Consider the following 57,671-nt stretch of genomic DNA (forward strand, 5'->3'; position numbering starts at 1 on the left):
ATGGGTTTGTGAGTTGCAGTCGGGGCAGTAGTAATGATTTTACTTCCTTTAGCAATCAATGCGTCCGAGCGATAAACCAGCCCGGCATCAACATTGCCCGTTTCCACATAATTTAATACTTGGCGGACATCCTTGGCCAAAACCAGTTTAGGTTCAAGTTTATCCCATAAATCAAGGGAGATTAAGGTTTCCTGCGCATATTTTCCCGCTGGCACAGACTCAGGAGTACCAATACTGACCTTACCAACCTTCGGCCCGGTCAGGTCTGTAAAACTATTGATTGAACTGTCTTTGCCAGCAATTAGTACCAATTCATTTTCCAAGAGATTTAGCCTTGAATTTTCAATGATTAGACCTTTCTCAGACAGGATATCCATTTGCTTTTCACCTGCGGATAAAAAAAGGTCAACTGGAGCACCTTCTTCAATTTGCTTTTGCAAAGTACCGGATGCCCCATAGTTATAAGTAATCTTTACTTCAGGATGCTGTTTACTGTATAACATTTTTAATTCTTCAGATGCATCTCTTAAACTGGTCGCTGCCGAAACAATTAGCTTAATCTGCTCTCCCCTAGCTTGGCTTCTTTCTTTAGTTGGCTCCTTGCCACAGCCTGTTAGACTCCCAACTGTAACCAATAGGATACTAAATAAAATTAACATTTTCTTCATTTATTTTCCCCCTACAATGTAGAACCATTACTTGGGGCAAAAGCATCGCTTGCAAAGTTATTTATAGGTATTATATTTGTCCTATTTGAATTTAATTACAATTAGCGGCTAATGTAACATACCTAATTAATTCCTGTAATTTTTTTTTATTAGCATTTATTTTAAAGCCCTTAGCTTTCTGCAATACCTTTAATATTTCTTCATAAGATGTATTGCCAGCCCTCTCTCCCAACCCCAAAATTGTAGTGCTTAGGTATTTGGCTCCGGCTAATTGGGCCGCGAGAGCATTGGCTGTGGCCATGCCAAAATCGTTATGGGCATGCATTTCTACCTCTATTCCTGTTTCCCGAATAATCCGGGCAACTTTTTCCCTGGTGGTGAAGGGATCCAGTACGCCTAGGGTATCGGCAAAACGTAGGCGAATGGCTCCTTCTTTCCTGGCCACTCTAGCAAAGGAAAGAAGAAAATCCATATCTGCCCTGGAAGCATCCTCCGCACCAACGGATATGGTGCAGCCGGATGCTCTGGCAAAATAAACAACCCTTATTAAATTATCTAGTACCCAATCCCGGTCCCTGTTAAACTTATATTTGATCTGAATATCCGAAACTGGGGTAGAAATATGCAGGTTTTGTGCTCCACATTCCAGTGATGCCTTAACATCTTTTAGAGTAGCCCGGTTCCAGGTAGTCACTCTGGCCCTTAAGTTTTTTGATAAAATCTGATAAATAGCATCCTTTTCCAACTTGCCCATAATCGGAATTCCCGCCTCAATCTCATAAACTCCTACCCGATCCAGTAAATAGGCGATGTGGACCTTTTCTTCTACAGTGAAGGCTATTCCAGGTGACTGTTCTCCGTCTCTCAAGGTCGTATCTACAAAGCATACCTGTTCCATCCAAGCCACTCCCCTTGGCAAGAGTTTACAACGTACAACTCTTTTTCATAATTGCTATCTTTACCTCGTTTTGACCAATTACCTCCGTCCTTCTTTCCAACTGGTTCAGCAAAATCTCATTTTCCAACCAGGGAGGAACATGGTTACATATGATTTCCAGGGAGTAGTACTTCCCCTGACGCATAAAAGGCAATAATACCTGTTTTGAAGTAACACCCAAGTTATTTTCTTGAATTTCTTTGATGGAAATACGGTAGCAGCCACTGAAAAACTCTACCGGAGTAGGTAAGCTAATGCTATTCTGTACGCTGGGTTTTCTTTGCTCTTCTTCCTCTTTGTCCAGTATATAATCTAGAAAGTCCAAAGGATTACCCTCAAACTCCCAGATGCTGCAGCCATATTTTTCTAAGGTAAAGTAGGGAATACCCGTTACCTTACGTCCCACGAATGTTTTACAAGTACCAAGAAAATCAATCAGTTCAGCCATCATTTCACGTAAAGCTTTGATGTCAAAGTTATCTCCCATAGAAAAAGTTTTTTCCCTGACTTTCTGCCAGAGGTTCTGATTTCTTTGATAGACAATAACTTTACTATTTTGATAAAGATCCGTGATCTGTCCGTTATAACCTATACATACCGCTATTTGCTTAGCCATGGGAATTCCCCCCTTTATTCAGGAGCTAGTTAATGTTTATAATGCCAAACGTTTTATTACATTTCCCCCTTCAATGTGTCCATCCATTATCTCTTCCACATCATCCGGGCTAACACCGCCATACCAAACATTGTCTGGATAGACCACTACGATGGGCCCCTTTTCACACAAGCTGAAACAGCCTGTATTCGATACAAATACTTCTGAACCTAAATCCCTCTCTCTGATTTCTTCCATAAAATTCTCTACAATTTCCACAGCAGCCTTGCTATTGCAAAATCCCTTAGGCTGACCGTTCACCCGGGAGCTAGTACAGACAAAAATATGATATTTGGGTTTAAGCATTAGATCCATCCCTTCTTTTAATATTATCTTTAACTAGTCAAAACTGTAGGGCATAAAATTCTTGGGATCGATCCTCGTTCAACATGCCAATGGCATCAGCCCTGCACTGCTTGCAGTGGCGCATTTGCTTCAGGTCAATTTGACAGATGTCTCTCATTTGATTCAGCTCTTTGATATCTGTAGCAGGAAGATTTGCAAAGGCACTGCCCGCTGTAGGGATCAGAGGCATAATGTTAGTCATAAATGCCCCCAGTTGTTTTACTCTCTTTACCACATCCGGAATCTCCTGATCATTGATGCCTTTGATCATTACCGTATTCACTTTTACTAAAACTCCTTGCCCAGCTAGATATTGGATACCTGTTTGCTGATTTTCCTTTAATATGCTTGCTCCCTCTATGCCTGTATATTTTTTCCCTTGGTAATAGACGTGGCTATATATTTTAGCTCCAGTGGCCGGAGTAAGGGTATTCATGGTGACGGTTACATGTTTGATTCCCAACTCAACAATTTCCGGGCCATAATGAGGCAGCATCAAACCATTGGTAGACAAACAAAAGATCATCTCAGGGTTGGCTTGCTTAATTCTTTCAATAGCCTCCCGAGTCTTATCCCAGTTGGCTAGGGCATCCCCCGGGCCTGCTATACCCACTACACTGAGGTTGGGTATTTTTTCTTTGACAATGATAAATTTTTGTTCTGCGGATGTCGGTGTTAATATCTGGCTAGTTACACCCGGTCGGCTTTCATTTACACAATCATACTTACGGTTGCAATAGTTGCAGCCTATGTTGCACTGGGGTGCCACAGGCAGGTGCATCCGAGCATACTTATGATGAGCTTCCACAGAATAACAGGGATGCCTATGGGTTTGTTCCATAAGATTGGTTGGTTGATCACTATTTAATTTCTGATTGCCTGAACATAACATGCTGCTCACCACAACTTTCTCTTAAATTTCCTGACTTTCTTACTCCTCTTTATAGAACATTTGAACCATCGTTTTCCGGTAATGTTTATGTTTGTATTCCAGCAGAGTATTGGTAATCCGATCTAGGAATTGGGTGGTCCCTGCGTAGCCCACTGAGAGCAGTCGCTGCCCACCGGTCCGATCGTGAATGGGGAAACCATACCGAACCAAAGGAATGCCCTCCCTTTCAGTCAGAAACCGTCCATCTGAGGAACCAATGGCAATATTCGCCTTGCCCCTGCTTTTCTCACGAATGGTTGTAAAATCCGTTTCCGCTAGCACCGTACACCGTATCGGGGAATTGGCCAGCAACTTCTCTAATAACTGTATCAATTTAGGGTTCTTGCTTCCGGTGGCCACTACTACCGGGTAAATGCCATTTTCCAGGCAGATTTTGACAACTCCGTAGATATTTTCTGGTTCACCGAAGATAACACTGCGCCCAAGGGCATTATATTTGTGAGAATCAATCATACAATCCAGCAGTCTTCCCCTTTCTTGTTCCAAAGAAGTAGGCAGAGCAGTATCTGATAACTTTTGCAAAACATCCATAAATAAATCAGTATTTTCAACGCCCATAGGCAGGGGTAAGTTATAAAGGGCTACACCAAATTCCGTTTCTAAATACTTACCTGGAGACATACCCTCCTCTACAGTAAATCCCAATTGAATGGTGGCTAAGGCCCCGCCCATAGACTCAATAGCACTTAACCTAGTACCTCCTTCAGCCATTTTGCTGTAAGGCCTCTGATATGGTCGATCCATGATATCAGAGAAGTCTGGCAACAGAGTGTAGTCCATCTGAAACAAATTAAGAATACGCTTGATCTCCCGGATATCCGCCGGACTAATATTGGGTACGATAACATTGACTTTGCTATGTTTTTCGGTTTTACGGGCTAGTTGAGACACAATTCTTTTTAGAGTAAACCAGTAGCCCTCCGCGTGAGTGCCACCGTACCCTGGACTATTAACCGTTACTATGGGTAAATCACGATATCCCTTTTCTTTTAGATACTCCTGGCTGATCCTATCGATATCTTCGCCAATGGTTTCAGCTAGGCAGGTGGTTAGGATACCAATCAGCCCCGGCTGATAGGCTTTGATAATATTGTCTAGGCCCTGTTTTAAATTCTTTTCCCCTCCGTAAATAGTGCCTTTCTCATTTAAGGAGGAAGAGGCCACATCAACAGGTTCATTAAAGTGCTCGGCCATATGCCTTCTCATGTAAGTGGCACAACCTTGGGAGCCATGGATAATTACCATACTCTCCTCCAAACCTTTAAAAGCTAGGATACCTCCCATGGGCATACACATGTTACATGGGTTTTCATTGACATCGCGGTAGTTTGTTAAATTTTTAGCTCTTTGCACAGACCTCTTCCCTCCTTAAACATATTGCCAAACTGGGGAGCAAAGTGTAGTATAAACCTCTTTAGCCAGGTTTACCGCTCCAACAAACCCACTCAAGGGGTGCTTACGGTCATGATTATGGTCGATAAAGGCAACACCCAATTTGTAAGCCAATGGTCTTTCCTTAACACCACCCACCAGCAAGTGTGCTCCCTTCTTCACCATAAACTTTTCTAACTCTGAAGGGTTCGCATCGTCCAAAATTACTGTTCCATCATCCACCAAATCATTGATGGTATCGTATTCTTCCTTTCGACCGGTTTGAGTTCCAATCATTACTACATCAATGCCAATCTCTCGAAATTGTTTTATCAAGGAGATTGCCTTAAACCCTCCCCCTACGTAAATAGCTGCTTTTTTTCCCTGCAGCCTTTGACGATACCACTCCAGTTCCGGCTCCACACGGACCCTTTCCCGCTGCACCAATTCTTCTACCTTGGTCATCATCTCTGGATTAGCAAAGTGACTAGCTACTTTACGCAAGGATTCAGCCGTATCTTCTAAACCCAAAAACGAAATGTTCTGGTAGGGTATTTTATACAAGTCCTTCATACGTTCCGCCAGATAGATCATCGAACCTGCACACTGAATAATATTGAGTGACGCGTTTGGGGCATTTTTTAGTGCCTGATAATTTGAGTCACCGGTAAAAGCCACATTAACCGTAACCCCGATTTGCTTGAGATAGTCTTTAATAATCCAAAGCTCACCGGCTAAATTGAAATCACCCAGGTAGTTCAACGTGTTCCTTTGAGGAACCACTGTGGATTTATCTCTCTGAATTAACCGAAGCAGTGCGTCGCAGGCGGCTCGATAGCCAGCAGATTTATTGCCGGCAAAACCACTGGATTGTACGGGAATAACCTCAATTTGATGTCTTTCCGCTGCAGCCTTACAAGCGGCTTCTAAATCATCTCCAATTACCCCAACAATACAGGTGGCATAAACAAAGACTACTTTGGAAGGGTATTTGGCAACTAACTCATCAATGGCCTGGGCCAATTTCTTTTCCCCACCAAAAATAACATCCTGTTCCTTTAAATCGGTGGAGAAACTGTTGCGGTACAACTCTGAGCCACTGCTGAGGCTACCCCGAATATCCCAGGTATAACTGGCACAACCGATTGGGCCATGTACCAGATGAATGGCATCCGTCACCGGGTTTAAGACAACCCTGGCCCCGCAGTAGACACAGGCCCTCTGGCTGACACAACCCGCTACACTGTCTGTGTCACACTTTAGCTGCTTTTTTTGCTTCCCTTTAATAATGATGGAATCTTCCCGTTCTTGATAAACCGAGTCCTGTAATACTGCTTTCGGCACATCCGTCACTCCTTTCAATGCATATATTGGGTCAGAACAGGAGGCCAGCCTAAGGCCTCCTGGTTCAGTTACATAACCAATTCAAAATCCTGATCCTTGGCATTACGGTCAGCTCTATCCAGCAGGGCGTTACTAATCATTTCCAGCAACCTCATAGCCCCTTTATAACCCACCACTGGCAGGTAGGAATGAACACTCCGGTCAAGAATCGGGAAGCCCAAGCGAACGAAAGGAACATCCTCAGCTCTGGCTATATATTTACCGTAGGTATTGCCGATGAGCAGATCAACTGGTTCATTCTTGATCCACTGGTGTAGTTCAAAGAGGTCACCAGCAGCCTTAACTTTTCCCTCTATCCCTGCCTCACCTAGCATGGTCTTAATTTCTTCTTCAAAGTTTCCAAGCATTGTACCAATGGCACCCCCGGTGGCGGGAGTTCCGGTCAAGACATGGATTGGCTTCATGCCCAGACTTAATACAAACTCTGTCATGGCAATAACGATGTCTGGGTCACCAAAGATAGCCACTTTTTTACCATGGAAGTGGAAATGGGTATCGGTCATAATATCTACTAACTGTCCCCTTTCCTCTTCCAACTCATAGGGAATATCCACGGTAAACTTGTTCATTAAGGCCATCAAAAATTCGTCCGTAGCCTTAATACCAATGGGTGTTTTAATGATAACCGGTGGCACTTGGCACTTTCTTTCCAGTTGATTAGCAGCATCCCCTGAGGCATAACCGCCTAAGGCTATGGTTACCTTGGAGTTCCCTGTATCAATCAGCTCAGATACAGTGGTTCCACCTTTAGGGAACATTTCGTATTTTCCTGTCATAGGGGTATCCACAACTCCCGAGGTATCAGGGAACATAATGGACTCAATATCCATGGCCTTGACCATTCTTTTTATTTCTCTCATGTCCCCAGGGTTAACAAATCCGGGAATGATATTAGCCTGTTCCTTCTTGGTTTCTAAGGTTGCCTTAGAAAGATAGTTAACCATCCCCTTCGTCATATTGGAAAAGCCCGTTATATGGGAACCCTGGTAACTGGGGGTATTAGCATGAATAACCACCTTTCCATCGGGTACTTCAGAAGTTTTAATAAAGGTTGGCAGGTCATCACCAATCGTTTCAGACAAGCAAGTGGTATGCACAGCCATTACGTCAGGGTTATAAATAGAAAACACGTTTTTAATTGCTGCTTTTAAGTTGGCACCACCACCAAAAACTGAGGCACCTTCAGTAAAGGAACTTGTAGAAGCCATAATCGGATCACGAAAATGTCTAGACAGGTGCATCCGGTGATAAGAGCAACATCCCTGGGAACCGTGACTGTGGGGTAGGCACTTGTGGATGCCCAGGGCAGCATACATGGCCCCAATTGGTTGGCAGGTCTTGGCGGGATTTATCACCCCACCGGTACGATTTTTAATTTCCTTAGGCGTACAATCTAACATGTCGAGCATCCTCCTTCCTCAATTACTCCTTCAAGGAACGGCTTATTTTTCCAGGGAGGGGTGATAAAATTCCAGGTTGGTGTAATAAAACCCATTGTTACATCTTCTGCAAATTTTACTGCACCCTTAAAGCCTGCATAGGGACCGCTGTAGTCATAGGAGTGCAGCTGTTTGGCTGGAATGCCCATCTTTTGCACAACATACTTATCTTTGATACCCGAAGCAAAGATATCAGGCTTTAGCAGTTTGATAAATTCTTCAGTTTCATAGTGGTTCAAGTCATCTACGATGAGATGGCCTTCCTTCATTTCCACATTCATACCTTTGTAATAACTAAGGGGAATCTCATTTTTTAATTTTTCCATGCGTTCCGAAGAAACCTTAAGTTTAAATCTCCTTTGGTCTGGCTCTACGTGTAGGTCCGGGATATTCTTAGTATCAGCATCTAACTTGATATCTGGGATTACCTCTCTGCCTTCATAGTCATCCCTATGGGCAAACTCATAACCGGCCAGAACAGTTTCAATACCTAGTTCTCCAAATAACCCCTGATAGTGGTGACCTCTCGAACCACCCACAAAGCAAAAGGCTGTTTTTCCCTGGCAAATCCTTTTGTATTGCTCCATAACCGGCTCAACCTCAGCCAGTTCTTTAGCGATAATCTCTTCGGTTTTTTGTATTAATACCGGATCTCCAAAATAGATAGCCATATTTCTCAGAGAATCAATAGTTGCCTGAATACCGATAAAATTAACCTTTAGCCAGGGTGTACCATATTTAGTTTCTAACATCTCTGCAATATAGTTAATTGAACGGTGACATTGCACCAAATTCAATTCAGCCACGTGGGCATTCTTTAATTCCTCATAGGAACCATCCCCGGTCATTACGGAGATTACTGTATAGCCGATTTCTTTAAGTACTCTTTCAATCTCCCAGCTATCACCGCCGATATTGTATTCCCCCAGCATATTGATTGGATACTTACCAGGGGCTTCTTCCCATTCTCCTTTGCCGATGACTCTATCCATTAAAATATTATTGGCAATATGGTGCCCGGCTGACTGGCTGACACCCTTGTAACCTTCACAGTTAAAGGACATCACCTCAATTCCGTGTTTTTCTTGAGCTGCCTTGGCCACCGCCCCCAAGTCATCCCCGATCAGACCCACTGGACAGGTGGCTGAAATGGTGATGGCATTGGGTTTGAAGATTTCCATTACTTCATCAATCATTCTAGTCAGCTTTTTTTCCCCACCAAAGACAATGTCGCTTTCTTGCATATCGGTGGAAAAACAATATTGTAAGAAGTTTTTTTCTGGATCACTAGACTCTGCTTTGTTGCGTCTGGTTAACCAGGAATAGTAGCCACAACCAATGGGTCCGTGGGTTATGTGTACAATGTCTTTGAGTGGGCCCAGTACAACACCTTTACATCCGGCATAGGCACAGCCGCGGTTGGTAATAATACCGGGAACTGTTCTTGTGTTGGCTTCAATCTCTTGACGGGCCTGCTCCTGATCCTTAATGATAATATGTTTTTTACGGTTTCTCTTTACTTTAGCCGGGTATTGACTTAAAATCTCCTCCAGCATTTTTTCATTAATTGCCACTTGCTGCACCTCCTCTAATCTGCTTATTTAAATGGCCGCATTTCCTCGTTCTCCGGTTCTCACCCGAACAGCATCCAATATGGGTCCGACAAATATTTTGCCATCTCCCTTGTGCCCCTCTTTATTTACTTCAATAATGGCATCTACGACCTTTGGCACTTCATCATCATGAACCAAGATTGTTAGTAGGCGTTTAGGAATTAGTCTTGCTCCCTCTGCCAAACCGTCGGCCAAAATGCCACCGATTTCTTCCGTAGTTCCCAATTCATTGAGAATGGAAAAGTCTACTTTCATTTTGCCCCGTCCCATTACCTTCATGGCATGCAGACCACAGACACCGATATCGGCTAGTGCTTTTTTGGTGGCATTGACCTTATTCATACGAATAATAGCTATGATTTCTTTCATCAAATCATCCCCCTACAGGCCCTTAGTGCCGCTGCTGATGGTATAGGCTTCCTCCACAGGAGTGACGAAAATTTTACCGTCACCAAAGGCTCCTTTTTCACCGGTTTTAGCGTATTTAGAAACGATACTGATTACGTCATCCTTATCTTTTTCTTCCTGAACCACCAGCATTAACATTTCCTTGGGGATTTCGTCGTAAACAACTTCTCCCACCTTAACCCCTCTCTGCTTGCCACGACCAACTACGTCCATTTTTGTTACAGCAGGAAAACCAGCACTGTTTAATTCGGCTAAGATTAGATTAGTTTTTTCTGGTCTGACAATGGCTCTGATCATTAACATAAATTTCACTCCTCTATTAAGTTTCTACTTTGATTAATCCAGAATGCCGTGAGCCATTAATAATTCTTCCAGACGATCCTGGGTCATTGGCTTGGGAATAACAAACATGTCATTCCCGTCAATGTTCTTGGCCAGGGTTCTATACTCATCAGCCTGGGGTTGGGTTGGGTCAAAGTCGATTACTGTCTTTTTGTTGATTTCTGCCCTTTGCACCATGTTATCCCTGGGAACAAAGTGAATTAATTGGGACCCTAACTCTTTGGCAAAGGCGGTCAGCAGTTCAAGTTCATTATCAACTTTCCGGCTGTTGCAGATGATACCCCCCAGCCTTACACCACCGGTGTTGGCAAACTTTTGAACACCCTTAGAAATGTTGTTGGCCGCATACAGTGCCATCATTTCACCAGAAGCTACAATATAAATCTCCTGGGCTTTACCTTCCCGGATAGGCATTGCAAATCCACCACACACAACGTCACCTAATACATCATAAAAGACATAATCCAGGTCGGGAGTATAAGCTCCTAAGGACTCCAATAAATTAATGGAGGTAATAATTCCTCGACCAGCACAACCTACGCCTGGCTCAGGTCCACCGGATTCAACACACTTGGTATTACCGTAGCCTGGAAGCAGTACATCTCCTAAATCAATGTCCTCTCCTTCATCCCTGAGTGTATCCAAAACTGTTTTCTGGTTTAGACCGTGGAGTAGTAGTCGAGTTGAATCAGCCTTGGGATCACAACCTACTACCATTATTTTTTTGCCAGCTTCCGCCAGCGCAGCCACTGTGTTCTGAGTAGTTGTTGACTTACCAATACCACCCTTACCATAAATCGCGATTTGTCTCATCATGCTTCCTCCTCTTCTTTTTCAGTGTTTAAAGAAAAGAGGCTGCCAGAAACCAAATACGGTTTCGACAGCCTCAATGCCACGATTACATCGATGTAATATATAGGGAGGGTTTACTAAAAAATTAAGGCACCGGTTGTTTAACCGGCGCCTTCGCCCTCATGTCTTGATACGTCTGTGTATCTTTTGAATTGAGCTGATTATAGCATCTAAAAAAAGTAAATACAACAGGTTATGGTCATGAATACAGTACACTAACAATTTTCGAAACTTTCAGTATTAATACTTCAGCCATAACCTGCCCACATCATCATAGTTCCTTATTTTCAATGTCCTTCTAAAATCGAAGCCGCCTAATATTTTATGGATAATGGTATGCTAAGGTCTTCTTAGTTGACCGCGTATTTCCCCACCGGGAAAGTTTTGGGTGTGTACATTGACGTAAAATTCTTCCGGGTTGTTAATGATATCATTGACTAATTCTTGGCTGGCTAAATTACACCCACTCGAAGTCCACGTGGTCTCATTTGGTTCAAACGAAAGAGGAACTACAATTGGGCCATTTAGTCCAACCGGAGCTCTATGAATATGCGCCCCAGTTGGGTTTGAAGAAAGATTAAAGACGGATAGCTCCCAACAAACCTCACCTTGGGCTTCATTCAGGGTAATTATCGCAAAACCTGTGGCATTCGTTGCAACTGGTGGTACTTCCTCTACACCGGTTAACGTAGCGATTCGCAACTCTGGCATAGTCAGTAATGCTGAAACCTCTGATTTGATTTCCATTAAACCAAAGGTATCACTAAATACAGCCGATTCAATAGAGCTGATCTCTGATTTGATTTCTGGTAAACCAAAGGTTGGACTAAAGATGCCACTTTCAATAAGACTTACCTCAAGCTTAATCTCCTTTAGTCCTTTGACTAGGAATCTGAGAATATGTTCGCAATCACTAAGCTGCTCCTTTAAGCCACAAAGGCATTCATTAATATTGTTTATTAAATTCGGATCAAAACAACATTCAAATTTATCCTCGCAATCTCCATGTCCACAATGCTTATCACAATGATTACCCCAAGGATCACAACCATGTCTTTGTTCTTGGTCTTTATTTTTCTCTTTGTCATTATCATTTTTCATAGTATATACCCCCTTTATTTGCCATAATATGACAATGCGTAGGCAAATGTTATAACTTTAGGGGGATAAATAAATTAATATAATGGTCGTCTCTATAGAATAATACTTACAGAGGCTTAGTTCCCATATGCATAGCTGCCACACCACCATCATAGGCTTTTACTTTTATATCTACCAGACCTGCCTGGCGGAACATTTCTGCTAATTTCTCCCGACCAGGAAAATCCTTTGCTGATTCCTGTAACCAGGAATAATGCCCGTACTTCTTTGCCAATAGTTTACCTAACATCGGCATGATATAACTAAAATAAGCATAATATATTTGTCGAAAACCTGGGATTGTCGGTTGAGATGTTTCCAAGCAGACCACCTTACCACCGGGTTTAACAACTCTGCCCATTTCATTCAATACCTGCATGTAATCGGGAACATTACGCAAACCAAACCCTATGGTTACAAAATCAAAGCTATTATCGGCAAAGGGCAGTTCCATGGCATTGCCCTGAATTAACGAGACATTACTTAACCCTTTGGCTTTTACTTTTTCTTGTCCAACTTTAAGCATGTTTTCACTGAAATCCAATCCATGTACTTTACCTGTAGGACCAACTTTTTCAGCAAGTAATATGGACCAATCAGCAGTACCACAGCAGACATCCAAAGCTTGCTGACCCCTTTGTACATTCATGCGCCGCATGGTATCCTTGCGCCAAGCTTTATGTCGCTTAAAACTAATTACAGAATTCATCACATCATATTTACCCGCAATATCTTGAAAGACCCTGTGTACCCGCTCTTCTTTCGATTGCTTGATCATAATCTACCTCTCTTATGCATGTTTTCTTAATTATAATTATAACATTTTTATCCCACACAGAATCATATCCCTACTTCTCCAGCGGGGCTTTGTTACGAATAATAAATGTAATCTCACCATTTTTCATAACTTATTTTGATATAGAATTTTTTATCTCTATTATTTAAATTACAAATATTTCTAATACCTCCAAGAGATTAGTCTAGAAATTAGATGAATTATTTGCTAAAATACTCTATTGTAACCTTGAAATTATTACTAAGGATATCCATAACCCATTACTGAAGAACAGAAGTAACATCTGGAAGGTGTTTTGCAAATATATTATAGAAGGGGATTGGGAGAATGAATCGTTCTGACGCAATGCGTGATCAAGAAATCGGTAGTCTCTTATTAAAATTTTCTTTGCCTGCCATTGTAGGGATGTTGGTTAACTCGCTATACAATATCGTAGATAGGATCTTTGTTGGTCGTGGGGTAGGATCTTTGGCAATTGCAGCAACCACAGTTGCTTTTCCTATTATGATAATTCTCATGGCTGTTTCTATGCTAATAGGGGTTGGTGCAACTGCCCTAATATCAATTCGTTTAGGAGAGCAGAAAAAGGAAGAGGCAGAAAAGGTTGCAGGTAATGCAATGACTATGCTGATACTGCTGCCGGCAATCTTTGCAATCTTATTTTTGCTTTTTACAGAGCCTATTTTAGTGGCATTTGGTGCCAGTGAAAATGTACTTCCCTATGCCCGGGACTTTGTCTACATTATTATGTTTGGCTCAATTTTTGGTTCCATCAGCATGGGTATGAATAACTTTATCCGGGCAGAAGGTAACCCCAAAATGGCCATGAATACACAAATACTTGGGGCTTTAATTAATATAGTTCTAAACTATTTCTTTATTTTTAGACTTGGCCTAGGTCTTAAAGGTTCTGCTTTGGCCACTGTAATATCCCAATTTATCTCCTCAGTCTGGGTATTGAGTTATTTCTTTACAGGTAAGAGTCTGGTTAAGATTAAAACAAAGAATCTTATGCCACAATGGCCAATTTTATTAAGCATCATGGCCATTGGTTTTTCACCATTCGCTATGCAAATTGCTAATAGCATCCAACAACTAATCTTAAACAAAACACTGATGAACTATGGTGGAGATATGGCACTTTCGGCAGTTGGTATCATGATGAGCCTATCAACCCTATTATTTATGCCTATCCTAGGAATTAGCCAAGGAGCTCAACCAATTATTGGTTATAATTACGGTGCAAGGCAGTATCAGCGTGTCAAAGAAACTTTAAAAATCGCCATTATTGCCAGTACGGCTATCGCCCTCGCTGGATATCTTGTCTTAATAATTTGGCCCACTGAGATTGTCGGGTTATTCAGCACCGATAAGCAACTTATAGCATTAACAGTCCATGCCATGATGATTTTCTTTACTATGCTACCTGTACTAGGGTTTCAAATAATTAGTTCTACCTATTTCCAAGCTGTAGGCAAAGCCAAGGAATCAGCAATACTCAGTTTATCCAGACAAGTATTACTGTTTATCCCTCTACTCTTGATTCTTCCTCATTTCTGGGGTATAGATGGTGTTTGGCGGACTGCGCCGATTGCAGATTTTCTAGCCGTAATTCTTACAGCCACAGTTATTTATCTTGAAATGAGAAAATTAGGTAAAGTAACAGTAATTGCACAGTCCGAAGAAGTAGCATGTCATTAGGAAATAACCCCCAACTGTTATCAAAACAGTTGGGGGGTTTTTTTATCTTGTAAACAAGATTATTCTTAAATACTTAGCCCGATATTTACTCTGTGGGAGAAGAAAATGTCTTGTGAAGATTAGGGGATTTTTTTTGTTTTACAAAGGGACCCAGTGTTAAAGAACTATATTTTAACCAGTCAATAGTGGTACCGTAAATAAGCTTTTTAATTATAGCATTCTCCTCATAAGACACTATAGAATCAAAGGTTTTATCGTCGATGTTGTCATAGAGGTTTCTTACCTTGCTCATAACGCTTATAATTTTTTTATGCTCTTGTACCAATTCATCATAACTTGTATTTTCTATAATGGCTCTGGCTGCCATAACACCTGAGACGATAGCAGTTGCAGCACCCAACCCTAGGAATGGGTCTAAAAAGCACCCTTGGTCACCAATAAATAAACAGTTTTTCCAGGTTACGCTGTTGGAATAAGCACTAACATGTGTCCTTTCAAATGTTCCCAGCAGGGTTGCTTTTTCCAATATACCTTCTTGTTTAAAAAATGCCTTCCAGCATTGATCTAATTCACCCCAACCGTCTACATGGGGGACAGTTACGTACAATGATGCTATGTTACGGCTAAAAGGAGCTAAAAAGGCATAACCATCCTTAAGGATTTCCTTATTACCCCATACAATGGCCGTATTAGGTTCAAAAGTTCCGTATATTTTTGCCACCCTACTATAAGCAACCAGATATTGTTTCCAATCCTTTAAATATTTATCGGCAATATAATCTTCGCTTCTGCTACCAGTGGCAACTATAACATAATCATACTTTTGCCTTAGGTTTTCTAAGGATTCCCGCTGTTCATAGAGAATCTTAGAATTCTTAATATATCCTAAGATTTGTCTCTGTAGAGAATTTGTTTCTGGTCCAACAATAAAACTATAACCAATGGTCTCCCCTTTTACATTTGCCGTAGAACTTTTACTGTGAATAATTAAATTATTGATAGTCTCCAATGGCGATAGCTTTATTGTAAGCATTTTATTCAGGTATTTTAGCGGTTCTGTTGAAATACGACGGTAGGCCATATTTAATATAACACCAACATGGGAATAATGGTCTGCCACAAGGGCATTTTGCTCGAAAATATCAGGTTGAAAACCATTTCTTTCTAATGTTAGCGCTGCAGATAATCCTGCTATCCCAGCACCAATAATAGCTACCTTCAAAGGATAACCCCCGTTGGAAAACTTTTTCCTATCTTTTGCAGATTATCATAATTTATCCCTTTACTAACATATTAAGTGATTCCCAGTCTCACAAAGCATATCCCCGAAAGTGTATTGGTAAATGGATTACCTTTATCCATTAGTTCATTGCCTCTTTTTTTCTGCCTTGGGGCGTCTCATTAATTAAACTTCCCATCCGATGCTTAAAATTAGTTACTGTTTGTGATTCGCTACCGTATTTTTTAGTAAGGTCAATTAACCTCATTCTAGCAATTTCTTGTCTTAAATTGATTATGTTTTTCATTATATGAACCTCCGGTTTAGTTTGTAATAAAATAAAGATAGGTTGATAAAACCTAAAAGTCACTAAATAACTTAATACAATTTTACCTTTTCTCTTGTAATTATTTTAACAAACCTCTTGAAAAAATATTGTAGTATATACTACAACCATTTCTCTTTCATACACTCATCCTGAGCAACAAAATGCAAACCACCCCTCAGCCGTAGATCGACAAGGGGTGGTTAGATTACTAAAGTAGGTTTTAAACCTGGGATAGGGCCTTGAAAAATTGATATACCTAACTATTACCCTAATACTGCCTTCTTAAATTCTTCCAGGCCGATTCTTTGAATAAATCTTGCTGTCCTTTCTAGATTTTTGGCGTTTTCTTTATAATAATTAAGGCATTTCTGGGCCAATTCAACAACCTGGTCATCGCTCAAACCCTCTGCCAAGATATCCCCAATACGAGGTCTACCTCCTGAATTACCACCAAATATGAAGGTCCAACCGCTTCTCTTGCCAAAGACACCTATATCTCTAACAAAACCTTCACCACAGTTAAAGGGACAACCTGAAACGCCAATTTTTGTTTTAGCCGGCAACTCAAAACCTACAAGTAATTTTTCTAATCGAAGTCCTAGATTTAGTGAATCAAGAACACCAAATTTACACACAGTGGTTCCTGGGCATGCTTGTACATAATGTACACACTTTTCCACCGCAGGACCAATGCCAGTCCCTAAGTCCTCCCACACGTTATCAACTACCTCAGGTTTCATACCCACCAAAGCCATTCTTTGGGCAGAAGTAATCTTAATAATCGGAATATCATATTTCCGGGCTACACCTGCAATTTTTTCTAAAAGTTCTGGTGTGACTAGACCCACAGGGGTACGTGGTACTATAGCATAGGTTTCTTTGTCTCTTTGAATAAAGGCACCTTTTGGTGAATTCTGTTCTGGCATCTATGAAAAACCTCCTAACAATTGTTATAAAAATAATTCGTGCCAAATAATAGTAATCCTTTCGTCGTTTCGGCATATTTTAAAATCTTTCTCCGAAAGCTCTATAATTCTGGTACTATTAAAGAAAGATACATATACAGGAGCGATCATTTATGGAGAATCACACTGGACTAAAAAGCACCATCGGCCTACCACAGGCCATAGCCTTATATATCGGAGCGGTACTTGGCTCTGGTATATTAATTGTGCCTGGACTGGCTGCAGAGATTGCAGGCCCCGCCTCTTTGTTAGCCTGGGGGCTTATGAGTTTACTAATATTACCACTGGCACTGACCATGGGCTTGCTATCGGCTAAGTTTCCAAGTGCTGGGGGAGTTTCTCATTTTGTTACTCTGGCTTTTGGAGCCAGGGCAGGAACCCTTGTGGGCTGGTTCTTTCTTATGTCCGTACTAATTGGTGCCCCGGTGGCTGCCCTAACAGGTGCTGGCTACATGACAACTGCCATGGGTTGGGGTGAAGGTACCAGAGTAGCACTGGCCGCAGGAATGCTTGCAGTGGGTCTATTAACAAACCTTATGGGTATGAAATTAGCTGGTCAAGTACAAATTTGCGTTGTATTTTCTATTGTTGCCGTATTAGTATTGGCAATCGTCGGGGCTGTTCCAAATATTGAGTCAGTGAATTTCATCCCTTTTATGCCGTATGGTTGGGTAAGTGTAGGGCAAGCAGCTGCAATGCTATTCTGGTGTTTTGTTGGTTGGGAGGCGGTTTCCCACTTGTCTGAAGAATTTATCGACCCCCAAAGGGCAGCAATACAAGGTGTAACTGTTGCCGCTATTATTGTAGGAGTGCTTTATTTTCTCACCGCCTTAGCTACGGTGGGGACACAAAGCTACCACGCAGCCGGATCCGATGCTTCCCTTGTATTAGTCATCAAAAAAATACTTGGACCCCGGGGTGCTTTGGTGGCGGGACTAACAGGTGTATTCATCTGTACTGCTACAATTATTGCTTACACCGGAGCAACTTCCCGTCTTGCTTACGCCCTGGCACGGCAGGGGGAGGCTCCCCGTTGGCTAGGTACTATATCTAAACAATATGGCACACCAATTGGTGGAATAGGGTTTCTTGCCCTCTGCTTTTTGGCCGTACTTTCCTTATACGGCAGTGGGGCGATTTCCCTCAAAACCCTGATTCAATTCCCTAATGCGACTTTTATTCTAACATATCTAGGCGGCTGTGTAGCAGGAATTAGACTGCTAAAGGGAAGTTTCTGGGGAGTGAGTATTAGCTGGACATCCTTTCTCTTAACAGCGATTATTTTTCCATTTGTCGGTTGGGCAATCTTATATCCAATGTTTATTATGGCTGTTTTCTGGATAACAAGATTTGTAAGGGATAAGAATCCCCTATTACCTAAAAGAAAAACCTCCCTGCATTAGTGACGGGAGCCAAACCATACTAAACCAGTTGTGTGGGGCTAAAGTGAAATATTAACAGTGTTATGTTATAATGACAAATGATTTATCTTGTAAGTTTATGCAACTATAATTTAAGAAGGGAAAGATCCATTTTGCAGGCAAGAGAGTTTTGGGACATTATCAATAGGGATGATAAACCCTTTGTAGCCTTTACTAAGAAGCAACCGACCCTAACCTTTACACAAGACATAAGGGAATACTCAACAGGACTTGAAACTGGTATGATGGCAAGCCTAACCCATGTGGCAGAAAAGCAAGATATGATACATATTGTTTGTGATTTAACTAATTTTGAAGCCCATAATAAAACATTTGAACAACCAGTGTATGAAGGGGAAAATGGTAAATTCGTAAGATGGAGTGAATCATTTTTCTACCCTGAGAACAAAATTGTGGAGTTTTTTGTAGAAGCTAACAATGAACTCCCCTTTGAAGTTGGGCAAGGTAATGAGTTATATAAAGAATACATAGATAGTAAATCTGACCTAAATTATGTGAAGTGGCTTGAATCAGAGGTCCTAAAACTAAGAGAATCCACTTCACATAAAAACGGCTAAGTGCCGCTGGGTGTATTTAACCAAAAATGATTCAGTGACTCAGTGATAAGTAGGAAACTCACTGGCGGATAATAAAAAGGGTCGCTAGCTATAAAGCTAGCGACCCTTTTTATTATCCGCCTAATGGCGATCTGTATTATCTATATTTATATTTACATCCATCCAACCTATATGTCTCCTTAGAATAATTCTCCGTAACACCTTGACAGCTATATCGAGTTAGTGTACTATTTTACTATAACACCAGTACATTGATACAGTCTAAGGAGGAAAATAAATGAGCAGTTGGTTAAATCTACTCAAAAAAGAATACCGCATGGTCAGAACATCTACCTCTGTCCTGTTAGGTATGCTTATCATCGCAGGGTTGTGGGGGGTCTATTCAAATCGTGAACACTGGGGAATTATTTTAGCACCGGCATCATTATTGCTAATTTTTGCTATGTTTTATCCAGCATTCCATATGCTAACAAGTGTTCACAGTGAGTTAAAGCATACGCCTCACCTTTGGCTCCATAATCCCCAACCCGCCTGGAAACTGTTATCAGCCAAATTGACAACTGCAGTAGGTGTCATGCTGGCTATCCTAGCAGTGGGTGCTACCTTTGTTTATATTACAATATTTAGTACCTATGAACGGCTAGATATACCCGCAGGAGATTTAGCAATTTTTGCAACTGAAGTTGGTGCTTATCTAACCATTGCTATTATTGGAGTTAGTATCAATATGGCAGCCTGGGGTTCCCTAATGGCTATAGCAACTGCCAGTACCCGCAATATACTTGGCCGTTTTAACTGGCTAGCAGGACTTGGCACCTTCCTTGTGGCTACCTGGGGGATGGGTGAACTACATGAGTCCTGGGTCTATGAAACACTGACTCACTGGGGCAGCTTTAAGATTAAATTACTTTCGCTAAATAAGGTATTACCAAGTTCAGTAAATATTGAAGATATAAATACATTTGAAGGTTTTAATATTTACGCAGGTGAGGTCTTGGCAATCATTATTGTAACTATTATTGTATTTGCCCTAGCATCCTGGCTGATTGACAACAAAGTTGAGGTGTAACCTATGGGTCAAGATTTTAATACAAACCAACCTATTTACCTACAGATAGTTCAACGACTTTGTCGCCAGATTATTCGCGGGGAGCTTGGGGCAGGTGATAAGCTACCGTCGGTGCGAGAGCTAGCCGTACAAATGGGGGTAAACCCTAACACAGTACAACGAGTATATAGTGAATTGGAAAAGCTTGAAGTTGCTGAAACTAGACGTGGACTGGGAACCTTTATTACAGAAAAGGAAAGTAGGTTACAGCAGCTACGAGATGAATTGATGACAGAGCAAATTAATAGCTTTGTCACGGACATGAAAGAGATGGGCTTCACAGCCTCTGAGATAGTAGAAGGTGTGAGAAAAGCCCTGGAAAATGCATAAGAGAGGTGCCGTTATGCCTGAATATATTGTGGAATTTAATAGTGTTACAAAAAAATATGTAAGACAAGTAGCTTTAAATAATGTCAGCCTTAATCTCCCCCAAGGCAAGATCATCGGCCTAGTTGGACCTAACGGTAGCGGCAAATCTACCATCTTAAAATTAACCGCTGGGCTAGTCCACCCCACCAGTGGTACGGTGAGAGTAAATGGACAGCTAGCTAATCGTATGCTTGCATCCGAAATATCCTATCTTTCTGAATTAGATACCCTTTACCCCTTTTATACCACTTCGGAAACTATTAACTTTAATGCTAGACTATTTGAAGATTTTGATATATTAAAGGCTCAGGAGCTTCTTACCTTTATGAAACTGGACCCTACTAAAAAAGTAAAAGATCTATCTAAGGGCAATCGAGGAAGACTAAAAATCATATTATCCCTAGCCAGAAGAGTTCCTCTGCTTTTATTGGATGAGCCCCTTTCAGGTTTGGACCCCATGGTGCGAGATTCCATTATTCAATCCTTGATATCCTATCTAGATTTGGAGCAGCAAACTGTGATTCTGACCACCCATGAAGTTACCGAGATCGAACCCATCCTAGACACTGTAGTGGCGGTCCAAAACGGCCAGATACAAGGCATTGCCGATGTTGATGATATTCGAATTACGCACGGACAAAGCCTGGTAGAATGGATGAAAAAAATATATTAATTAGACGGGGTAGTACCAGCTAACAGTGCTGGAAACTACCCCGTTTTTATGATTATTAGCATTCTTCCAATAGTTTTTTCGCTTCTACATAATCTGCTATACCTTTAGCTACCAATTTGGCTTCTTTCATTGCCAATACCACTGTAGCTGGCTGATGAACAACATCCCCTCCGGAAAAAACACCTTTCCGGGTAGTCATACCATAGGGACGTTCCTTGGTTATTACATAGCCAGAAGAGTTTACTTCAATACCCTTGGTAGTCGAAATAATGCGAGCGGCTGGACGGGATCCAATAGCCAGTAAAACTTTGCGGGTGCTCAGGATGGTTTTTCCCATTGGTGTTTCAACCTCTAAACCGCTAAGCCTGCCATTTTGCCCCACAAAGGACAGAGGTGAAGACTGCCAGCAAAACTCAACTCCCTCAGCAACTGCATCTTCGTACTCCGAGCGTAATGCCGGAAGTTCCTTTTCTGTTTTACGGTACACAACCCTGACTTTTCCGGCACCGATACGTAGCGCGGTGCGAGCTGCATCCATGGCTACATTACCGCCACCAATAACTAATACATCATCTCCAGCATTAATAGGGACTTCTTTCTGATCAACTTTCCCTTCATTATATAGGGTAATAATACGCAGGAAGTAAATTGCCTGGATAATACCAAAAAGATCATTACCAGGAATGTTTAAGTCCTTTGCTAGGGCAGTCCCGGTACCGATAAATATGGCATCAAATCCTCGCTCAAACAATTGATCAATAGTAATATTAACACCCACTAGGGTATTAGTAATAAAGGTTACCCCTAAGCTGGCAATGCGATTTGTTTCTTGACGAACCACATCCTTGGGCAATCTAAATTCAGGAATACCGTAAAGCAAAACGCCACCAGGTTCATTTTCTGCTTCATAAACTACAACATTAAAGCCCATCTTTGCCAAGTCTCCTGCTACAGTCAGACCTGCGGGACCTGATCCAATCACCGCAACCTTACCCTTGGTCTTGGCAGGCATTTTATCTTTGGTAAGGTTCATTTCAGCATCAAAGTCGGCAATAAAACGTTCCAGTTTTCCAATATTAATACCCTTTTGCTTTTTAGTCAAAATACAGTGGCCCTCACACTGCTTTTCATGGGGGCAAACCCTGCCACATACTGCAGGTAGGTTACTTCTCTCGGCTATAATCTCCCTGGCCTCTCCAATATTACCCTTAGACAAAGCGTGGATAAAAGCAGGAATATTATTTTCAATGGGGCAACCGGTACGACAGAGAGGTTTGGCACAGTTTAGACAACGACTAGCCTCTGCAATAGCTTCCTTAGTTGTAAAGCCCTGATCTATTTCATCAAAGTTAAGATCTTTCTCATTAAAATTACTATTTTTGTCAATAATCATAATCAGTCTCTCCAATTCCATAAATTAAGTCATACCTATGTTCCCTTAACCTTTAATGTAAAAATACAATCCAAGATACATTATAATAGACTATTTATAGACTATTTTAGAACCTGTTTCAATCCACGCACCTGCATGGGGTGCGACCTATGCATTTAATATTTTACACTTCTAATTATACAGTTTCAATCCACTGACCCTTAAGAAATATGGTGAGTTTAGGGGCTTTGCTTTATAAACAACCCTTAATAGGCTGATAGATGAATATGGTTTTATTTTAATATGGAACCCTGTTTTTTACACCGTTTAAGTAACCAACATTAAGTTTAACAGCAGAATAATTAGAAAAGTCCCCAGTTCCAATTATATTAAATTTCTGTATACCCTGTGGTATATCACCGCTTATTACTACAGACCCCATTTTTTCACCTTTGTCGTTATAAAATGATAAGTTTGCCCCAATAGTATTTGTTCCTGGCAGTGAAATTAAAATATTCCCGGTTACTCGTGTATTATTACCTTCCCTTATTAAATTAAGGTTTCCTACTTGGACAAAATTTTCTTTTGGGTCTTTAATAGTAAGCGAATCCCCGGAGATATTATTGATATTAATTGTTCTAGTATTATTATTATAGTCAACAATAGCACCCATATTTTCCGCAACAAAGCGGATAGGTACATAAACATGATTGCTACAATTTAAAATAGTATATTCGGTATTTAATTCTTTGCTTTGTCCATTAATAATGATATTTGCAGGAAATAATGTTGTTTGAACATAATCAGCAGCATAACAATTGAAGAAGTAGAAATTATTACCCCACATAAAAGACCTAATATAAATTTTTTCATTATTGTTACTCCCTTGATATTGACCAACAGGTAATTTACAATTGATCTTTTTTTATTTTAGGCTCTGTTAAGTATTGTTGAAATTTTATTGAAAATTAGAGGTGCATCTGAGAAGCACCTCTAATGCATTTTATAGAGAATGTGCATTAGAATAGTCAATTTGACTATCCCAAACCGCAGCTCAAAAAAATATTAATCTTTAACTTTTAACCCTAGCAATTTTGAAAATCCAATTGCTTGGTGTGAAGAAACTTCGCAACCATTTAGATTATCTAAAGATACAATAAGTTGTTCAAATGTACAGCTACTTATATCAATTCCTTTTAGCATAGTTTTTGTAAAATTAACATTGTTAATATCGCAATGATTTAAATCAATTTTACTAAGTTTACAATTGTAAAATTTAGCACTAGTTAAAGACGATTCATCAAAGCTTACTTGTTTTAAATGAGCATCTGAAAAGTTACTTAAATTTAAATTACAATTTTTAAAAGAAACGTTTCTAAGATTAGCTCCTGAAAAATCTGAGCCCAATAGTTTGCATTCTTTAAAAGCAACTCTGTGAACAATACCCTCACGCAATCGAGCATTAGATAGATTACAGTTTTCGAAAATCACATCAGTCATATCAATCTTATAAAAAGAAGCATCCATTAATGTTACATTTTTAAAAATGACTTTGGAAAGAAACACCTTATCTATAACCTCGTTATCAATTTGTTCACCAAGTACCATACAGTTTACTAGCTGTGGGTCTTCTTCGTAATAAATATCTCGAAAATTTACTTTTTCTAATTCTGAAGCGATTTTAGGTAATTCAATTTTTACTCCCTCTGTCATAACACACCTCTAACATTTTTGATTTGCAACTTATTTCTATAGTAAACGAGAAACATCCTTGTATTTTTCTATGACGTATTTACCATCTTAACGTTTTGAATATGGTAAAGCCCTGTAATAACGGGTTTCCTTCATTAGATTTAATGCGATAATGTTCAATATCCTTTTCTTTAGCATAGGCCTTATATGCTCTCCAAGTATCTGTGACCAATACATTTTCTGAATTAAGTTAGTGATTAATAAATTGTGGTTATGATATCTCAGCGTGTATCTCCTATCGCAAGGGTATTTTGTAATATTGAGATATTATACGAATAATGGAGAAATACTTGTGCTTTATGTGTCTATTTAACAAGAGACGCCGCAGTGTATTACCCTAAACTTCTGGTTTCAATCCACGCACCCGCATGGGGTGCGACTGCCACCATTACCGTTACCGATAAAACAACAAGGTTTCAATCCACGCACCCGCATGGGGTGCGACTGGTTCTTGCTTTGACACTTCCGCTGGAGGTGGTTTCAATCCACGCACCCGCATGGGGTGCGACTAAACGGTTTGGGATTATCAATAACAAATTTTTGTTTCAATCCACGCACCCGCATGGGGTGCGACTCCATCCTCGGTGGGCTAAGACAATACCAGATGTTTCAATCCACGCACCCGCATGGGGTGCGACTATCTACATTTCTGAGTTCCTGCTGATACTTACGGTTTCAATCCACGCACCCGCATGGGGTGCGACGAAATTGCCAGTGACAGCAAATTGAGTTCGTCAGTTTCAATCCACGCACCCGCATGGGGTGCGACCTTAACGCTACCAACACTACCACCAACAGGAGGTTTCAATCCACGCACCCGCATGGGGTGCGACGTTGAGAGTTTGGCTTGGACAATATGTTGCAGGGTTTCAATCCACGCACCCGCATGGGGTGCGACATATCAGCATAAGCGATATTATTTAATAATAAGTTTCAATCCACGCACCCGCATGGGGTGCGACAGCTGCAAATATAAAAATACAGTAAGGCCTTTGCGTTTCAATCCACGCACCCGCATGGGGTGCGACTATGAGTTTTAACGCAGATATGACACAAATCATGTTTCAATCCACGCACCCGCATGGGGTGCGACAAACATGCCAGGGTGTTTGAGCCTGACTAAAAGTTTCAATCCACGCACCCGCATGGGGTGCGACTGAATCAATTTTGGAACCAAGATTATCCAATTTAGTTTCAATCCACGCACCCGCATGGGGTGCGACTGCCGACTTAGCACTGCCTGCCACCGTACCAGGGTTTCAATCCACGCACCCGCATGGGGTGCGACTATAACCGACAAACACAGGTGCCAAATTCCACCAACGTTTCAATCCACGCACCCGCATGGGGTGCGACGCAACTTGTTCCTGCATACCCGGCAAAACGTGAGTTTCAATCCACGCACCCGCATGGGGTGCGACTTTAATGAGGAGGGTTATCCCCTCCTCTCTTAATGTTTCAATCCACGCACCCGCATGGGGTGCGACCTTTGTGGAATTGATTCCTGCACCTGTTCAGGAGTTTCAATCCACGCACCCGCATGGGGTGCGACGCGCAAGCGGTACTCTATTTATGTTACGGATGATGCTTGTTTCAATCCACGCACCCGCATGGGGTGCGACATTAGTATTGGTTGGACAGAAAGGGTGATATCATGTTTCAATCCACGCACCCGCATGGGGTGCGACAACTTGCATTTGCTCCAATGTAGTCCCTTTTGTGTTTCAATCCACGCACCCGCATGGGGTGCGACGTATTAACTCAGGTTAAAAAATGGTTTAATATAGTTTCAATCCACGCACCCGCATGGGGTGCGACGTTAGATTTTAAGTTGTTGTACTGTTCAAGTGAGTTTCAATCCACGCACCCGCATGGGGTGCGACAAACAAAAATAAACGTGGTATATCTTCTGGTATGTTTCAATCCACGCACCCGCATGGGGTGCGACAGTTAACTTTCTTACTCTTATATCTTTTAGCTTGTTTCAATCCACGCACCCGCATGGGGTGCGACTTTTGTAGTGGTTACTGGGCATGGCCCGTAAAAGGGTTTCAATCCACGCACCCGCATGGGGTGCGACCAGTAAACATGCAGCCATAGATCAAGCAATGATGGTTTCAATCCACGCACCCGCATGGGGTGCGACTACGACAAGACAACAGGCCGAAAGGGACGCAGAAGTTTCAATCCACGCACCCGCATGGGGTGCGACGACAAAAAGACAATTTTACTAAGAGCTATAGCTGTTTCAATCCACGCACCCGCATGGGGTGCGACTCATCAAAAATGTAAGAGATCCGTTCTTTTGCAGTTTCAATCCACGCACCCGCATGGGGTGCGACCTCCAAATGAACAAATTGCTAAGTTAGCTTTAGGTGTTTCAATCCACGCACCCGCATGGGGTGCGACTAGTTCCTTAAGTTTACTTGTATAAGCACGGTTAGTTTCAATCCACGCACCCGCATGGGGTGCGACCGTTAGCCTTGCATATATTTTCAAGGGTCTTAGGTTTCAATCCACGCACCCGCATGGGGTGCGACGTACCATGAAAAATAACCTTAAGGGTGCTATTGTTTCAATCCACGCACCCGCATGGGGTGCGACTCCGCACGACGTAGGACTTAAATGGGATCTAGTAGTTTCAATCCACGCACCCGCATGGGGTGCGACTCCAAGGATGGGATCACCTGGCGTCATGCTTGTGTTTCAATCCACGCACCCGCATGGGGTGCGACTGGATGATGATCTCTTTACCAAACACTTCTTTGTTTCAATCCACGCACCCGCATGGGGTGCGACTCCGAACTAAGGCAGGAGGCAATAAGAAATGCTGTTTCAATCCACGCACCCGCATGGGGTGCGACATTCTGGAATGATCCTGATGGCCTAACCATAGATGTTTCAATCCACGCACCCGCATGGGGTGCGACAATGAGTACGGATCAGCAAATCCAGTACCTGCAGTTTCAATCCACGCACCCGCATGGGGTGCGACATCCCTGCCTTACCTAATGTTTATTCTAATCTCGGTTTCAATCCACGCACCCGCATGGGGTGCGACCAATAAACGCAAACATCTTTATTGATAAGATTGGTTTCAATCCACGCACCCGCATGGGGTGCGACAACATCGAGGGATACACGAGGCACTACGACGGGTTTCAATCCACGCACCCGCATGGGGTGCGACTGATGCTGCTGGGCAGTTGGCCAGATGGGCAGCAGTTTCAATCCACGCACCCGCATGGGGTGCGACTTTGCACTTGTGTCTGTTGTATTTATTTCAAAACTTGTTTCAATCCACGCACCCGCATGGGGTGCGACTTTAATTATTTTTGGCAACATTTTTATAATAATTGTTTCAATCCACGCACCCGCATGGGGTGCGACAAGTAATTCTTTAGCTAAAATAGCTTCTTTGACGTTTCAATCCACGCACCCGCATGGGGTGCGACAGTCCATAATTTAAACACTTAATATCAAAGCCTTTCAGGGCTTTGTTTTGCGAAACACATTTTTATTTGGATAGTTCTTCAATTTCTTACAAGAAAAAATCATATTACCTTACTATTCACGTACTGCGAAACCCCTTAAGAACTTATGATAGCTAAGGGTTCGCACCAATTATTAGTATGCCTTCAGGATCATAAGTTCCTTTTGCTCCATAATGATCTACATGCCTTTTCCAATTTCTACCTAGAAGATAATAACGCAAACTGTCTGTATTCGGATCAACAATGCTCTCTAACCTATGTTTTAGATCAGCAAATTGTGTCGGATCTACCAGACATTCGAATACCGAATTCTGTACTCTCTGTCCGTAATTTTGACATTGCTTTGCAACCTTACGTAAACGTTTCTTTCCCATATTAGTAGTAACGTTTACATCATAAGTAATTAATACCATCATAAATAACACCTCATCTCCAGAAAAAAGGAGGGTAATCTTCAATATCACCTCTTACATGCCTTGCCAAAAGCATAGCTTGAATGTAAGGTACTAAACCCAGGGATACTTTTTCATCAAGATATGGATGTATTATTTCTTCTTGTTTACGTTTTTGCCAGGCAATAAGTACCTCTTTTCTTGTTTTGTCATCCATAACAACAGCACCATTTTCTTTAATAACAAATCCATCAGAATTAATTTGGTTACGGTTTATGAGTGTAATAGCTAGCCTATCCGCAAAATGTGGTCTGAGTTCTTCCATTACGTCCAGTGCAAGGCTTGCCCTTCCTGGCCTATCTCGGTGCAAAAAACCAGCTTGTGGGTCAAGCCCTATACTCTCCAAAGCTGCAACTACTTCATGGGTTAATAAAGTGTACAAAAAAGATAACAAAGCATTAATTCTATCTAACGGTGGACGTCTGTTTCTTCCTGTCATACAAAACGAATCTTTTTGTGTAAGTATAAGTTGATTAAATCCACTGAAATATAAATTAGCTGCTTGACCTTCCAGCCCTCTTATTATCTGTAAATCCTTTGCTTTTTCTAATTGTTTAACCATATTTGCCATACTCTTCATAATATTAGTTAGCAACATTGTGTCAACAGTATGCGGATGATCCCGAACCGCACGATGTAAAACTGCTCTGGAATTTATAATTTTTGCCGCAATAAAATGTTTTGCTAATCTTATAGTTATTAAATCATTTTCCGCCCAACGATACTGGTTTTTTCTTAACAAAATATTACCGGAAACTCTGCCAGTTACGCGACCCATGAATTTCCCATAGCCTGTTAAGAACGAAAGGGCTACCCCCCTTTCACAACACAAATGCATCAGCCCGGGACTTGCCCCGGCAAACCCGAAACATACTATTCCCTCTAAATTATGAACCGGAACACGGAATTTAATTTCATTTTCGATTTTTATAAGAACATTTTCCCCATCACGGGCCAAATACGCATCTGGCATTGTTACATAAAGAGTATTGAGAAGTTTTCTCAATAATCCTTCACCTCCAAATCAACCATTCGCGCTAGATATTCCTTAATAGGCCTATGACGTATGGTAAGGTTAGGCTGACATATTTCTTTCAATGAGCAAAGGGAACAGTGCTTACCCTTTTGCGCTTTCGGCGTCTTTCCTTCTGACATCATCTTATGCATTTTTTGGGAAAGTTCATACACACGTTCACGTAGCTTTTGACCAAAAGCGATATGTTCCCTGTGTCTAGTCTGACCATAATACAGAAATCCTGAATCAATTGATATATTCAACATTTCCTCCAATGCTATCGCTTGGGCACAAAGCTGAACCGCATCACGGTCATCGGATTTAGGTCGTCCACGCTTGTATTCCACTGGGTAAGGCCGCCACCACCCCTTCCGATTTCTAAGTCTAACGGTAATACCCTCCTGCTCATTTTCCACTCGGTGAAATTCGACAACATCAGCAATACCACGGAAACCAAGTTTATAAGATACAATCGGCATTGCTCTGACCACCCTGACATCTTTACGTGTTTCATCCTCAAAGGGGTTATCGGTGCGTTCATGGAGGTGGTTACCCTCAATAGTAAGGACATTTTCTGCCCAAGCCATTTCGATATGGATAAGTGCCCACTGCCGTTCGCAGAAGGCCATGTGCTGAATTCCCGAGAGAAAAAGAAAGTCATCTTCATTATAACAACTAGCCATATTATAATCTTTCTATCAGTATAACGCCTTGAGGAATTTTGTCTTTTTCCACAGTAATTAGGTAGTCGCTAAAATCCCTAGCCGGTTTACTTTCATCTTTTCGTTTTACAGTAATAGCATCAAAAAGTTTTTGAACTGGAGCATCTCCCATTTTAGACGAGTGTTCAAATATGAACAGTTTTCTTGTCCCCATTAATCCACGGGCTGCAGAACGGTCATGTTCAAACATATTTTCAAGTGCTTCCCAAAGAAGCTCTAAATCATCTTCAGAAAAACCAGTTTGATTGGCAAGGGGTGCAGAAATAAAGCCATGAGCACGATAAAGTCCATAAGGAACTGTAAATTTTCGCCCCATCGTACGGTTATCCCCACCCTGTTTTTCCGCCTCCGCCTCAGTTGCAACGGCCATTCGAGTAATACTGTGTTCAAGGGATACAATCGGGTCTACCGACCGTGCGAATGTAAACTGTACTGGCCCGCGAACTTGTCCGCAATTTGGTGCTGATTTTAAGGATAGTACTGCACCAAATGTTCTAATATCATAAAAACGATTACACATCCACTCCCTACCTTTTTCTACCTCTTCAGATTTCGGTTTCCTAGCCTTTACATTTTTAAGATTACTCTCAATAAATTTTTTTGCTTCTTTTGATGGCTTAATTTCTTTAAGTTCTGCCTTTATCGCTTTAACATCAGCATCTGCCGCAATTACAAGCAACAAATTTTCATCATCTTCCTCTATTGTAACTCCTTCGGGTAATATTAGTTCTTGCAAATCTTCGCGAATATTATCAGGAATCATTACTCGAGTTTCTTCTCCTAAAGTAATTCCAATACTATTGAATGCATCCACGTGCGCCCTACCTAATACAGCTTTTTCTTTAACATAAATGTCGTGTGGAGGTATAAATCCACTTTTTAGTCCTACATAGTTTCTTACTTTTCTTTTTAAACAAACATCAGTGACAAGTCCATGACCTGTTTCAGCATCTATCCGTGGCAAATTCCCAGCATCAGGATCTCCATTGGGGTTACCGTCTTTAACATCGAAAAAAATTACAAAATCATAACGTTTCTGAACAAAAACATCTTTACTCATTAATACCATTCTCCTTTTAACAATCTTAGTTCTTTAACACTTAGTTAATTCACTTTCTACGGCATTTTTGGTAGCAAAAAATGCCTGTCTCTGGTGATAATAACCGATTGCAAAACGCCCTTGCTCGTGTAAATCAAGATGTGCTGGAAAATCCCTCAAGTTTCCAATGATTTCGCCCAATAATCTTTCAAAATATATAACCCTTCCTTTATTCTCAAGTTTGACAAGGTGATGATTTTTAAGGCGAAGCAAATTCGTAAATACCGTTACTGGTGTTGAACAGGCGGCACCATAAAACCGTTCTCTAATTGTTGCATTAATTCCAGGGTTCGCTTCTTCTTGAATCTTCTCAAGGGTAGCAAATAATCTTCCTAGTTGATAACCGATAGATGGTTGATTCTTATCTAACTCCATTTTAACCTCCTTATAATTTGGATTAGGGTAAAAACGATAATAACGATTTAAATATGCTTTAATCAATGCCGCTCGGATTGGTTTAACTCTATTTTCCGTATCACTGCGAATCCGCCGCAGGACCGCTTGCAGTATTGTAGCTGGGTAAGGTATTCCCTCTAGGATTGAACGTATAAAATCACCAGCAATATTTGGGGGAATATTCTCGCTTTTATCTTGGGTTGCAATATTTACTAGAATGCGCCAAATAGAATAGTATTCCGGTTCACGGGGTGGTTTAATAATGCTAAAGTCATCAAAATATTGTTTAATCTTCAATGCAAATTCAGAAATTGTCCCTACTTTCCAAAAACGAATAGCAATTCGCGCTGCATTAGGTGAAAGTCCCAAAATGTAAAACCGATCATCACCATTATCCTCCAGATAAGTACCACTATTTACAAATTCCAAAAGTGCTTTCACTTTATGAGTACCCGCATCAGGATTATCCTTTTCAGGTTCTTTGAAAAAGAACGAAAAATCAGCTTCAAAAGATGATCGTTTTTCTGACCAAAAAACAGTAGATGCATCACCGATATGAATACACTGTCTTGGAGAACTGAGTAAACTATTTAAGGCTTTACCATATTGAGATGCAACGACCTTACTAACAGGAGCATTTAAACTTTGACTTTTAGAATATGAATTAAAGGCATCCTTGTTAAAACTAACAATACAAGCACCCGCAGATTGGGCTCCCCATACTCCCTTGGTAACTGGGTGTGTCACCTCAATTGAAACATTTCTTTCTCCTGTCACTAGACATGTTCCGACGGTAGTTTTAGATTTTTCGTCTAAATCACACACTCTTGTAAGTGCATTAACAACAACTGGTGACTGAAAAACCACTTTATACTCTGTTTTTAAAATTCTAAAACTGATTTTTACACTTCCCTTTTTCAACAATTCACCGTAATTAGGATGGCTAAGGGCAAAATCAAAGTGATTTCTACTTTTTAGACCCTTAAGTAAAAATTTTCGAACCGCAATAACCCCCATATCACTGGTTTCACCAAACCATTTGTCAATTGCTTCTATCATGCTTTGAAGACGCAAATCTCCGTTATCACCCAATCCAAAAACAAACGTTGCATTATCCCAGAGTAAATTAGCATCTTTACCGCTGTTACTGTGTTTTAATGCCTGGTTTCCAATATTAGGTAGGTAAAATAGATGTGAAATACTTTTTTTCCCTTTAAATTCCCTTAAATCCACAAGATCTTGGGCATCACCATCGATATTTAGCTCTATTAGAAAATCAATTCCTCCCTGTATCCAACCATCTTGGGCTATCAAGCCTTCAGCAGCTTTTCTATCATAATACTCTTTTAAGGCTTGCAGTATCATCCTCTCACCTCTATTTCCCTTCGGTCGGTATTTACTACGCCTTTATCGATTTTTGCCCGAAAAAACAGTGGTGAGGGGTTGTTTATATTTCTCTCAAAATCCATATCGTATAACATGAACCCCAAATCCCGTGTTTCGTTGATAGGTTCCTCTGGTTCCGCATCCGGGTTTTTGATTAATTTGAAATCGCAGGCAAATTCCCGGCAACCTAAATATGGGCGGTGAAAACATTGGCCCTTTTTTGCCCGCCGTTCAAACATGGCCGCATATTTTGCTTCAGTTTCATCCTGCCGGATTATTGCCGTTTGCTCTCGTTCGTCTGCCCAAAATTCGGGTGAGGCTGAACTGTTTTTCTTTCGTTGCTCCGGGATGATAAATTCAAAATAACCATGAATACGATATCTGACATCTCGCAAGAAAAGTCCGGCACGTTGCTGCCTTTCATCTTCAATAAAAATGCCCATTGGCACACCAAGGACACCAGTCATCTGTTTTGCCGTGGGAGTAGCTACTCTCTTGCCGATTTCATTTCTACGAACTGATATCCATTTGATAGGATTTAGTACTTCAATTTTAGTTATGTTCCACTTAATGGCAGGTTTCCATAAAATCGATTCAAAAATTGCCCTGGCAGACGATGGTGTCATTACATCATAGCTCACTCGTTCCACCTTCATTTCTGGCCGTGTAAAGCAAGCGTAATCACCCCATACTTCCAAACACCAGTTGTGCAACATTGTCAACTCCTTTCTAAAAAATAAATTGTTCAGGATCATAAGGGGTTTCATTGACTAAAAGCCCTGTGTCCTTTGAATAATCTAGGTTAGATGAAAGTGCAAAAATTTGGGGGTGCACTTCTTCAATCGAACCACGCCGTTTCAATTGGTTAAAATCATCATTATAAACATTGACCGTATATCTTTGAAGTTGCCGCATTAACCAACGATCTGGCCCCTTTAATTTCAACAAATCTATTAATCTTTCGCTTTCGCCATAACGAACTATAATAGTTTTTTGAAGAGTTTCGTCAATAATACGAAATTTTCTAGCAGCAGTCCGAAAGTAAACTCCACATTCCTGTTGATCAGGATTTAGCAGAGATATAATCCCATTTGAATCTAATGAATTGGCTTTCCAATATAATTCTTCAAAGTATTTCTCAAACAAGTCATAGTTTAAAGGGTCTGGGTAATTTGCTGCTACAATACTGCGAGTAGTGTCTGCTGCTTTGCGAAGTATTCCCATTGGTGCTTTTTTGGGTGGAATAAAAACTATCACTTTTCCCAGTTCAGGCAACTTACCTTCTCTATTACAACGGCCTGCTGCCTGTGCAATAGAGTCTAATCCCGCTAGGGCTCTATATACGACTGGAAAATCCAAATCAACACCTGCCTCCACAAGTTGAGTACTAATAACTCGAACAGATTGCTTAGCTTTCAATTTTTGCTTGATTATTTTGATAATTTCACTGCGATGCTGACCGCACATCAAAGCGGACAAATGATATGTCCCTTCGGGCATTAAACTATGTAATTCACGGCAACTTTTACGGTCTGAAACAATACATAATACCTGTTCATACTGTTTTAATTCTTCGGCTATTTCCTCCCAGTTAGATATGTCATGAAGGTCATGGGGAAGTTGTACATGATTTCTTTTCAGTGATTGATAAAGCAACTTCACCTCTTTACTGTCACCCATAATCTCTTTAATACTTTTTAATCCTGGAAACGGTTTTCCATCAACTAATCGTTCTTTAAACGCAGGTTGAGTTGCCGTTGAAATTACAAAACTGACCTGATAATGTTCAACTAGAAGTTGCATTGTTCTAAGAATTGGTGCTAAAAAATCAACTGGCACTAACTGTGCTTCATCCAGGATAACCACAGACCTTACAATATTGTGAAGTTTACGGCAACGACTGGATTTTGCCGCAAAAAGAGATTCAAAAAATTGTACTGATGTAGTTACAATAACGGGGGCATCCCAATTTTCTGAAGCTAAGCGTGATTTTAATGTAGCATCATCCTCTGTCAAATTTGAATGATGTTCCACAACTTGATCTTCACCAACTGCTGAACGAAACACCTCAGCGTTTTGTTCAATTATGCTTGTATATGGAATTACATAAACGATCCGATCTAGATGATGTTTAATTGCATGTTCCAGGGCAAAAGCAAGACTGGACAATGTTTTTCCCCCACCAGTCGGCACTGAAAGAGAAAAAATTCCTTGAGCTTCACTTGCCATTTGCACACACTTGACTCTAATATTTCTTCTAATTTCATTTACTCTTGAGTTTTCGGAAGTTTCATCTAATTGTTTCATATACTTCTTGAATCGATCAAGAAGTTCCACCATGGTGCAATAACCGCCCCTATTACCAGCTTTGTCTTTATCCATATAAGACTCTGTATCTAGAAAATCAGCATCCACCAAACTCGAATACAACATTCTAATCCACAAAGGTAAATCTAAACCATCTGCAAATCTCCATGGCGGTAATTTTGGCTTCGCAGACCGTATTTTATCAATAACCTTTGGATCGATATCGTTGAAATCTTTCACCTGTGTCAACTGAAACTGAAGCGAAGATTTTCCTGCGCCTTCCGCACTGGACCAATCCGGTAGTCCCGTATGATGACCAGCGATACAATAAGCCAAGGACCTCCCCAATCCCTTACCAAATAAAAATTCCACCAGCCTAGCTCCATGAATAGCATGAGATATTTTGCCTGTTTTACCTTCTAAATGTGCTTCTTCATCATAACCACTTTTGAGTCGAAGATACTTTTGCCACACTGACCTTCCTTTACCTGCATCATGAGCTAATCCCGCGGCTTTTCCCCATTCTCCAGAATGAAACTTAGCTGTAAAATTTTCTGCTAACCTTGCGGTGGCTTCTATATGCTCTGATAGTCCATGTGGAGAAGCCCAGGTACCATCGTCATTCATGCGTACATGTGCAATGAACTCATCAATCATCTTTAAACTTCCTTTCCTTTTTCAACTATCCTGCATTATTAGATCCTGTTATATTTAATTATTAGTTCTTCGATCTCCCGCTTAATTTCTTTTCTCAACTCTTCCGGTTCTAAGCAAATGGCACCTACACCCCAACCTAGAATCCATTTTTTTATTTCCCATGTCCCCTCGACACAAACAGTAAAGATAAGACTATCTCCCTGTATTTCCTCAATCTTCTGTGTATGATGCCAAGTATTTTCTCTGATAAGCGCAGATATTGGTGGATAAAAGAGAACTTTTACAGTAGTAAGATTACCCTTTCCCAATTGCCAGCTATTCTTAAAGAAGTCTCCTAGCGAAAACTCTCTAGGAATCTGAAATTTATTGTCTAATGTCTCTAATCTTTTGATTCGATCAATACGAAAAATACGAATTTCTCCACGCAGGTGACAATAACCAATAAGGTACCAAAACCCTTCACGAAACAACATGTGATAAGGGTTAACTCTTCTTGCAGAGTTAGTATGACTTGAATATGACTCATAGGTTATCTCAACAGTTACCTGATCTAAAATTGCCTGATTTATTTGAGAAAATATTTCTCCCCATGGATAATAATCTTTGATTTGTTTAACTTCAACACTGTTCCTTGGTTCAAGGCTTTGAAAAAAATCCTTATCATTTTCACTAATCAGTTGAGGGATTTTTTCTAATGCTGATTTTAAATCATTTATATACGGAAATCCATTTTGTTCTAATAACACGTGAGAGGCTACAAAAAGAGACAATGCCTCAGCACCTGAAAAAACCAGTGGCTTTAAGTAATAAGAACCTCTAGAAGCAAAACCTCCGGCAGCCCCCGTCGATGAGATAATGCAAAATCCCATTCTACGCAGGTTACGTATGTCTCTTTGGATTGTCCTAGTAGTCCGTCCAAATATTTTAGCCAGTTCTTTTCCTTGAATTCCGGGAGATTTTTGTATTGTATACAGAATGTTAAGTAATCTTTCTGTATGTTCCAAACCTATCATTCTAATCTCCTTATATTATCTTTTTCTAGTTAATTTTATCTTATTATCCAAAAGTTAGCAAAATATAAACGACATATGTTTGTCACAAATATAAAATATAACTTGTCGATTTTAGTAGGTACCGGGTACCTTATCACCTTATCAAGAGTTAAAGGGCCAACCGAAATTATTTCGGTTGGCCCTTCTTCATACTACTATTGTCCTATCATGTGAGCATATGTATCCCAGAGCATCCATTCAAAACTATTCTTTGCCTGAAAGCATACTCGTTCATCAATACCCCAGATAGTATCGTGGGTAACATAGGAAGCATAAGGACATCCGCCACCACAAATGGCAATGGCATAACAATCAGCACATTTCTCCATATTTAAAGGAAAACGGTGCATCCATTCATGGAAAAAATGATTCTGATAAATGTCAGTTGATGCTAAAGTACTAATCTTGGCATAGAGTTCATCCAGGTGAAGTGGAAAGAATTCATCCATTCCAGTAAAGCCTTGACATGGACCAATTTTTCCCTCAGGTGTCAAGACAATTTGTCCACCTACTCCCATGCAGTCCTTATAGTGAAAGCTTTTATTGACAAAGGGGTTAACCCGCCGCATCATCCTATCTTCATAAATACCGTATTGCCTAAGAATAGTGAAAGCTTCAATGACCTTTTTTGACGCCAATTCGTAAGAGTAATTCTGGTTATTTTTACAGCACAGATTTGGCAGTAAGATATTAAAACCCATACCACTTGGTTTGATCTCTTTAATAATATATTGGACAATTTCTTCTATATGTTCTAAACTATCGTGGCCCAAGGTACAAGAAATACCTGGCTTGGCCCCGGCTTCTTTCAGTTTTAAATAACCTTCAATGGCCTTGGAGAAGGATCCCTGACCCAGGTTATCTTTACGGTTTAAATCATGATAAATACTGGGGCCATCAACGGAAACAGAAACATTGCTTCGGGTTTCTAATACATAATCAACTGTTTTCTGATCAACTAGGGTGCCATTAGTTAATAAAGTCATCATTACAGGCCTTATAAATGCTCCCTGTTGTTCCAACTCCCGTACATAACGCATGGCAAAATAAAGAACTTCCTCATTAAGTAAGGGTTCGCCGCCGTAGAAATTGATACTAATATTCTCTGCTCCATCGGTTAATTTAGCAAAAACCTCTAACCCTTTTCTGGCAATTTCACGTGTCATATATTGAGGTTGGAAAGGACGATCGTCATCTTCAACAAAACAGTATTTGCACCGTAAATTGCAGTTTGTGGTGGGTAGTAAATATAAGTGTTGGATTTGATTTAAATTTAACCCCTGGTAAAATAACGAAGTGTATTTTGCTATATCCTGTTCCGAATCAGAAATGAGCATTTCTTTTTCCACCAGGTCCTTGATGACGTTGGAAATATCCTCAGCAGGGAATTTAGTGGCTAATTTGTTAATTACCGATTCGGCCAGGTTTTTTTCATTAAATTCTTGGTAAAGCAGTTTTAATAACTCTCCACCGTATACTTTATTTAAAGTAAGACTGTGCACCAAACAAACAACGTTATCTTTAACAAAGATATGCATAAACTGTGAATTAAAGAGTTTGATATGAATTTTTGGTTCTTTTTGCATTATTATCAATTCTTTCTAAAAAAATTTTGAAGGTTCAATTAACCAGATTCATCGACCTTACTTCAAGGGTCCTCTATTTTTGATTATTTTCGTGATCTTGTTAATATCACCATGGACTATTTTTTCATTTGGTAATTTAGTTAATTGCTGATAAATATTTTGTAATTCAACATGTTCCTTAGGATTACAACAGTTACAATCACAAACGTTCGGACTGCAATCACAATAACCACTGCAGTCACAGTGGCACAAACAATCGCAGTTGGTAATTTTGTCCTTGATAATATCAAGCTTACTTGCGCTGAGATCAGTCAAGGCACCGATATTTCCCTTTATCTTTGAAAGAATCAGTTTACCCGGTTCACCGGCATAAATAAGATACTCCCCACATTTTATGGGTTTTTTAGGTATAGTCAATTATTCACCCCCTAGATTAACTCATCTGAGTATTGAACCTTCAAACCATCTCACCTAATAAACACAAACTATGTACCAGAAAATTAACAAATAATATATAAGCAGTCAATATATGTAATTGCAAAACAGTACCATAGTATTCCCATAACAGGACCTATGACCCCCCTAGGAAAACAAAAAAGCTATTCACTCCTGTGTTAAGTGATAGCTTTTCTTCCATTTCCCCCAAAGCCCTCATTACGGAAGCAGGGGATGACAATCAAAATTTTAATCCAAATATATACTTGGCTGATCCGATACGGTATCATAAGTATTAGTTAACTGTTATAATACTAACTTTTGGAGCTAACAATGTGGTTCATATATTCAATCTTAACTCTTTTGTGTTGGGGTTTCTTTAATTTTTCATTAAAAGTCTTTGCCGATAAAGAAAAGTCACCCTACGTAAACATGGCATCTATTTATTTTGTTGCCAATAGTTTTATGTGGGTCTACCTATTTATCCGACAAGAAACCTTTCAGCTTAGTTTAGAACTAGTGCTATTAGGTGTCTTACTAGGGCTATGTTCAGCGGCAGGAAACTATTGCTTTACAAAGGCCTTCGAAACAGGAATTAGCAGCATTATTGCGCCTGTTGTATCCAGCAATAGTATCATCGTTATTTTACTATCACTACTCTTCCTAGGGGAAAGCATAAATATTCGACAGGGCATAGCGATATTTTTGGCCTTTACCAGCGTTTTGCTTCTCAACTATTCCCGTCAAAAAAACGAATCAACCGAAACAGACTGGATGATTTACATGGCGTTGACCTTTCTAGCCTTTGGTGGTGTAAACACTATCATGAAGCTTACCGTTTATTTTAAAGAGCCGCCCAATGCTGTATTAGCTATTGGCTTCACCATTGCCTTTTTCCTGTACCTAATCCTATGTATTCGTAATGCGGAACCACTTAAACAAGTAGTATACAATAAATTAAATCTGTTTGCTATTTTAAATCCTATCGGAATGATTCTTTATGGTTTAGCACTAAGGAGCGGGTGGGCAAGTTTAGTCTGTCCCATCACTAGTTGTAACAGCATTATAACCGTAATCTTCGGTTTAACCCTTTACAAAGAAAGGCTAAATAAATATCAATTATTTGCAATTTTAGGCGTATTTATATCCATAATACTGTTAGGTATTGAGTCATAAAATTTACTAAAGAATACCGGATAACTGCAATTCATCATAACTTATTCCATAGACAGGATATTCCACACCTGGCACTAAAATTATTTTAGTAGGTTCGTATTTGTAGTTAAAATTTTATTACATAATTCTCCCTTTATTTCAACCGTAGTCCATTTACCATCTATATTGTATCCTACAAACCAGCTTCTACTTTCCTCTTCTGATGATGTAGTAGGGCTATATTTACTATATAAAACAATATCCTCTATTTCTTCAACCTTTATTTCCTGACCCTGACTTATACTTTTTATAAAAAGCCATAATTTTTTTAGCTTTTCTCCCCTAATATCTGTTGGTTGACTATATACAGTTATCTGTTCATTGGTATTTTTCATTTGTTCTGCAAGTTTATTCTCCACCATAGAGTTTCTCAATCCCTTCAACTAGCTATATTCTTTTAAATATTATATTCAATCATAATTTCTATGTTTTCATAACTTATATATAAAAAATAATATGGCTTTAAACAAGTCTGTACCCTACTCCCGGTTCTGTTATAATATGGCGTGGTCGAGTGGGATTTGCTTCTATCTTCCTGCGAAGTTGACCTATAAAAACCCGTAGATAGTGTGTATCATTCTCATAGGTAGGACCCCAGCAAGTTCTTAAAAGTTGTTTATGGGTTAAAACTTTACCTGCATGGATTGTTAAATTCTTCATCAAATCATATTCTGTAGGGGTTAACTTAACTTCTTGCCCCTGCACTTCCACTTTTCGATGTGCTAGATCAATTAACAAATCATCAAACCTTAATATTGGTTCTTCTTTAACCCCAACAGAATGTCTCATGGCAGTCCGAATACGTGCTAAAAGTTCACCCATACCAAAGGGCTTGGTTAAATAATCATCCGCACCAGCATCTAGGGCTAGAATCTTATCCTGCTCCTGTTCCTTAGCAGATAATATGATTATAGGAGTTTTGGTCCATTCCCTTAAACGATTCACTACTTCAAGCCCGTCCATATCCGGTAGACCCAGATCAAGAATGATTATATCTGGATGAAAAACAGCAGCTTCACTAAGTCCTTGCTGAGCAGTTGCTGCTTCTCCTACTTCATAACCATGACTGGTTAAAGCCACTCTCAGTAGTTTCTGTATTTGGCTTTCATCGTCAATAACCAAGATACGAGCCCCTTTACTATCCATCTTAATCTCCTTTATGATCTACCTGACCCATTACTGGTGGTTCCTTCTCTAAGGGTAAGGTAAATTTAATCTCCACTCCCCTACCGGGACGATTGATCGCCCTGATCTTACCTCTATGAGCTTCCACAAAACCCTTACATATTGCTAGTCCTAAACCAGTACCACTAATAAGACGGGGAGACTGTAAACGATAAAATTTATCAAAAATCCTTTCCATATCATCTTGTAAAATTTCCGGTCCACGGTCTGCTATAGAAACTTCTATTTCTCCCCCCTTTTGCAAAACAACGATGTTGATAGCTGTAGCGGGTTCAGAATATTTCAAAGCATTATCCAATAGATTTATCAGTACCTGCTCAATCAAAGTAAAATCCACTTTAACTAAAGGTAAATTGTTATCTATATTGACGTTAACAGGTCGGTTTCCTAGCGACTCTTCCATACGGCTAAGGGCAACACCAATGATATCTTGTAAATCACACCATTCTTTATGGGGTTGTACAAAACCTCCTTCTAACTTGGCCATATCAAGAAGGTTGTTAACAAAGCGACTCATGCGCAATGCCCCCTGCTGAATACTTTGCAGCAGGTCTCGCCGGGCTTCCTTAGAATATACTTCATCACTTTCCAGTAGGCCAGAAACTGCCCCAATAATTGAAGACAGTGGAGTTCTTAGATCGTGCGATAATGAATTAAATAAGGCGTTCCTTAAACGCTCGGACTCCGCCAGCGTCTGGGCTTCCCTTGCCTCATCAGCCAATTTGACCCTAGCTAAAGCCATAGAGGCAGTACTTGCAAAAGCCTCCAGTAAGCGTAGTTGCTCCGGTTCGAAGTATGTATCAGGGTCACTAGAGCGAATTCCCAGTACCCCTCTCATTTCTTTATCTGTTCGCAGCGGCAAGTAAAGACCTTCAGCAGTACCCAGTGTATCAGTTCCCTTACCTGCCTTTTGTCCTCGGGTAAAAACCCAGCTGGCTACGGCGTATTCTTTTGTATCAAAGAAGGTTTTTTCTTTAGCTTCAGAACATGCCTTAAGCTTTAACTTGTTTTCTTTATCAGGCAGCAGCAACACAACCTGCCCTTCGATAGTGTCAGCAACCTTTTTCACAATACTCTCTAACACAGGTTCCAACTCTGCAACAGCTGCTATCTCCTTGCTCAAGGAATAAAGGGCAGAAACCCTGGCCTCACGTCTACGGGAATTTAGTACCTGTTCCCTTAAGCGGGTGGACAGGCGACTTGTAAACAAAGCCACCATCAGAAAGATCACAAAGGTAATCAAATATCTTAAATCGGCAACTGTAAAACTAAGCGTAGGAGTTACTAAGAAAAAATCAAAACCAATTACCGCCATTACTGCTGAGGCAATAGCTGGGCGTATCCCCCACCTCACAGAACTTAAGAGAACTGGTAGCAAATATAGCATAGAAATATTCACCAAACCCAGAGCCTCTTTGAAAGGAGAAAGTAGTAGAGTGAGCAGTACAATCATTAAAAAAGAAGCAAGATAGGGGAAAACCTTTATTAAAATTTTGGTGTGTTGTTGAATTGGTTGTTTTTCCTTGTAGCGATTTTGTATTTGTTTGGGATTACCAGGAATAACGTGTACACTTATACCTTCGCTCATACGTATTACTTTATCTACAACCGACCCGTGCATAAGTTCCCAAAGCCTTGAGTAACGAGGCTTACCGATTATTATCTGGGAAACGTTTCTTTTGCGGGCTAGATCAACTAGTTCTCCTGCTACATCATTGCCGGTAAGATTTATGGTTTCAGCTCCCAATTCCTCAGCCAAATGTAAATTTTTAGCCAATTGATCCTTCTCTTCCTCCCTTACAGGGAATCGTCTGGAGGTATCTATATAAACAGCCATCCATTCGGCTTGTAACCCTTCAGCCATACGCTTTGCTATTCTAATTAACTGGGCGGAAAAAGGGCTAGCACTGATACAAACTAGTACTCTTTCTCCAGCGGGCCAGGGACCGGCAATGCCATGTAAGCGCATGTATGACTCCACCTGCCGGTCCACCCTTCTGGCTGTGTAGCGCAGGGATAATTCCCTTAGGGCATTGATATTTCCTGGCCGCAAAAATTTACGTTTGGCTTCCTCGTCCTGTCCTGGTATATAGACTTTTCCATCTTTAAAACGTTGGAATAATTCTTCTGGACGAATATCAACCAGTTGAATTTGTGCACACTGTTCCAAAATGCGATCGGGAACGGTTTCACTTACAGTAACACCAGTAATCTGTGCCACTATATCTTTCAGTGTCTCCAAATGCTGAATATTTACAGTGGTATAAACATGAATCCCCGCGGCCAACATTTCCTCGATATCCTGATAGCGGCGCGCATGGCGAGAACCTGAAACATTGGTGTGGGCCAACTCATCAACCAAGACAAGCTCCGGCCTTCGCTGTAAAAGGGCATCCAAGTCCATTTCCAAAAATTCTTTATGCTCGTATTCTATGATACGGGCTGGAACAACGGGAAGGCCCTGTAAAAGGGCCTCCGTTTCTAAACGACCGTGGGTTTCTACCCAGCCAACTACCACATCAACACCTTCGGCCAACTGTTCTCGGGCTGCCTCCAGCATGGCATAGGTTTTCCCCACACCTACTGCCGCCCCAAGAAATACCGTTAACTTTCCTTGACCTTCTTCAAGTCCGGACAGAAGTGCGTCAGGGTCAACTCGTCTTTCCTTTAACATGCTACAGCCTCCGTATCATCATTTCTTATCCATTAAATATTTGTAAAGGAATGATTTTTATACAATAATAAACCATGTTATCAAAGAAATAAATCCAATAGAAGTCAACTTCATACCTTCATGTCCTCCATATTTACAAGGTGGTATACAAGAAAAAAGAGAGTCGCCAATTACTTATGTCTCCCCCCACAGTAGAAGGTTTTTATTATTTAACCTGTCTACCATAGGGGGAGCATATCATAAAGCGATACTCCCTTTCTTTATAGCTTTTAAATTTAAGCCTTTAGCTTGATCAAATAAACGACCCCAGTTGAAAACCGGAGCCTTTCATAAACATACTTGGAATCAACACTTGGGTGGTAAGTCATTACTTTTTTATTACTTCGACAATATTTGCTAGATCACATACTTCTGTGTGGGCATACCAAACCTTGTAATCATTAACAATAATGGTTAAATTATTTATATTTTTCTTACCCAAAATTTCTGCTGCCTTATCTTGGTCACTAAAGGCAAACCAGTATTTTCTTTCATCGTAAGTTAGCCTAGGAATATTCTTTATACTTTCCTCACTAACATCGAAGGTAAGACAATCTGGTAAAAATTCATCCTTTTCATCATGGTAAATTAGATTACCAGTTAGTTGAATTTTACCACTGAATTCAACCTCTGCAGGATAATCTTTGCTAGGATAATCCTTATTGTATGTAATAGCCTTTACTTTCAAACCAGCTACACTATCTCCTACTTTTGTCTTCAATGGATCAAAGACGTTGTTTATTGATGGATCAACAGTCTCAGAGGTCTGAGCAGCCTGTGGCTGGGGATCACCTTGGGTTTGAGAAATTACTTTATTCTCGTTATTCTGGCACCCCATAAGAGTCATGATTAAAAGCAGGCAAATAAATATTTTTTTAAATTTAAACATAGGAAACTCCTTTTTTATACATTTTTTAAATTATTATACGTAAAATCTTAGACATTTTTAAGGTATTCTAGTTTCCTCATAAAATTTTATTTAGTTTAACGACCACACCAAACAGGACTATTCAAAAGCCCTGTTTGGAGGTTACTGCACTAAAGAAACTGCTAATACTTACCATGGTATTTACCCCCTCAAATAATGGTTTTAGATACGAATTAATGTAAGTAATAAAAAATATGGCCGAAGTTTCTTTTTTTGGAACACGGGGGATCAAATTCTGGGGCGAGTCCTATTGATGGAGGTGGCTTATAGCAGATTCAGGATGGGGACCCTCAACCCAAGCCCGTCAACTAACCCCGCAGGCCAAAGGAGGGTGTATTATTTGTTTTTGCGTAGAATTTTGCTTTCTTTAACCTTATTCGGTTCCTTGGCCTTTGCCACTACCTTTGCTACAGCTGCCGAACATACCGTGGCTCAGGGTGATACCCTTTATCTCATCGCTCAACATTACGGTACCCAGGTAGATAAATTAAAATCAACTAATCAATTAAAAAGTGATATGCTTTATCCCGGCCAGAAGCTGCAAGTCCCCGACCAAACATATACAGTACAAAAGGGGGACAGCCTTTTTCTTATCGGAAAAAGATTGAACCTGCCCTACCAGGAGATTTTACGTGCAAACAAGCTGTCTAGCTCTACTACCATTTACCCTGGCCAGGTATTGAGGATACCCGTAGTCCAGGGAACAGTAAGTAGAGGTTCTTCAATTGACCGAGCTGGCACTAAATTCTCCGCCGGAGATTTGGACCTTCTGGCCCGCTTAATCACCGCTGAAGCAGACTCGGAATCTTATCTCACAAAGGTAGCTGTGGGTGCAGTGGTTTTAAATAGAGTAAAAAGTAACCTGTTCCCCAACAGCATAGCCAAAGTTGTTTACCAGGTAGAAAATGGTCATTATCAATTTGAACCAGTGTTAAACGGCTGGATCAATGTGAAGGCTTCACCGGATGCCATACGGGCGGCCAAAGAAGCCTTAAGCGGGGTAGACCCCACCAAAGGAGCCCTCTATTTCTTTGAGTCTTGGGTACCCAATAAATTTCTCCAAGCCCGTCCGGTAAGTATGGTGCGGGATAGTTTTACCTTTTCCTATTAACCAGAATTTAATATTTAAGGGAGTTTCTTCATCTGTAAGGAACTCCCTTATTTATCTGCTCTTGGTAGATCGAGCTTCCTTCAGGATAAAGGACTCCTATTTTTTAAAATACCGAATATATATATTATAAATAAGTTGTGGCCTCCAATTCGCAGTGTTGGCTGCCAAATAACCAAGGGTAAAACTAATAAAAGGAAGGGATAACTATGGGTGGAGTAATTGAGTTAACAGGTTGGCTTGGACTTATTTTATTAAGTGCTTGTTTAGCGAAGTTTTCTAGCAAGGGAAAAATAGACAACCAACTCATGTTATTTTTTAAGAAAAATCACAAATACTTCGGCTGGACTGCATTAACTGCATTATTCCTACATGGTACCCTAGCCACCACAAACCTCCTTATACCAGTTATGGGACAGAGTAACCGTTTGTCAATATTGGCAGAAACTAGTTGGGGCTATTTGCTTTGGTTGATGTTACTAGCCATCTGTATTGCTTCAGTTATGCTATCTTACAAAACTTTTCGACGTAGACATCTGCAAATGGTACTGATTTTAGGGGTTTTACTACTGATTCATATTGAATAAGCCTTAATAATCAATCTTCTCCAGGAACAGCCCACTTGCATCGGCAATGCCACCAGTTTGATTCCGTTCTTTTGCATCTAAGATTTTGAGTATATCTTCTGCATTGATTTTATCCAACCCAACTTCTATTAAGGATCCAACAATCTTTCTAACCATATTATAAAGGAATCCATTACCACACACTCTAATTTCAATTAAACCGGCATCTTCATCTAAATCAATAGAATATATTTCACGTACCATTGACTTCTTCTTAGACTTGGCATTGGAAAAGGCAGTAAAATCATGTACGCCAATAAAATATTGACCTGCTTTTTTCATGCGGATGGTATTCAGCTTTTTCTCGATATGCATACTATACTTTCGCATGAAAGGATTGGGGTATTCCTCGTTCCAGATCCTATATAAGTAGGTTTTACCCTTGGCATGATATCGGGCATGAAAGTTCTCAGGAACTATAGTTACCTCCCTAATGCTAATATCCCGGGGTAAATATCTATTTAAATAGTTTTTGACCTCAGATTCCGACAGATTCTCATTGATTTTAAAATTGGCAATTTGTGCAAGGGCATGTACACCAGCATCAGTTCTGCTACAGCCAGTAATCTCGATTTCTCTGCCCACCATCTCCGCTAATACACTTTCTATTTTCCCCTGAATTGTATTTTCTCCATTCTTGAGCCTTTGCCAGCCCTTATAACGTCCACCATCATATTGAATTAGCATTTTATAATTGTTCATTGTTTCTCCTTATCTGTTATCTAGGGTCAGACATCTGTTTTGATTAAATGTTTGGATAACCTCCTGGCCAGTGATAGTAAAGTAAAGGTAGGAGGTAAGCCCCACTCTGTTGGAATGACGGAGCAATCACATACATAGAGGTTTTTGTACTCTGTTTGCAGGTTTGAGTCAACCACCTCACCAATCCTTACTGACCCACCGGGATGGGCAGCAGTCCAAGCACTACGAAAAATTCTCTTTGCTCCAGCATGCTCAATAATTCTCTTAGCAACTAAATTCCCCTTAGACATTTTGTTTTGATCTTCCCTGGTAAATTTCTTAGAGAAGCCCTCTTTACTATTGATATTACCACCTATACTGTCTCTAATTTTGACCATTACTGAGATGGTTTTATGATGCTCAAATATCCGATGAACCCTTAAGGCTTGTGCAGTAAACAACTGATATACAAGTCTCGGTAAGGTAATATCAGTAAGGATATAACCCTCCTCCTTGCAGACCATACCAGTGGCCATGGGTATCTCATTACCCGCTTCTATTCCTTCTATAACGCCCTGAACAATTATCAAGGGATCACAAAAAAATCCATTCCCTGCCCCACTAACACCACTGGACCTTAGTATGCTTGCCGAGGCTAGGCCACCAGCTGCCAGTATAATTGTATGAGCATATGCTTTTTGAGTTAGACCATCTTTAATATACTGAACCCCTACTGCTTTATTATCCTGTAATATAACTTTTTCTACTCTAGAACCTTCAAAGATAACAGCCCCATTCTGAACAGCCTCAGTTATATACTGTGTAGAATTCCACTGGGCCTCAAAGGGAAACTTTTTTGGGCTACAGAGATTCTGGTAGATAAACTTATCTAATCTCTGCCAGGGGTAACCAAGCTTCTGTGCGCTCTCCATTATCCTTTGGGCAGTGGGACCTATCAAGTCATCCCTCAAGGGAGCTATAGGCAGTTCTTTTTTAATTTCTGCTACCTCCTCAGATAGATCGATACCGTATCTACGAAATAACTCCAAGGGAGGTAGATAGGCGGTTCCATAATATAGGGCGGAAGACCCCCCGGTCCTTATCCCTCTTACCATGGTCTTGTACATATCTAAAAATAACATTTCTTTATTCCTAAGCATTCTAGGAATATTCATAGTTAAATCCTTTTGCCCTCTTTCCAGGATTAATACTTTTCTCTTGGCTAGGGCTAAATCCCTGGCCACTGTAGCCCCGGCAGGACCTGTTCCAACGACTATTACATCCCAATTATTCATGCTTTTTTGCATAATAAATTACCTCGATATAAAGTATTTATTAAGATATAATTCAACTGGATTGTACCTATAAAAATTACTATACTAAATAAAAGTTGTACTTGTAAATTTTAAGTTTCTATATAAAAAACAAACACCGCTTCCTAGCTTAAAGACTAGAAAACAGTGTTCCCTTTAGATATCTAATGCTTAGCTAAAAAATACCTATCCCATGCGGGCTGGTAGGACTTCCAACCAATAATTATCGGGATCATTTATAAAATAAATACCCATCTCCTTGTTTTCGTAACAAATACAACCCATCTTCTTATGGTGCTCATAGGCTGCATCAAAGTCGTCCACAGTAAAGGCAAGATGGAACTCATTCTCGCCTAAATTATAGGGTTCGGTTCTATCCCTGAGCCAAGTTAATTCTAAGGTGTGTTTAGACTGGCCATCTCCTAGATAAACTAGGATAAAATCACCATTTTCATGTTCGTGACGTCTAACTTCTGCTAAACCTAAGGACTCTTTATAGAACTGCAGGCTTTTCTCTAAATTTAATACATTGATATTATTATGAGCAAAACTAAACTTCATAGCCACCTGTCCTTTCTGCATGTACGATTAAACAAACAATTGTAGTATACTTCATGTTGAGGTGATTTAACAATGAAAAGCCAAAATTTACGTATTGAATATATTTATCACAGTGGGTTTGTTGTAGAAAGTGAAACTGCTTTATTTGTTTTTGATTACTATCAGGGTTCTGTAAATCTAAAAAAAGACAAACAAATTTATGTCTTCTCCTCCCATGCCCATCACGATCACTTTAACCCAGTGATTTTCGAGTGGCAAGGGGAAAGACTGGATATCCAATACATTCTAAGTAGTGATATTTACTCCCAGCTTAGTCCCATGCATACATCAGCTAACCTTACCTTCCTTTCCCCCTATGAAGAGAAAAAAATCGGTGATATCCAAATCAAGGCCTATGGCTCTACGGACGAAGGCATTTCTTTTTTAATTAAGCATAATGGTAGCCACATCTTCCACGCAGGAGATCTCAATTGGTGGTACTGGTGGGGCGAAACAAAGGAAGAAATTGAGAAGGCTGAAAAGATGTTTAAGGAAGAAATTAGCAAGCTTAAAGGGGAAATCATTGATATTGCCTTCTTCCCCGTTGACCCAAGGCTAGAACACAATTATAGCCTGGGAGCAGAATACTTCATTCAGGAAGTAAAGCCCAAGTTCCTAATCCCTATGCATTTTTGGGAAAACACCGAAGTTATTAGCCAATTTGCAGATAAAATGAAGAACTCTACCACTAAAGTCATAACGTTAACTGACTCAAAGGAATGGTCCTTCTGAGTCTAAACCTTGATTCACCTAATTATTGTTCAGTCAAAATAATAGGTCCGTCCTTAGTAATAGCGAGGGTATGTTCATATTGGGCTGAGAGTTTCCCATCAACGGTCCTAGCAGTCCAACCATTGGCATCCACTTTACATCGCCAGGTACCTACATTAACCATCGGTTCAATTGTAATGACCATACCCTCCTGTAATCTCGTTCCTCTACCTTGACGACCGTAATGGGGAACCTGTGGTTCCTCGTGTAAACTTCGACCTATTCCATGGCCGGTAAAGTCTCTCACAACAGAAAAACCTTCTGCTTCCACATATTTCTGGATGGCGTAACCAATATCACCAATTCTGTTGCCAACCACTGCCTGGTTTATGCCTATATAAAGGGACTCTTTAGTCACTGCTAATAAGTGTTTTGCAGTATTAGAAATGTTTCCTACACTATAGCTCCAAGCAGAGTCAGCCAATGCACCCTTTAGATTGACCACCATATCAATGGTAACTATATCCCCATCCATTAATGGCCTATCCGTAGGAAACCCATGACAGATCTCATCATTAACAGATGCACAGGTTGCATAGGGGTAGCCCCGATAACCTTTCTGCTCTGGAGTAGCACCATGCTTAGATAAATACTTTTCAACAAAAAGATCTATCTCCCGTGTTGTTAGGCCTACCCTTATTATTTTAGCAATTTCTTTATGACAAGAAGCCAGTAATTTTCCAGCTTCGTGCATTAATTGAATTTGTTTTTGACTTTTTATCGAAATCATTTCGTATCCCCTCTAAATTATCTTTTAAACAGCCATAAAGCCATAATTTATTTTACACAATCAAAACCCATTATCTCATTTAGAAAATTATACCATATTTTATTGCCAGCCGTAGCATGAAAGAAAAATACCCCCGAACTATTCGGAGGTATCTGGAAAAATCAGGTGCCAGTACTTGACTTCTTGTTAGCCTTCTTATCCACGCTGACCATCCTCGGCAGCTTTCAGTTCCTTAACTACCTCGTTCAACAGTTCCACCGCCCGCTCCAGTTTGGCGATGGCTTCTTCGGCTGATTCAATGGGGTCGGGGAGGTTTTCGTAGGAGGTCAGGGAGTAGTCTGCGATAAGTCCCAGGTCCAGGTTGTCTCCCTTGGCCCGGATTTGTTTACGGGTCAGTCTACTCCAGCGTTCGTCTTCTACTTCGCTGCGATCCTCTGCGGTGTAGGCAGCAATAAAGTCGGTGAAGTGGACCTCGGTCAGGGGTGTACGTTTGCCGAAGCTGGGCATATTGGTACGCAAGTCATAGAACCAGACATCCTTGGTGTTGTCTTTATCCGTTACACCCCGGTCAAAAAACAATACGTTGGTCTTAACACCCTGGGCGTAAAAAATACCAGTGGGCAGCCTAAGGATAGTGTGCAGGTTGCACTTGTCCATCAGGTCAGCACGGATTCTCTGCCCATCACCATCTTGAAACAGCACATTATCCGGTACCACGATAGCTGCCCTGGCTTTACCATCCTCTCGCAGGGATCGGTAGACATGCTGTAGGAAATTAAGCTGTTTGTTAGAAGTCAGGTAAGTCAGGTCGTCCCGGGTGGGGCGCTCGCCACCCTTTTTAGTACCAAAGGGCGGGTTAGTCATGACTACATCATAGGGACCGAGACTCTTGCCCAGGTTGGACAGGGTATCGCCTAGTAATATAGGTCCTTCAATGCCATGCAGCATGGCATTCATGAGGGCCAGTCGGTGGGCATCCTGTACCAATTCCACTCCAGAGAAGGCCTGATATATTTGAAAGTTGCTTTCCCTTTCACTGAGGGTAAAGAGGTCATCGGTTTTTTCCTTGATATGCTTATCCGCTGCAATCATAAAGCCAAAGGTACCGGCAGCGGGGTCGTTGCAGGTTTCTCCTGGCTGCGGGTCAATGAGCTGAACAATGACGTTAATCAAGGGGCGGGGAGTAAAATACTGTCCTGCCCCAGATTTCTTTTCGCTGGCGTTTTTCTCCAGCAACCCTTCGTATAAATCCCCCAGACCTTCTTCTCTGGCACTATACCAGTCCAGGGCATTGATGGTTTTAATAATCTTTTCCAGGTTTTTCGGTTCGTCGATATTGGTAGAGGCGTTTGTGTATATCTCTTTAACCCGTCCCTCGGCCCTTTCACCTAAGTCTAATAGCAATCGTTTGTAAAAATTTCTTAGCTCGGTGCCTTCCCTTTTAATCAATTCGTCCCAGCGGTAAGCAGCGGGTATTTTATCTTCTGTACCGGTTTCTTTAGCCATCTTTAGGAACAGGATATAGGTTAATTCAGTTACATATTGATGATAAGTGATACCGTCATCCCTTAATACATTACATAAGTTCCAGAGTTTTTGAACTATTTCCTGGGTTGTCATACTCACGATGCGCTGTTCCTCCGCTCATATAAACTTTGATTGATCTGTTTTAATACTTCTTCCAACTTGCCACCAAATAATTTATTGATGCGCAGGAAACCTCCCTGCCCCCTAAAGGGTTCCTGATCAAAGGAATCCCTGTCCAGGATGGTTTCTTTGATTAACTGCTTTTCTATCCGATCCAGCCAACCCTGTTGTACTTTATTCCAGGGATGGATGGCCCGTACCCTTTGCATGGCCTGTTTGATCCTCTCTTCATGGCTCACCAGGGCATCACCCAGGGCCTGTTGTCGAATAAAACTGATGATATCCGCAGCGATATCCTCGTTTTTCAGTTCCCGCCAAGCGGTGTTGAGACTGGTCTCGGAAAAACCGTGGCTATCCAATTCAATCTTTAGTTCCCTTAGGGCTTGCCTGGTCAATTCCTGTGGACGCTGTACCACGATTTGCAGGGCGGTAATTTTATTCATGTTTTCCCGGATAAAGGTACCGAATTCAGCTAAATAATCCTGGGGCTTGGTTCCCTTGCCGTAACCCCTGGCCACATAAAGTAGTCGATCTGCGTGGAAAGACACCACCTTTTGAGTGGGGTGATACCTACCTTGCTCTAAGAACTGTAGCAACCTAATTTTGCCGGGTAGTTCTTGCTTGACTTGTTGGGGTGGGGTTTGCCGCAGCCAGCTTAAAAACTCCTCGGGTTTTTGTCCGCCCGATAGGGTAATAAAGATTTCCACATCTTCCTCATCCAGCCGCCGCTGCTTACGCTGAATTTTGGCAATGATACTTTCTATATGCTGTCTTTGCTGGTCCACCTGGTCCAATTGCTCCAATTCGCTAGCCAGGGTGGTTAGGCTCACCTTGGGGTTGGCCACCACTGGTTTCATGCTGCTAATCTGCTCTAGCATCTCATAGAGGCCCACGGCATCAAAGACATTAAAATGAGTCTTTTTCAGTCTATCACACAAACGGGTGGCCCGTCCCATCATTTGCTCGTAGAGTATCCGGGACCTTACCCGGCGCAGGAAAACCAGGTTACAGATTTCCGGCACATCAACACCAGTGGTTAGCAGATCCACAGTTACTGCGATGTTGGGAAGACGCTCATTTTTATATTTACGGATGACTGCTAGGGGATCTTTAACGGAAGCTGTTATCTTGACGATGGCATCGTCTTCCACTTCGATGCCCACTGCTTCAAACTCTTCCTTTAATATCTTGACTACCATATCGGCATGGTCATCACCGGCAGCAAAGATGAGAGTTTTTTCATGGCCCATAGGATCTAGATAGTTGACCAATTCTCCCAAGATAGTTCGGTTAAAATTCTCGGTAATCACGGTTTTATTAAATTTATCCACCTCAAAATGGAGTTCATCGGGCAAATCGTTGATATTATCCACTTGTCCAGTAATGGGATCATAGATGGTTAACTGCTGTCCCTTAGTAAACTTAATACCCTGTTGTTTTAACTGGGTCTCAAATTGATAAGGTGGTTCATGATCCACCAGATAGCCATCCACCACAGCATCCCGATAAGAATACGTAAATACCGGGTCATTGAATATTTCTTTGGTATGTAAGGCCGGGGTGGCAGTGAGGCCGATTTTTACGGCATCAAAATACTCCAGCACCTTACGATATTTACTGATATAATCCTGCTGATCCCGAAAGGTCAGCTCGGTTTCTCCCATCTCTCTGTCCAGCACATAGCCCCGGTGGGCCTCATCCACCACTATGCAATCATACCAATCCACAGCGGGTCTATCTTCATCCTCCCTAAAGAGGACACGACGAATCATGCCCTGGATGGTGGCGATGTGTACTTTGGTGGCTGGCTCAGGAGTTTTGTCTTCCAATCCCTTGACATCGTAAATCTGGGTAAAGGTAAGAAAATCTTCTACTACTGCCTCTTTAAAGGCATCTCCAGCCTGCTCCCCCAGGGCCGAACGATCTACCAAGAAAAGTATCCGCTTAAACCGTTGGCTCTTGATCAGACGGTAGGTCAGGCCGATGGTGGTACGGGTTTTCCCTGTGCCGGTGGCCATTGCAATCAATATCTCCCGCTGCCCCTGCCCGAGTGCAGCTTCCACTGCCTTGATAGCCTTCAATTGGTAGGGCCTCAGATTCAGATAATCTAGGGGTTCGTTCTTCAGTCTTGCATGGGCTGCCTCCTTGTCTTGCTTCAGGAGGTCCTGTAGACCTTCAGGAGTATACCAGTTGTGTAGGGCCCGGGGGTGATTATTGTTCTTGCGAGTATCCAAAAACCAAATGCCTGATTTTGTTTCCAATTGCTTGAGGTAAGGACGACCGTTGGTGGCAAAAAGAAAAGGTACTTTATAGTCTCCCCAGGGTCCCCCGGACCATTGTTCCTGGTCCTGAAGTTTTACCTGCCTAGCATATTCTTTGGCCTGCTCCAGGTCGCTGATGACGTCTTTCCCCTTCTTCTTAGCTTCAATGATTCCTAAGAGAGTGAATCCAACGAACAGAGCATAGTCTGCATAACCGTTGCCACAGGGCCATTCAGCTATGGCTAGGTAGCGATTTTTAGCTGGCTTGGTGGCGGGCCACTTCAGTTGTTCACTGTTGACTTCCCAACCGGCACTTCTTAATTGATCATCTATAATTTGACGGGTTTCTTTTTCCGTTAGCTTAAGTTGTGAGGCCACCCTCCTAGATAGATTACGACGCTGCTGCAGTTGCTCCGGTGTAAGCTGCTGTTGGCTTAGTTGCTGCAGTTCTTCCTGTATTCTAGTCAAACGGGCTTCATATTCTTCGGTTAATTGCTGCAATGCAGTGGCGGAAACGGACTCCTGCTTTTTAGGCAACACAAAATGGGCCGGTTCGTAGCTCCAATCGCCATACACTTGCATGAACCAACCCCCTAACCGGTAAGACAGGGATAATAAGGTGCCAGCCTCCCTGGTAGTACCATAGGCTTCATGGGTTGCCTTATTACCTATACTGCGAATGGTATGGAAAATGTCCAGCATCTCTACCGGAATCATTTCAGTTTGTTTGAGTATACGCAGCCGGGAGTTCTGATTATTATCGACAGGGTCCTGCATATTTTCAAAGGCCAGGATAAACTTGGCCATCATTTCCGCAAATAAGCGCAGCTTAATTAAGGTAGTGTTTGGGTCCGAGTGCACATTCTTTTCCGCCATTTCACCCAGGTTAGCCAGTATGGGCCATCTTTCTTTAAGAAATGCAAAGTTACCCGTGATCATCTCCCCCTATCTCTACCTTGATTCTAGCCATTTGGATATATTTACAGACTTTAATGACAGCTAATTGAAGTATATTGCAAAGTGCCTAAGCTGTTATTATGTCCCCATACATTTTTCTACAAGACAAGGGCTTCTGCCTGCAAAGCTTACTGTGTAAAAATATGTCAGTAAGCCTTAAGTGGACGGCTGCTCTGCTCAGTTATCTGTTTCATAATCTCCTGCGTGTATAATCATATCTACTTTTTCAAGACCGTGAAGAAGATCTTTCGGAAGTTCCTTACTCCTCCGTGGCACATGAGTATCTGATACTACCCCTATAATCAAGCTTTACCCACCCCAGTTCTCGGATCTCTTAAGTGTTTCTTAGATTCCATTTGAAGAATGATTTAATCTGCTTGGAACAATATTTCCTAATCGAATTGACATTAATAGAGAAATAGCGATGAAAACCACGATCATAGAAACAACACCAGGCCAACCAAAGCTACTATAAAACGTACCACTTGCGGTTCCTCCAATACTTGAACCTAAATAATAGAAAAATAAATATAGTCCTGATGCTTGTGCTTTGTCATGAGTAGCTAGTTTTCCTACCCAACCACTGGCAATAGAATGTCCAGCAAAAAAGCCGTAAGTAAAGACCGCTATGCCAATAATTTTTACCCATAAAAATGTATTTAAAGTTATACAGGCTCCTAATAACAAAATAAACAACGACACTTGTATTAATTTCTTTCTTCCGTATTGATCAGCTAACATTCCCATCCAGGTAGAGCTAAATGTGCCAACTATATACACTATAAATATAGACCCAACTAATGATTGACTTAATGAATAGGGTGGAGCAATTAGTTGAAAACCAATATAGTTATATAAAGATGTAAAGCTTCCTAATAACAAAAATCCCATGAAAAATAGATAAATGAGGCCTGGTTCTTTAAACTGTACAAACAATGATTTTACTAATTCTACTATTTTAAATTTACGTGGTTTGAAATGAGTAGACTCGGGCAATATAACGAAAAAAATAATGCTAGCCATTAAACTAATGATACCAATTCCGCCTAAGGCTACACGCCAACTAAAAAAGTCTGTTAAAAATCCACTGATAATACGACCACCCATGCCACCGATGGAATTACCACTGATATATAATCCCATGGCCATGCCTAAACTTTTCGGTTCGATTTCCTCGCCAATGTAGGCCATTGCTACAGCTGGTAATCCTGCCAATGAAATCCCTTGTAATATTCTGCATAAGATTAATAGGTGGAAACTCGAACTAAAAGCCGTTAAAATTGAAAGAATTGACGAAGCGACCAAAGAAATTGTCATAATGGATTTGCGACCAAATACTTCTGATAAAGAACTGGCGATCAACATACTAATTGCTAAGGCAATTGTAGTAGAAGATTGGCTTAAACTTGAAACTGTTGGAGAAACCTGAAATTCCTTGCCTATTTCCGGTAACAATGGTTGTGTGCACCAAAGTATAGCAAATGTATTAAAACCACCTGCAAATAAAGCAAGGTTTACCATTTTAAATTTGTCTGTCCCACGCTGAATATAACTCATTATCAAAGCATACTCCTTTATTCATTCCAAAATTTACCTTTAATCTAGCCTTAAACCAAGGCTACCTATTCTCTCTACTCAGAACTACTAGTAGTTTAATCTTACAACTAATTACTTACGTTAAACAAGCTAGCCTTGGTATAATCGCCGGCGCAAAAGTAAACAGTTGACCCTGGGTCAACTGTTTGTCATTAGTAAATTGATCGTATCAAACAGAAAGAGATTGGACTAAAATCTTTTCTTCCTGTAATCTTTTTATAACAGGCAAACGGATTGCTCAACAAATGAGGTTTAACATAGTAAAGCAGACAACCTAACTTCTCTTCTCGACATATGCAAAGGACCCCGTAAAGGTACGGAGCCCTTGGGT

The 57,671-nt window shown here is 40.8% G+C and carries 52 protein-coding genes, 1 pseudogene, 1 CRISPR repeat array and 1 riboswitch (1 of these 55 only partly in view); of the genes and pseudogenes, 10 read left to right on the plus strand and 43 right to left on the minus strand.

Annotated elements, in window-relative coordinates; translation table 11 throughout:
• From modA to menG, 14 genes are all read right to left on the minus strand, one after another.
• Positions 1–668, minus strand: the 5' portion of a protein-coding gene (gene modA, locus ACYQ03_RS00275) for a molybdate ABC transporter substrate-binding protein (protein WP_459906763.1). Its footprint begins 130 nt before the window's first position; 668 of the gene's 798 nt are visible here — the first part of the coding sequence; it begins with the start codon at positions 666–668; its stop codon lies off the left edge, out of view.
• Positions 669–759: 91 nt separating this feature from the next.
• On the minus strand, positions 760–1,566 hold the full coding sequence (locus ACYQ03_RS00280) for a beta/alpha barrel domain-containing protein (protein WP_459906765.1): 807 nt from the start codon (positions 1,564–1,566) through the stop codon (positions 760–762).
• A gap of 25 nt (positions 1,567–1,591) precedes the next feature.
• Entirely contained in the window at positions 1,592–2,221 is a 630-nt protein-coding gene (locus ACYQ03_RS00285; protein WP_459906766.1) for a Fe-only nitrogenase accessory AnfO family protein, read from the minus strand.
• Between the two features lie 36 nt (positions 2,222–2,257).
• Positions 2,258–2,566 carry a 2Fe-2S ferredoxin gene (locus ACYQ03_RS00290; RefSeq protein ID WP_459906767.1) on the minus strand — a complete coding sequence of 103 codons (309 nt, stop codon included), beginning with the start codon at positions 2,564–2,566 and terminating at the stop codon, positions 2,258–2,260.
• Between the two features lie 37 nt (positions 2,567–2,603).
• Positions 2,604–3,497, minus strand: a complete 894-nt coding sequence (gene nifB / locus ACYQ03_RS00295; protein ID WP_459907084.1) for a nitrogenase cofactor biosynthesis protein NifB — start codon at positions 3,495–3,497, stop codon at positions 2,604–2,606.
• 39 nt (positions 3,498–3,536) lie between these two features.
• On the minus strand, positions 3,537–4,910 hold the full coding sequence (locus ACYQ03_RS00300; RefSeq protein WP_459906769.1) for a nitrogenase component 1: 1,374 nt from the start codon (positions 4,908–4,910) through the stop codon (positions 3,537–3,539).
• Between the two features lie 15 nt (positions 4,911–4,925).
• Positions 4,926–6,272, minus strand: a complete 1,347-nt coding sequence (gene nifE, locus ACYQ03_RS00305) for a nitrogenase iron-molybdenum cofactor biosynthesis protein NifE (RefSeq protein ID WP_459906770.1) — start codon at positions 6,270–6,272, stop codon at positions 4,926–4,928.
• A 68-nt stretch (positions 6,273–6,340) separates the two neighbouring features.
• Positions 6,341–7,732: a nitrogenase molybdenum-iron protein subunit beta gene (gene nifK, locus ACYQ03_RS00310; protein ID WP_459906772.1), complete on the minus strand. Its 1,392-nt coding sequence runs from the start codon at positions 7,730–7,732 to the stop codon at positions 6,341–6,343.
• Positions 7,726–9,345, minus strand: coding sequence for a nitrogenase molybdenum-iron protein alpha chain (gene nifD, locus ACYQ03_RS00315; RefSeq protein ID WP_459906774.1), 1,620 nt, complete (start codon positions 9,343–9,345; stop codon positions 7,726–7,728). Before nifD ends, nifK begins: the two co-directional genes overlap by 7 nt.
• 27 nt (positions 9,346–9,372) lie before the next feature.
• Positions 9,373–9,753, minus strand: coding sequence for a P-II family nitrogen regulator (locus ACYQ03_RS00320; protein WP_459906775.1), 381 nt, complete (start codon positions 9,751–9,753; stop codon positions 9,373–9,375).
• 12 nt (positions 9,754–9,765) lie between these two features.
• Positions 9,766–10,095, minus strand: a complete 330-nt coding sequence (locus tag ACYQ03_RS00325) for a P-II family nitrogen regulator (protein ID WP_459906776.1) — start codon at positions 10,093–10,095, stop codon at positions 9,766–9,768.
• 33 nt (positions 10,096–10,128) lie between these two features.
• Positions 10,129–10,947: a nitrogenase iron protein gene (nifH, locus tag ACYQ03_RS00330; RefSeq protein ID WP_459906778.1), complete on the minus strand. Its 819-nt coding sequence runs from the start codon at positions 10,945–10,947 to the stop codon at positions 10,129–10,131.
• Positions 10,948–11,325: 378 nt separating this feature from the next.
• Positions 11,326–12,087: a CHRD domain-containing protein gene (locus ACYQ03_RS00335; protein ID WP_459906780.1), complete on the minus strand. Its 762-nt coding sequence runs from the start codon at positions 12,085–12,087 to the stop codon at positions 11,326–11,328.
• Between the two features lie 106 nt (positions 12,088–12,193).
• Positions 12,194–12,904: a demethylmenaquinone methyltransferase gene (gene menG, locus ACYQ03_RS00340; protein ID WP_459906781.1), complete on the minus strand. Its 711-nt coding sequence runs from the start codon at positions 12,902–12,904 to the stop codon at positions 12,194–12,196.
• A gap of 345 nt (positions 12,905–13,249) precedes the next feature.
• On the opposite strand from menG, the gene ACYQ03_RS00345 reads away from it, so the two are divergent.
• Positions 13,250–14,623 (plus strand): MATE family efflux transporter, encoded by a 1,374-nt coding sequence (locus ACYQ03_RS00345; RefSeq protein ID WP_459906783.1) that lies wholly within the window; start codon positions 13,250–13,252, stop codon positions 14,621–14,623.
• 85 nt (positions 14,624–14,708) lie between these two features.
• Here the strand turns inward: ACYQ03_RS00345 and ACYQ03_RS00350 are convergent, their stop codons facing one another.
• The 3 genes from ACYQ03_RS00350 to ACYQ03_RS00360 all read right to left on the minus strand — a co-directional run bounded on the left by ACYQ03_RS00350 (position 14,709) and on the right by ACYQ03_RS00360 (position 17,096).
• The gene (locus ACYQ03_RS00350; RefSeq protein ID WP_459906784.1) at positions 14,709–15,845 is read right to left on the minus strand and encodes an NAD(P)/FAD-dependent oxidoreductase; all 1,137 of its coding nucleotides are present in this window, start codon (positions 15,843–15,845) and stop codon (positions 14,709–14,711) included.
• 139 nt (positions 15,846–15,984) lie between these two features.
• Positions 15,985–16,149, minus strand: coding sequence for a hypothetical protein (locus tag ACYQ03_RS00355; protein ID WP_459906786.1), 165 nt, complete (start codon positions 16,147–16,149; stop codon positions 15,985–15,987).
• A 284-nt stretch (positions 16,150–16,433) separates the two neighbouring features.
• Complete coding sequence (locus ACYQ03_RS00360) at positions 16,434–17,096, minus strand: nitrite/sulfite reductase domain-containing protein (RefSeq protein ID WP_459906788.1); 663 nt, start codon at positions 17,094–17,096, stop codon at positions 16,434–16,436.
• 152 nt (positions 17,097–17,248) lie between these two features.
• Between ACYQ03_RS00360 and ACYQ03_RS00365 the strand changes: the two genes are divergently transcribed.
• The 5 genes from ACYQ03_RS00365 to ACYQ03_RS00385 all read left to right on the plus strand — a co-directional run bounded on the left by ACYQ03_RS00365 (position 17,249) and on the right by ACYQ03_RS00385 (position 21,284).
• A complete protein-coding gene (locus tag ACYQ03_RS00365; protein ID WP_459906789.1) occupies positions 17,249–18,538 on the plus strand; it encodes an amino acid permease in 1,290 nt (429 codons plus the stop codon).
• A 131-nt stretch (positions 18,539–18,669) separates the two neighbouring features.
• Positions 18,670–19,134, plus strand: coding sequence for a hypothetical protein (locus ACYQ03_RS00370; protein WP_459906791.1), 465 nt, complete (start codon positions 18,670–18,672; stop codon positions 19,132–19,134).
• A gap of 277 nt (positions 19,135–19,411) precedes the next feature.
• Positions 19,412–20,203 carry a hypothetical protein gene (locus ACYQ03_RS00375; protein ID WP_459906793.1) on the plus strand — a complete coding sequence of 264 codons (792 nt, stop codon included), beginning with the start codon at positions 19,412–19,414 and terminating at the stop codon, positions 20,201–20,203.
• 3 nt (positions 20,204–20,206) lie between these two features.
• The gene (locus tag ACYQ03_RS00380) at positions 20,207–20,572 is read left to right on the plus strand and encodes a GntR family transcriptional regulator (protein ID WP_459906794.1); all 366 of its coding nucleotides are present in this window, start codon (positions 20,207–20,209) and stop codon (positions 20,570–20,572) included.
• 13 nt (positions 20,573–20,585) lie between these two features.
• Positions 20,586–21,284, plus strand: a complete 699-nt coding sequence (locus ACYQ03_RS00385; protein ID WP_459906796.1) for an ABC transporter ATP-binding protein — start codon at positions 20,586–20,588, stop codon at positions 21,282–21,284.
• 55 nt (positions 21,285–21,339) lie between these two features.
• Here ACYQ03_RS00385 and ACYQ03_RS00390 read toward each other — a convergent pair whose 3' ends face one another.
• The 14 genes and pseudogenes from ACYQ03_RS00390 to ACYQ03_RS00455 all read right to left on the minus strand — a co-directional run bounded on the left by ACYQ03_RS00390 (position 21,340) and on the right by ACYQ03_RS00455 (position 38,991).
• Positions 21,340–22,677, minus strand: a complete 1,338-nt coding sequence (locus ACYQ03_RS00390; RefSeq protein ID WP_459906798.1) for an NAD(P)-dependent oxidoreductase — start codon at positions 22,675–22,677, stop codon at positions 21,340–21,342.
• A gap of 277 nt (positions 22,678–22,954) precedes the next feature.
• A complete protein-coding gene (locus ACYQ03_RS00395) occupies positions 22,955–23,503 on the minus strand; it encodes a stalk domain-containing protein (protein WP_459906799.1) in 549 nt (182 codons plus the stop codon).
• A gap of 218 nt (positions 23,504–23,721) precedes the next feature.
• The gene (locus ACYQ03_RS00400) at positions 23,722–24,369 is read right to left on the minus strand and encodes a pentapeptide repeat-containing protein (protein ID WP_459906801.1); all 648 of its coding nucleotides are present in this window, start codon (positions 24,367–24,369) and stop codon (positions 23,722–23,724) included.
• Between the two features lie 89 nt (positions 24,370–24,458).
• Positions 24,459–24,598 (minus strand): annotated as a pseudogene (locus ACYQ03_RS00405) (IS1595 family transposase); the annotation flags it as partial.
• 158 nt (positions 24,599–24,756) lie between these two features.
• Positions 24,757–27,863: a CRISPR direct-repeat array (repeat unit 32 nt; unit sequence GTTTCAATCCACGCACCCGCATGGGGTGCGAC).
• Between the two features lie 152 nt (positions 27,864–28,015).
• Positions 28,016–28,318 (minus strand): CRISPR-associated endonuclease Cas2, encoded by a 303-nt coding sequence (gene cas2 / locus ACYQ03_RS00410; RefSeq protein WP_459906803.1) that lies wholly within the window; start codon positions 28,316–28,318, stop codon positions 28,016–28,018.
• A gap of 10 nt (positions 28,319–28,328) precedes the next feature.
• Complete coding sequence (cas1c, locus tag ACYQ03_RS00415; RefSeq protein ID WP_459906805.1) at positions 28,329–29,360, minus strand: type I-C CRISPR-associated endonuclease Cas1c; 1,032 nt, start codon at positions 29,358–29,360, stop codon at positions 28,329–28,331.
• Positions 29,357–30,052 (minus strand): CRISPR-associated protein Cas4, encoded by a 696-nt coding sequence (gene cas4, locus ACYQ03_RS00420; RefSeq protein ID WP_459906806.1) that lies wholly within the window; start codon positions 30,050–30,052, stop codon positions 29,357–29,359. The genes cas1c and cas4 overlap by 4 nt, the downstream gene beginning before the upstream one ends.
• Before the next feature lies 1 nt (position 30,053).
• Positions 30,054–31,151: a type I-C CRISPR-associated protein Cas7/Csd2 gene (cas7c, locus tag ACYQ03_RS00425; RefSeq protein ID WP_459906808.1), complete on the minus strand. Its 1,098-nt coding sequence runs from the start codon at positions 31,149–31,151 to the stop codon at positions 30,054–30,056.
• 33 nt (positions 31,152–31,184) lie between these two features.
• A complete protein-coding gene (gene cas8c / locus ACYQ03_RS00430; protein WP_459906809.1) occupies positions 31,185–32,951 on the minus strand; it encodes a type I-C CRISPR-associated protein Cas8c/Csd1 in 1,767 nt (588 codons plus the stop codon).
• Positions 32,948–33,688 carry a type I-C CRISPR-associated protein Cas5c gene (cas5c, locus tag ACYQ03_RS00435; protein WP_459906810.1) on the minus strand — a complete coding sequence of 247 codons (741 nt, stop codon included), beginning with the start codon at positions 33,686–33,688 and terminating at the stop codon, positions 32,948–32,950. Before cas5c ends, cas8c begins: the two co-directional genes overlap by 4 nt.
• A gap of 13 nt (positions 33,689–33,701) precedes the next feature.
• A complete protein-coding gene (gene cas3, locus ACYQ03_RS00440; protein ID WP_459906811.1) occupies positions 33,702–35,936 on the minus strand; it encodes a CRISPR-associated helicase Cas3' in 2,235 nt (744 codons plus the stop codon).
• 38 nt (positions 35,937–35,974) lie between these two features.
• Positions 35,975–36,949: a helix-turn-helix transcriptional regulator gene (locus ACYQ03_RS00445; protein ID WP_459906813.1), complete on the minus strand. Its 975-nt coding sequence runs from the start codon at positions 36,947–36,949 to the stop codon at positions 35,975–35,977.
• Positions 36,950–37,143: 194 nt separating this feature from the next.
• Positions 37,144–38,574 carry a radical SAM protein gene (locus ACYQ03_RS00450; RefSeq protein ID WP_459906814.1) on the minus strand — a complete coding sequence of 477 codons (1,431 nt, stop codon included), beginning with the start codon at positions 38,572–38,574 and terminating at the stop codon, positions 37,144–37,146.
• A 57-nt stretch (positions 38,575–38,631) separates the two neighbouring features.
• Positions 38,632–38,991, minus strand: a complete 360-nt coding sequence (locus ACYQ03_RS00455; protein ID WP_459906816.1) for a hypothetical protein — start codon at positions 38,989–38,991, stop codon at positions 38,632–38,634.
• A gap of 351 nt (positions 38,992–39,342) precedes the next feature.
• Here ACYQ03_RS00455 and ACYQ03_RS00460 point away from each other — a divergent pair, with 351 nt between their 5' ends.
• Positions 39,343–40,185 carry an EamA family transporter gene (locus ACYQ03_RS00460; RefSeq protein WP_459906818.1) on the plus strand — a complete coding sequence of 281 codons (843 nt, stop codon included), beginning with the start codon at positions 39,343–39,345 and terminating at the stop codon, positions 40,183–40,185.
• 80 nt (positions 40,186–40,265) lie between these two features.
• Here ACYQ03_RS00460 and ACYQ03_RS00465 read toward each other — a convergent pair whose 3' ends face one another.
• From ACYQ03_RS00465 to ACYQ03_RS00480, 4 genes are all read right to left on the minus strand, one after another.
• Entirely contained in the window at positions 40,266–40,586 is a 321-nt protein-coding gene (locus ACYQ03_RS00465) for a hypothetical protein (protein ID WP_459906819.1), read from the minus strand.
• Between the two features lie 100 nt (positions 40,587–40,686).
• Positions 40,687–41,370, minus strand: a complete 684-nt coding sequence (locus ACYQ03_RS00470; RefSeq protein WP_459906820.1) for a response regulator — start codon at positions 41,368–41,370, stop codon at positions 40,687–40,689.
• Between the two features lies 1 nt (position 41,371).
• Positions 41,372–44,083 (minus strand): DUF4118 domain-containing protein, encoded by a 2,712-nt coding sequence (locus ACYQ03_RS00475; protein WP_459906822.1) that lies wholly within the window; start codon positions 44,081–44,083, stop codon positions 41,372–41,374.
• 367 nt (positions 44,084–44,450) lie between these two features.
• On the minus strand, positions 44,451–45,011 hold the full coding sequence (locus tag ACYQ03_RS00480; RefSeq protein WP_459906823.1) for a hypothetical protein: 561 nt from the start codon (positions 45,009–45,011) through the stop codon (positions 44,451–44,453).
• A 225-nt stretch (positions 45,012–45,236) separates the two neighbouring features.
• Positions 45,237–45,389, plus strand: a riboswitch (cyclic di-AMP (ydaO/yuaA leader).
• A 1-nt stretch (position 45,390) separates the two neighbouring features.
• Here ACYQ03_RS00480 and ACYQ03_RS00485 point away from each other — a divergent pair.
• Entirely contained in the window at positions 45,391–46,161 is a 771-nt protein-coding gene (locus ACYQ03_RS00485; protein ID WP_459906825.1) for a cell wall hydrolase, read from the plus strand.
• A gap of 206 nt (positions 46,162–46,367) precedes the next feature.
• The gene (locus ACYQ03_RS00490) at positions 46,368–46,745 is read left to right on the plus strand and encodes an iron reductase (protein ID WP_459906826.1); all 378 of its coding nucleotides are present in this window, start codon (positions 46,368–46,370) and stop codon (positions 46,743–46,745) included.
• A gap of 3 nt (positions 46,746–46,748) precedes the next feature.
• On the opposite strand, the gene truA is transcribed toward ACYQ03_RS00490, so the two are convergent.
• The 3 genes from truA to ACYQ03_RS00505 all read right to left on the minus strand — a co-directional run bounded on the left by truA (position 46,749) and on the right by ACYQ03_RS00505 (position 49,339).
• Positions 46,749–47,486: a tRNA pseudouridine(38-40) synthase TruA gene (gene truA, locus ACYQ03_RS00495; protein ID WP_459906828.1), complete on the minus strand. Its 738-nt coding sequence runs from the start codon at positions 47,484–47,486 to the stop codon at positions 46,749–46,751.
• 26 nt (positions 47,487–47,512) lie between these two features.
• Positions 47,513–48,772, minus strand: coding sequence for a GMC family oxidoreductase N-terminal domain-containing protein (locus ACYQ03_RS00500; RefSeq protein ID WP_459906830.1), 1,260 nt, complete (start codon positions 48,770–48,772; stop codon positions 47,513–47,515).
• A 192-nt stretch (positions 48,773–48,964) separates the two neighbouring features.
• The gene (locus ACYQ03_RS00505) at positions 48,965–49,339 is read right to left on the minus strand and encodes a VOC family protein (protein WP_459906832.1); all 375 of its coding nucleotides are present in this window, start codon (positions 49,337–49,339) and stop codon (positions 48,965–48,967) included.
• 72 nt (positions 49,340–49,411) lie between these two features.
• On the opposite strand from ACYQ03_RS00505, the gene ACYQ03_RS00510 reads away from it, so the two are divergent.
• Positions 49,412–50,110, plus strand: coding sequence for an MBL fold metallo-hydrolase (locus tag ACYQ03_RS00510; protein WP_459906833.1), 699 nt, complete (start codon positions 49,412–49,414; stop codon positions 50,108–50,110).
• A 22-nt stretch (positions 50,111–50,132) separates the two neighbouring features.
• Here ACYQ03_RS00510 and map read toward each other — a convergent pair whose 3' ends face one another.
• From map to ACYQ03_RS00535, 5 genes are all read right to left on the minus strand, one after another.
• Positions 50,133–50,879, minus strand: coding sequence for a type I methionyl aminopeptidase (gene map / locus ACYQ03_RS00515; RefSeq protein WP_459906835.1), 747 nt, complete (start codon positions 50,877–50,879; stop codon positions 50,133–50,135).
• 195 nt (positions 50,880–51,074) lie between these two features.
• A complete protein-coding gene (locus ACYQ03_RS00520; RefSeq protein WP_459907085.1) occupies positions 51,075–52,499 on the minus strand; it encodes a class I SAM-dependent DNA methyltransferase in 1,425 nt (474 codons plus the stop codon).
• Between the two features lie 2 nt (positions 52,500–52,501).
• Positions 52,502–55,726: a type I restriction-modification system endonuclease gene (gene hsdR, locus ACYQ03_RS00525; protein ID WP_459906837.1), complete on the minus strand. Its 3,225-nt coding sequence runs from the start codon at positions 55,724–55,726 to the stop codon at positions 52,502–52,504.
• A gap of 195 nt (positions 55,727–55,921) precedes the next feature.
• The gene (locus ACYQ03_RS00530) at positions 55,922–56,050 is read right to left on the minus strand and encodes a metallophosphoesterase family protein (protein ID WP_459906839.1); all 129 of its coding nucleotides are present in this window, start codon (positions 56,048–56,050) and stop codon (positions 55,922–55,924) included.
• A 39-nt stretch (positions 56,051–56,089) separates the two neighbouring features.
• A complete protein-coding gene (locus ACYQ03_RS00535; RefSeq protein WP_459906841.1) occupies positions 56,090–57,301 on the minus strand; it encodes an MFS transporter in 1,212 nt (403 codons plus the stop codon).
• Positions 57,302–57,671: the final 370 nt, after the last annotated feature.

This window comes from Desulfotomaculum defluvii (genome assembly GCF_054657375.1).

Excerpts from the sequence above, each read along its gene's own strand:
- ACYQ03_RS00280 (WP_459906765.1), bottom strand. The coding sequence starts at position 1,566 with ATGGAACAGGTATGCTTTGTAGATACGACCTTGAGAGACGGAGAACAG.
- ACYQ03_RS00345 (WP_459906783.1), top strand. The coding sequence starts at position 13,250 with ATGAATCGTTCTGACGCAATGCGTGATCAAGAAATCGGTAGTCTCTTA.
- ACYQ03_RS00510 (WP_459906833.1), top strand. The coding sequence starts at position 49,412 with ATGAAAAGCCAAAATTTACGTATTGAATATATTTATCACAGTGGGTTT.
- ACYQ03_RS00500 (WP_459906830.1), bottom strand. The coding sequence starts at position 48,772 with ATGCAAAAAAGCATGAATAATTGGGATGTAATAGTCGTTGGAACAGGT.
- menG (WP_459906781.1), bottom strand. The coding sequence starts at position 12,904 with ATGATCAAGCAATCGAAAGAAGAGCGGGTACACAGGGTCTTTCAAGAT.
- ACYQ03_RS00365 (WP_459906789.1), top strand. The coding sequence starts at position 17,249 with ATGGAGAATCACACTGGACTAAAAAGCACCATCGGCCTACCACAGGCC.
- ACYQ03_RS00325 (WP_459906776.1), bottom strand. The coding sequence starts at position 10,095 with ATGTTAATGATCAGAGCCATTGTCAGACCAGAAAAAACTAATCTAATC.
- ACYQ03_RS00395 (WP_459906799.1), bottom strand. The coding sequence starts at position 23,503 with ATGTGGGGTAATAATTTCTACTTCTTCAATTGTTATGCTGCTGATTAT.
- ACYQ03_RS00470 (WP_459906820.1), bottom strand. The coding sequence starts at position 41,370 with ATGGATAGTAAAGGGGCTCGTATCTTGGTTATTGACGATGAAAGCCAA.
- nifK (WP_459906772.1), bottom strand. The coding sequence starts at position 7,732 with ATGTTAGATTGTACGCCTAAGGAAATTAAAAATCGTACCGGTGGGGTG.
- nifH (WP_459906778.1), bottom strand. The coding sequence starts at position 10,947 with ATGAGACAAATCGCGATTTATGGTAAGGGTGGTATTGGTAAGTCAACA.
- ACYQ03_RS00505 (WP_459906832.1), bottom strand. The coding sequence starts at position 49,339 with ATGAAGTTTAGTTTTGCTCATAATAATATCAATGTATTAAATTTAGAG.
- cas4 (WP_459906806.1), bottom strand. The coding sequence starts at position 30,052 with ATGGCTAGTTGTTATAATGAAGATGACTTTCTTTTTCTCTCGGGAATT.
- nifB (WP_459907084.1), bottom strand. The coding sequence starts at position 3,497 with ATGTTATGTTCAGGCAATCAGAAATTAAATAGTGATCAACCAACCAAT.
- ACYQ03_RS00360 (WP_459906788.1), bottom strand. The coding sequence starts at position 17,096 with ATGCCAGAACAGAATTCACCAAAAGGTGCCTTTATTCAAAGAGACAAA.
- ACYQ03_RS00400 (WP_459906801.1), bottom strand. The coding sequence starts at position 24,369 with ATGACAGAGGGAGTAAAAATTGAATTACCTAAAATCGCTTCAGAATTA.
- ACYQ03_RS00520 (WP_459907085.1), bottom strand. The coding sequence starts at position 52,499 with ATGACAACCCAGGAAATAGTTCAAAAACTCTGGAACTTATGTAATGTA.
- hsdR (WP_459906837.1), bottom strand. The coding sequence starts at position 55,726 with ATGATCACGGGTAACTTTGCATTTCTTAAAGAAAGATGGCCCATACTG.
- cas8c (WP_459906809.1), bottom strand. The coding sequence starts at position 32,951 with ATGATACTGCAAGCCTTAAAAGAGTATTATGATAGAAAAGCTGCTGAA.
- ACYQ03_RS00355 (WP_459906786.1), bottom strand. The coding sequence starts at position 16,149 with ATGAAAAACATAATCAATTTAAGACAAGAAATTGCTAGAATGAGGTTA.
- ACYQ03_RS00380 (WP_459906794.1), top strand. The coding sequence starts at position 20,207 with ATGGGTCAAGATTTTAATACAAACCAACCTATTTACCTACAGATAGTT.
- ACYQ03_RS00390 (WP_459906798.1), bottom strand. The coding sequence starts at position 22,677 with ATGATTATTGACAAAAATAGTAATTTTAATGAGAAAGATCTTAACTTT.
- ACYQ03_RS00480 (WP_459906823.1), bottom strand. The coding sequence starts at position 45,011 with ATGTTTAAATTTAAAAAAATATTTATTTGCCTGCTTTTAATCATGACT.
- ACYQ03_RS00375 (WP_459906793.1), top strand. The coding sequence starts at position 19,412 with ATGAGCAGTTGGTTAAATCTACTCAAAAAAGAATACCGCATGGTCAGA.
- ACYQ03_RS00285 (WP_459906766.1), bottom strand. The coding sequence starts at position 2,221 with ATGGCTAAGCAAATAGCGGTATGTATAGGTTATAACGGACAGATCACG.
- cas5c (WP_459906810.1), bottom strand. The coding sequence starts at position 33,688 with ATGTTGCACAACTGGTGTTTGGAAGTATGGGGTGATTACGCTTGCTTT.
- ACYQ03_RS00290 (WP_459906767.1), bottom strand. The coding sequence starts at position 2,566 with ATGCTTAAACCCAAATATCATATTTTTGTCTGTACTAGCTCCCGGGTG.
- ACYQ03_RS00450 (WP_459906814.1), bottom strand. The coding sequence starts at position 38,574 with ATGCAAAAAGAACCAAAAATTCATATCAAACTCTTTAATTCACAGTTT.
- cas3 (WP_459906811.1), bottom strand. The coding sequence starts at position 35,936 with ATGATTGATGAGTTCATTGCACATGTACGCATGAATGACGATGGTACC.
- cas2 (WP_459906803.1), bottom strand. The coding sequence starts at position 28,318 with ATGATGGTATTAATTACTTATGATGTAAACGTTACTACTAATATGGGA.
- ACYQ03_RS00475 (WP_459906822.1), bottom strand. The coding sequence starts at position 44,083 with ATGTTAAAGGAAAGACGAGTTGACCCTGACGCACTTCTGTCCGGACTT.
- ACYQ03_RS00320 (WP_459906775.1), bottom strand. The coding sequence starts at position 9,753 with ATGAAAGAAATCATAGCTATTATTCGTATGAATAAGGTCAATGCCACC.
- ACYQ03_RS00490 (WP_459906826.1), top strand. The coding sequence starts at position 46,368 with ATGGGTGGAGTAATTGAGTTAACAGGTTGGCTTGGACTTATTTTATTA.
- ACYQ03_RS00465 (WP_459906819.1), bottom strand. The coding sequence starts at position 40,586 with ATGGTGGAGAATAAACTTGCAGAACAAATGAAAAATACCAATGAACAG.
- truA (WP_459906828.1), bottom strand. The coding sequence starts at position 47,486 with ATGAACAATTATAAAATGCTAATTCAATATGATGGTGGACGTTATAAG.
- ACYQ03_RS00335 (WP_459906780.1), bottom strand. The coding sequence starts at position 12,087 with ATGAAAAATGATAATGACAAAGAGAAAAATAAAGACCAAGAACAAAGA.
- ACYQ03_RS00535 (WP_459906841.1), bottom strand. The coding sequence starts at position 57,301 with ATGAGTTATATTCAGCGTGGGACAGACAAATTTAAAATGGTAAACCTT.
- map (WP_459906835.1), bottom strand. The coding sequence starts at position 50,879 with ATGATTTCGATAAAAAGTCAAAAACAAATTCAATTAATGCACGAAGCT.
- ACYQ03_RS00460 (WP_459906818.1), top strand. The coding sequence starts at position 39,343 with ATGTGGTTCATATATTCAATCTTAACTCTTTTGTGTTGGGGTTTCTTT.
- cas7c (WP_459906808.1), bottom strand. The coding sequence starts at position 31,151 with ATGAGTAAAGATGTTTTTGTTCAGAAACGTTATGATTTTGTAATTTTT.
- ACYQ03_RS00445 (WP_459906813.1), bottom strand. The coding sequence starts at position 36,949 with ATGATAGGTTTGGAACATACAGAAAGATTACTTAACATTCTGTATACA.
- ACYQ03_RS00385 (WP_459906796.1), top strand. The coding sequence starts at position 20,586 with ATGCCTGAATATATTGTGGAATTTAATAGTGTTACAAAAAAATATGTA.